The sequence below is a fragment of the Pantoea wallisii genome, assembly GCF_002095485.1.
GTDB lineage: Bacteria > Pseudomonadota > Gammaproteobacteria > Enterobacterales > Enterobacteriaceae > Pantoea > Pantoea wallisii.
Genome location: NZ_MLFS01000044.1, coordinates 1 through 42,952, shown reverse-complemented (window position 1 = coordinate 42,952; position 42,952 = coordinate 1). Strand labels below are relative to the sequence as shown.

Here is a 42,952-nt window from a genome sequence, read left to right as displayed (position 1 = left end):
ATGGTGCCGGAGATGGAGGCGCGTACCGCGCTGGATCAGGGTCTGTTGCAATCTCTGTTACCGGACTACACGGCGAAAACGCTGGGAATTTATGGCCTTTATATGTCGCGCGAACGCCAGCCCGCCGCGCTGCGCGCTTTTCTGGATGCGGTTGTGCAGCAGTTAACTCGTTGATTAGCGTGATATACCTTTCGCGTAAGCGCTGAATTTCAGCCTGAAATCGCCAGAAAAAGCAATGTATGTACCGCTTGCTCATTAACGGCGCGCGGCTGAAACAGGGAAAAGTGCGACACTCACTGTGCCGGGCTGCTATTATCTGCGCGGCGCAAAGCTAACGCGTTGCGCATAAAATTAAGACGAATAATCAACGGCTTCGGTTGTAGCATCAGCCTGAAGCGTATGGGGTAGAGCAGTAATGTTGCATGATGTCGGTATTATCAATGTTTGGACCTTTCTGGCGGGTGCGCTGGTGATTATTTTGCTGCCCGGACCCAATAGCCTGTACGTGCTGCGTACCGGCATGAGTCGCGGAGCAAAAGCGGCGACCCGGGCAATCGCGGGCGTGATGCTGGGGGATCTGGTGCTGATCTTTCTGGCCTGGGCGGGTGTCGCGACGCTGATTCGTACCAGTCCGCATATCTTTATGGTGGTAAAGTACCTCGGCGCGATGTTTCTGCTCTATCTCGGCGCGAAGATCATTATCGGTACGCTGCGCAAACGTGACAGTGAGCAGCCTGCCGAGGCGGTAAAACAGGAGAACTACTTTCTGCGCGCGCTTTTGCTTGGCGTTACCAATCCGAAAGCGATCCTGTTCTACGTCTCCTTCTTTATTCAGTTTATCGATCCGGCGGTGACGCACACGGCCCCGGCATTCGCCTTGCTCGGTTTAATGATCCAGGGAATCAGCCTGAGCTACTACACTATCCTGCTGCTGGCGGGTGCAATGATGGTCCGTTTCCTGCGCAGCCGCGCGCGACTGGTGAAACTGGCGAATATGCTGACCGGCATGCTGTTCTTTGGTTTTGCGGTGCGTTTAGTCAGTGCCCAAAGCTAAGCATATTTTCCGGCTGTATTCAGGACGACCTGAATAGTGCTTCAGCCTTTTCCGGGACGACCTGGTAAACAGAGGAGCTTACCTGATGGCCTGGATGATGCTGATAGCCGCAGGGTTACTGGAAGTGGTTTGGGCATTTACCATGAAAATGTCCGAGGGTTTTACGCGGCCGGTGTATGCGGTGATTACCCTGGTGGCGGTGATAGTGAGTTTTGTCATGCTCTCATGGGCTATGCGATCGCTGCCGCTGGGAACCGCCTATACCATCTGGACTGGTATCGGTGCGGTTGGGTCGTTTGTTGTCGGATTGTGGTTCCTTGGCGAGTCCGCCAGCCCGCTGCGTATTGCCGCTGCGTTACTGATTGTGGCCGGGCTGGTGATGATGAAAATTGCGTCCTGATATTGGTATGGCCTTAGTAGCAGTGTAGGGATGACGCTGCTATGAACATTCATGCCATCAATTAAGCGTTTTTGTGTGTATAAAAATTGAATATTACTAAGCTATTGTAATATTTATTAAATATTTCAACTATGACGAAAATACTGCTACGTATAGCACTTCACCGGCATCGCTTTTCTTTCGAAAGCATTTAATCATTACCTTTAAACGAAGAGTATTGCCGACACTTACAAATAAATCTTTTTCTTTAAGGGGTGTCCGTATCTTCTGGGTCAACAACCTTGGGACCTTTGCTGGAAGGGCAGTCCCGGTGTTAGGCTGGATTATTGTAAGTCGGGATGTGTCAATAATCGCTTTTAAGTCACTGAATCATTATAATATGCTGGTTCGACAAGAGGATAAAATCTGGTGACTCAGGAAATAAAGAAGCAGGTTGAGGGTTTTTTAAAAAAAGAATTGCCGTTAATCACATCTATTTTTTTGTGAAAAATTGAGGTGGGTGACAACGAACCCCTGCAGGATGTATATGAAACTGAGGATATCGTCGATATGCTTGATAAATATTTTCAGACTTTTGAAGTTGAACATCAACTTTTCACCTGGGCTGATTATTTTCCATGGCAAAAGAAAACTCTTTTTTTAGATAAGAAAACAGTAAAAAAAAAAGCCTTTAACCATTTCAATGTTAGTTCAGGCAGCTGAAATTAAGCGCTGGTTATACTGATATAGTCAGGTGCCGTATGTTTTTAATCAGGCGTATTGCGATCTTGCGACCATTAAAATATTTTGAGAATACCGTTTCCGGCTTTAATCAAATAAAATCTTAAATATCGAACTTGTTATCTATTTGATTCCTGTGAATTTTTATAAGGGATCATCCTTAATAGTTACAACATACTTTTAATATCCTTTTACATCATATCAGCATCGTGCCTTGATGGCTCACCAGATAATGGGAAAAATCAGGCTGCTAAACAGAAGCAGGGCAGCATCCTGCTGCCCTGTAAACGGACTATGCCCGCATCGGTTCGCCACGTACCGGGCGCTCGCCGGCAACGAAGTAATCGGCTTCGCTGCGCGGCAGTGGCTGACGACCACGGATATTATCCGCAATCTTCTCGCCAATCATAATGGTTGTGGCATTGAGGTTACCGGTGATGATCAGCGGCATAATCGATGCATCGACCACGCGCAGGCCGTCCAGACCATGCACGCGGCCTTCGCCATCGACTACCGCCATGGCATCGTTGCCCATCTTGCAGGTTCCGCAAGGGTGATAGGCGGTTTCGGCGTGGTTGCGCACAAACTCATCCAGTTGTTCATCCGTCTGGCAATCCAGGCCGGGGCTGATCTCTCTGCCGCGATATTTATCCAGCGCAGGCTGATTGATGATCTGGCGCGTGATACGAATTGCATCGCGGAACTCATGCCAGTCCTGCTCATGTGCCATGTAGTTAAACAGGATTGCCGGATGGCGACGCGGATCGCGCGATTTTATGCGCACATGGCCGCGGCTTGGCGAACGCATAGAACCAACGTGACACTGGAAACCGTGCGCCTCAACCGCATTCGAGCCGTTGTAGTTAATGGCAACCGGCAGGAAATGGTACTGAATATTGGGCCAGGTAAACTCTTCTCGGCTACGGATAAATCCGCCGCCTTCGAACTGGTTACTGGCGCCAATACCGGTGCCATTAAACAGCCATTCGGCACCAATCTTCGGCTGATTCCACCACTTGAGGGCCGGATAGAGTGAAACCGGCTCTTTACACTCGTACTGCAGGTACATCTCAAGGTGATCCTGCAAATTTTCACCCACGCCCGGCAGGTCATGCACCAGGGGAATATCGAACTTTTTCAGCAATTCGGCTGCGCCCACGCCGGAGCGCTGCAGAATCTGCGGCGATGCAATGGCACCGGCGCACAGCAGCACTTCCCGACGGGCATGTACGGTATGCGATGTATCGTTACCGCCCTGTAAATACTGCACGCCCACGGCCCGCTTGCCCTCAAACAGGATGCGGTCGGTGGTGGCATGCGTGATGATTTTCAGGTTCGGCCGTACTTTTGCGGTATCCAGGTAGCCGCGTGCGGTGCTCGAACGGCGGCCTTTCGGCGTCACAAAACGATCCATCGGACCGAAACCCTCCTGCTGGTAGCCGTTCAGATCTTCTGTTCGTGGATAACCCGCCTGGACACCGGCTTCAATCATCGCCGCAAACAGCGGATTGTTGCCGGGTTTGCAGGTAGTAATGCTTACCGGACCTTCACCGCCGTGGTAATCGTTAGCGCCGATATCGCGGGTTTCCGATTTACGGTAGTAGGGCAGGCAGTCAAGGTAGCTCCAGCTTTCCAGTCCCGGCTGCTGTGCCCAGTTATCGAGATCCATCGCATTACCGCGGATGTAGCACATGCCGTTAATCAGCGATGAGCCGCCCAGCCCCTTACCGCGCCCGCACTCCATTCGGCGATTATTCATGTGCGGCTCGGGCTCGGTTTCATACGCCCAGTTATAGCGTTTACCCTGTAACGGATAAGCCAGTGCCGCAGGCATCTGCGTGCGGAAGTCAAAACGGTAATCGGGACCGCCAGCCTCCAGCAACAGTACATTTACGTTGCTGTCTTCGGTCAGTCTTGTTGCCAAAACATTCCCTGCGGATCCGGCTCCGATAATGATGTAATCAAATTCCATTAGTCGCTCCTCAGGTTAAAGCTTAATCAAAATACGGACTGAAAACGGGTCATCTCGACCTGAACGGATTTTACCTGGGTATAGTTCTGCAACGTCATCAGGCCATTCTCGCGGCCAACACCCGAATGTTTGTAACCGCCCACTGGCATCTCCGCTGCGGATTCGCCCCAGGTATTGATCCAGCAAATACCGGCTTCAATCTGATGGATCACGCGGTGCGCGCGGTTGAGGTCCTGTGTGACCACGCCAGCAGCAAGACCGTACTCCGTGGCATTAGCGCGGCGCACCACCTCTTCCTCGGTTTCATAGGTGAGAATGGACATCACCGGCCCGAAGATCTCTTCACGCACGATGGTCATCTCGTCGCGGCAGTCGGTAAATACCGTTGGTTCAACCCAGGCACCGTTATCAAATTCTGCACCGGTCATACGCTTGCCGCCGCACAGCAGGCGCGCGCCTTCGCTGATACCGGATTCGATATAGCGCATCACGTTATCGCGGTGGGGGAAGCTCACCAGCGGGCCAAAGTTGGTCGCCGGATCGTTAAGGTCACCGGCTTTGATGCGGGCCACGCGCGCTGAAATTTTTTCCTCAAACGCGGACTGCAGGCTGGCAGGCACAAAAACGCGGGTACCGTTGGTGCACACCTGGCCAGAGCTGTAGAAGTTCGCCATCATGGCAATATCTGCGGCGAGATCGAGGTCGGCATCATCAAAGATGATCAGCGGCGATTTACCGCCCAGCTCCATGGTCACATCTTTCAGCGTGGAACCCGCCGCGTTAGCCATCACTTTCTTGCCGCTGGCGACACCGCCGGTGAAGGAGACTTTATCGATGCCGGGGTGATCGGTCAGTAGCTGGCCGGTCACGGCACCGCGCCCGTTCAGTACGTTGAACACGCCATCCGGCACGCCCGCTTCGGTGTAGATTTCAGCCAGCTTCAGTGCGGTCAACGGCGTGACTTCGCTGGGTTTGAAGATCATGGCGTTGCCGGCTGCCAGCGCCGGCGCCGATTTCCACAGTGCGATCTGAATCGGATAGTTCCACGCGCCGATGCCGGCTACCACGCCAAGCGGTTCGCGGCGGGTGTAGACAAAAGCGGTATCACGCAGCGGGATCTGCTGGCCTTCAAGAGAGGGGATCAGGCCGGCGTAGTACTCCAGCACATCCGCACCGGTCACAATATCGACATATTGGGTTTCACTCAGCGGCTTGCCGGTATCCAGCGTCTCCAGCGCCGCCAGTTCGTCATTGCGCTCGCGCAGGATATCTACGGCGCGACGCAGAATGCGCGAACGCTCCATCGCCGTCATGGCGGCCCAAATTTTCTGGCCTTTTTGCGCTGCGGCAACCGCGCGATCAACATCCGCCTGATCGGCTTCGTGCACCTCGGCCAGCACTTCGCCATTGGCCGGATTGATGGTCTGGAACGTTTTGCCCGCCGCTGCCGGGATCCATTTGCCATCAATGTACAGGTGTTGCTCGGTGAATCGGGACATGATTTCTCCTTCCTCAGTGATTCGGTGTGCCAGCAAGCTGCTGACGAATGAATTGGGTGGTGAGCGTCCTGGCAATCGCCAGGTTAAACGGTTTTCCGCTCAGCGCGGCACGCAGCCACAGGCCATCGATTAACGAGGCGAGACCATGCGCCGCCAGCCTGGCCTGTTCGCGGGGGATCTCCCGGCGAAATTCGGCGGCCAGCGTGGAGAACAAGCGACGGCTGCTCACTCGCTCCAGCCGGCCCAGCTGGGGCTGATGCATACTGCTGGCCCAGAAATCGAGCCAGGCCTTCATCGCCGCGCTGTGTACCTGCGTATCATCAAAGTTACCTTCGACGATGGCCAGCAGCCGCGCTTCGGTTTTCGCGCCCGCCAGCGGCTTCAGCCGTGCGGCCACTGCATCGCGCAGCTGGCGCGTCACATCACGCATAGTGGCTTCAAGTAATCCGTTTTTATCTTTGAAGTAGTGGCTGATGATGCCTGTCGAGACGCCGGCACGGCGCGCAATCTGCGCAATCGTTGCGTCATTGATCCCGACCTCATTAATTGTGCTTAGCGTTGCATCAATCAGCTGCCGACGACGAATCGGCTGCATTCCCACCTTTGGCATGACTCCAGCTCCACCTCAATGTTAGACCACTATTAAAACTTTTTTTGATTGCACGTTCAATATAAAAAAGAAAGTTGTTAGGATACTGTGCTTCGATTGTTACAAAAGCCAAACGGTGCGCTACGCTTGGTAGCGGTTTATCACCGTGCTTAATTGCCCGGAGGAAACGCAGGAAGTACAACAACAAGACCAGTATCAGTGGTCACGCTAATTTATTGAGTAATTACAGGAAATTAACCAGAGGTAACCGATGATTAATCCACCTGCCAGTGAAAAAGACAGAATCAATCCCGTGGTGTTTTACACCTCAGCCGGACTGATTCTGACATTTTCACTTGTCACCATTTTGTATAGCGATCTCGCTGCCAGCTGGATACAGACCGCAGTGAACTGGGTGTCGACCACCTTTGGCTGGTACTACATGCTGGCCGCAACGCTCTATATTGTTTTTGTCGTATACATGGCGTGTTCGCGCTATGGGGCGATCAAGCTTGGACCGGAGCAGTCCAAACCGGAGTTCAGTCTGCTGAGCTGGTCAGCGATGCTGTTTGCCGCCGGGATCGGTATCGACCTGATGTTCTTCTCGGTCGCCGAGCCGGTCACGCAATATATGCAGCCGCCGGAAGGGGCAGGGCAAACCATGGAAGCCGCACGCCAGGCGATGGTCTGGACGCTGTTCCACTATGGTCTGACGGGCTGGTCAATGTACGCGCTGATGGGTATCGCGCTGGGCTACTTTAGCTACCGATATAATCTGCCGCTCACCATCCGCTCTGCGCTGTACCCTATTTTTGGTAAGCGCATCAACGGTCCCATCGGCCACACCGTGGACATCGCAGCGGTGATTGGCACTATCTTTGGTATTGCCACTACGCTGGGTATCGGCGTGGTACAGCTGAACTACGGTCTCAAAGTCCTGTTTGATGTGCCGGAAGGATTGACGGCGCAGATGGCACTGATTGTGCTGTCGGTGATTATTGCCACCATTTCGGTGACCTCGGGCGTGGACAAAGGCATCCGCATCCTGTCAGAGCTGAACGTTGCGCTGGCACTTGGCCTGATTTTGTTCGTGCTGTTTATGGGTAAAACCGACTTCCTGCTTAATGCGCTGGTGCTTAACGTTGGTGATTACGTCAATCGCTTCATGGGCATGACGCTGAATACATTCGCCTTCGATCGTCCAACCCAGTGGATGAATAGCTGGACGCTGTTCTTCTGGGCCTGGTGGGTTGCGTGGTCGCCATTCGTCGGCCTGTTCCTGGCGCGTATTTCACGTGGTCGTACTATCCGTGAATTTGTGCTGGGCACCCTGATCATTCCGTTTACCTTCACGCTGCTGTGGCTCTCGGTATTTGGTAATGCGGCACTGTATGAGATCGTTCACGGTAATGCTGATTTTGCCCAGGAGGTGATGGCGCATGCGGAGCGCGGCTTCTACAGCCTGCTGGCACAGTATCCGGCGTTTAAACTCAGCGCCTCTGTGGCGACCATCACCGGCATGCTGTTTTATGTCACCTCAGCGGATTCCGGCTCACTGGTGCTGGGGAACTTCACATCGAAGCTGAAAGATATCAACAGCGATGCGCCGAACTGGCTGCGTATCTTCTGGTCTATTGCAATCGGGGTACTGACGATGGGGATGCTGATGACCAACGGTATCTCGGCGTTGCAGAACACGACCGTGATCATGGGCCTGCCATTCAGCTTCGTGATCTTCTTTATTATGGCCGGGCTCTATAAATCTCTGAAGGTAGAGGATCACCGGCGCGCCAGTGCCAGCCGTGAAACCGCGCCCTATATCCCCGCCAGCAACGATCGCCTTAGCTGGAAAAAGCGTCTGTCGCGCCTGATGAACTATCCGGGCACACGCTACACCCAGCAGATGATGGAAACGGTTATCTTCCCGGCAATGCAGGATGTGGCGAAGGAGCTGGAGCTACGCGGCGGCCGCGTTTCGCTGGAAAATGTGGCACCTGAGGAGGGACAGCCGCTGGGCTATCTGGATCTGCGTGTGCATCTGGGCGAGGAGCAGGATTTTGTCTATCAGGTGTGGCCACAGCAGTACTCGGTGCCAGGCTTTACCTATCGCGCGCGCAGCGGAAAATCGCACTATTTCCGCCTGGAGACGTTTCTGCTGGAGGGCAGTCAGGGCAACGATCTGATGGATTACAACAAAGAGCAGGTGATTATCGATATCCTCGATCAGTACGAGCGTCACCTCAACTTTATCCATCTGCATCGTGAAGCACCGGGCAGCAACATCACCTATCCGGGGGTATAACACGCCGGGCAGCTGCTAAGCGGCTGCCCGCTCTGTTTTCTCTCTGCCGGACGCGCACATTCCCGGACGGCAGCTAGACTAACAAGTCAGTCTGAAGGGGAAAGAGATGAAATTAGGTTTCGCGTGTAAATACTTTGATCACCAGGCTAAACAGCCCTATCCGTTTAAAACCACCACCCGCACCCGTTTCCTCGGCATGGAATCCGGGGCCGCAGCTGCACTGCTGTTCTCGCTGGCGCAAAACAATCTGCAAAACCTCTATCTGACGCTGGAGCATCTGGCAAAGCTACCGGATGCGCTGCGCATGATGCGTATCGGCAGCGATCTTCTGCCGCTCTATACTGTGCCCCAGGCGACACAGCTGTATGGCGACATGCTGAAAGACCTGAAGCCTCTGCTGAGCCGCTGCGGGGAGATTGCCCGGGCAAATAACATTCGCCTGTCGTTTCATCCCGGTCAGTACACGGTGCTGGCCTCGGACAATGAGGGCGTCGTGGAGCGCGCGCTGGAAGACGTCGAGTACCACACTACCTGCGCGGTGCTGATGGGCTATGGCAGAGCATTCCAGGATTTTAAAATCAATATCCACATGAATGGTAAAAAGGGTATTGAGGGGTTCACTTCGGCTTTTGGCCGTTTAAGTCCGGAAGCCCGCAACATGCTGACGGTAGAGAATGATGAGATCTCCTGTGCGCTGGATGATGTACTCCAGGCACGGGCACTCTGCCCGGTGGTGCTGGATATTCACCACCATTGGGTTAAAGAGAATCAGTTTATTCAGCATGATGACCCGCGTATTGCGCTTATCATTGAATCATGGCGCGGCGTAAGGCCGGTGTTGCACTACTCTATCGCCCAGGAAGGGCTGATACCCGACAGCGGTTTTCCCGATCAGCGTGATTTAGCGGTATCAAAAACCAAGCTGCGTGCGCATTCAGATTACTACTTTAATCAGACACTCAATAACTGGGCGTTATCATTTACGCCGTTCGACATTATGTGTGAAGTGAAGATGAAAAATCTGGCACGCGATCGACTCTATCATTATGCGCAATCGCGTCGCTGAATAAGCAGTATCGCGGTGTACCACGCGGCACCGCGATATATTATTAATTACTTCACGGTGCGTTTATTTGTGCGCTGCATCCATGCCCATAATCATGGTATCCACGGCAATTTTGAATCCTGCCGCATTCGCCTGGTCATTAGTGGTTTTTGCTGACGTTTCACGCAGTTTTACCTGCTCCAGCAGCTGCGGCTTAATCGCTTTATCCGTCCCGTTGACCGCCCAGTTAGCGCCGCGATAGCAGCTCAGAATCATGGCTTTACGATAGTCATCACCCTTTGGTCCCGCATCTTTCAGGGAGAGCGTGATGCCAGTGATCTCTTTCATGACGCGCTCAAACTCGGCGCTACTGCGTTGCGGTGCCTGATTATCACAAACATCCTGCACATGCTCACTGAATGACTGCTTATCGATTTTAGTATTATCAATCATCTTCATGTGGCTCTGGTAATTCTGATTATCCCCTTGCGTATAGCTATTATCGGGTTTACCTGAGAGCACCATTTCAGCCTGTGCCGCAGTGGAAAGGAATAACGCAGCAATAATAATCTGTCGTTTCATTGTGACTCCTGTCTGAATTAAATTTTAAATGCAATAACCTGTGCAGAGAGCGTTACGGCGAAAATAAAAATGCGCTGCCAGAGTAGGGCAAATAAAAATGATTATCAATGTTACACAATCACGGCGCGGTTATTACAATGGCCACGCGACGGTTCTGCACACGTCCCTGTGATGTGGCGTTACTGGCAACCGGAGCACTCATGCCCAGACCACGCGTCACGATATTGCTGCGCGGGATAGCGGCGCCCTGAGCCCATTGCGAGGCGACCGCATTGGCGCGCTTCAGCGACAGCTGTTGGTTATAATCCGCTTTGCCATAGTTATCGGTATGGCCATCGATGCGCAGGTGGGCAATGCCGGTAGCAGCCAGATTTTTCGCCATCGTCGTTATGCTGACTTTACTGGCCGGCGTTAAATCTGCCTCATTAACGCCAAATAAGATTTTATCTGACAGGCCCAGTCCCCAGCCTTCGGCGTTCGGGGTAAATCCGGCCTGACGCATCGCGGCAATCTGCTCCGCGCTGAAGCGTTCTGTTGACTGGCAACCCACGCATGCCAGCACCAGTACCAGCAAAGATGATTTCAGTTTCATACGCGTACCTTACTCATTCCTTTGTTTTTATACATATTCATGTCGGCGCGTTCCAGAATCGACGCCACCGAATCCCCGTGTTGCGACCAGGCATAACCGATCGTCACGGATGTGGTGATCGGTGTACCCTCTGCTATCACTATCGGCTGGGCAATAGCAGCACGAATATCTTCCGTAAGCTGCAGCAGATCGTCTTCACCGGTACGGCTGCTGATCAGCATGGCAAACTCATCGCCCCCCAGCCGCGCAACCATATCCTGCTGATGCGCCAGCGCGGCAAGCCGTGCGCCGATGGCTTTCAGCACTTCATCACCGGCAGCGTGCCCCCAGCTGTCGTTGATACTTTTAAAACGATCGCCATCCAGAAACAGCAACACAAAATTCTCCTGCGCCAGCTGCTGATCAAGCAGCTGCGACAGCCGTGCAACAAAGGCTGAACGGTTAGCCAGGCCGGTAAGCGGGTCTTCGAGTGCTTTCGCCGCCAGCGAGCGGTTATCCCGTAACAGCGACGCCTTGAGCGTCTGCATCTCACTCAGCAGCGAGTTGAGATCTTCAGAAAAGAGCTGAAACTCCCTGGTGGGATTACGCGGAATACGCTGGGAAAAATCACCGGAGCGGATGACATAGTGGATGGAGCTGGTGATATTACGCAGGGAGACCAGGATACCGCGATGCAGGAATTCGCTTAGCAGGAAGGAGATGATCAGGACGCACAACATACCGCTGGATAAGATCATCACGGAGTAGCGGATAAAATCCGCGGCGCCATTGACAGTGCCATCCAGCGTTAAGGTACCCACTCTGTTTTCTGTGTGGGTAATCGCCACATCAAGGGGCTTCACGTAGATCCAGCGGCGCAGCATATTCTGATACCAGCTGCTCTGATCCTGCCGGTCGTGCCAGTTTACCAATACGGTATTGCCTGCCGTAACCAGCCGGGCAGAAGCAAACATGCCCTCATTACCCAGCAGGGCTATTTTGTTATGGGCGTCGTAGCTGTCCTCAAATACCGTGGCAGCCGTCAGGCTGGTACTCAGCGTGGCCGCAATTAACTCAAGGTTGCGTTTTTCATAGCGTTTAATAAATAGCAAAGAGGTTGAAGTCAGCAGCAGCCAGCACAGCAGTAAAATAACGGCGGCGTTAATGGTACTGATTTTGCGCAGCTTATTGCGTATCGATGATTTTTCATTGTTTATTCTGGTGGATGTCATCTTATTTGCTTCCTTTGCGGGACAGCAACAGCACGTCCGGGCTCACTCTGACACCGCTGCGGGCCAGGGAGTCCAGGTTCACGGAAAATGCCGTGTGATCGCCAGTAAAGATCAGGCAAAAGGCCGCGCCTATGGTGCACTCCGGATTATTTTCGGCAATAGCGAGCAGGGCTTTTCCCTGTAACCGGGAGAGCAGTGCAGTTTGTTGCTGCGGTGACTGGTCACCAAAATAGAGGGCATCGCAGCGAGTAGAGGCCACATCACTGGCATCATGAAGCCAGACGACGCTGAAGGGCGCTGCGACCGCCTGGTGACCGGACGGAAACGAGAGATGCTGTGCGGAAGATAAAATGCAAAGCTGCGGTGCCTGGGTTAAACCGGGCCAGTGCGTAAAACTGATAATGCCGCTGACAATGCGATTCGCCTGATTATCCTTTGGCGAAAAATTTTCGCCCGCCACGGCGCCAGGATAATAAAAGAGCAACAGCAATGGCAGGGCACACAAAAAATGACGCAGCGCCTGCAGCAATGAAAGCAGGGCGCCAGCTCCACAGGCTGATGATAATTTAAATAACATAGCGCTATCTCTGAACAGCAAGGCAGAAATAGTACCATCGTCATGTATAAAAGAGTATCAATCAGCCGTTGCGCTTACGTTATTTTAACGACCAGAACACATTGTCCTGGTCCGCGTTAAAATAGAGTTTCACGCGCGAATGGAATTAAAAATCGGCTTGCGGAATAAACCATTCTACTCAAATGACAGGTTGCGCCCGTTGCTGGCGATGACCTGCTGATACCACCAGAACGATCGTTTCCGCACCCGGTTAAGCGTACCGTGGCCCTGATCGTCACGATCGACGTAGACAAAGCCGTAGCGTTTACTCATCTCGCCGGTCGAGGCCGCCACCAGATCAATACAGCCCCAGGTGGTGTAGCCGATCACCGGGATGCCATCGGCAATGGCTTCGCCCATCGCCTGGATATGCTGCTGCAGATAATGGATGCGGTAATCATCATTGATTTCACCCGCCGCGTTGATCTCATCGCGCGCGCCCAGACCGTTCTCCACCAGGAACAGCGGTTTCTGGTAGCGGTCATACATCATGTTCATAGTAATACGCAGGCCCAGCGGGTCGATGCCCCAGCCCCATGCGCTACGCTGCAGATGGGGGTTGGTCAGCGACTTGACCACGTTAGCCGCGCTGCTGTTCTGCTCATTCATCTCCGCTGAAGCACAGCGTGAGGCGTAATAGCTAAAGGAGATGAAATCTACCGTGTGGCGCAGCGTGTCCGCATCTTCCGGCGCCATAACAATCTCAACCCCTTTTTCACGGAATACGCGCGCAGCATAAGAGGGATAAGCGCCGCGCGCCTGCACATCAATAAAGAACAGGTTTTCACGATCCTTTTGCAGCGCAGCCCAGACATCTTCCGGTTTGCACGACCACGGATAGAAGTTGCCACCCGCCAGCATGCAGCCGACCTGATTGGCCGGGTTGATCTCATGGGCGATCTTCGTCACCAGCGCGCTGGCGACCAGCTCATGGTGAGCTGCCTGATATTTCACCTGGTCGTGATTTTCGCCCGGTTCGAATACCAGGCCGGCGCCCGAAAAGGGGCTGTGCAGCAGAATGTTGATCTCATTAAACGTCAGCCAGTATTTCACCAACCCCTCGAAAGCTTCAAAACAGCTGCGGGCATAGCGGGCAAAGAAGTCGATCATCTTGCGATTGCGCCATGAACCGTAGTACGTCACCAGATGCATCGGCACATCAAAGTGGCACAGCGTCACCAGCGGTTCGATGCCATATTTACGGCACTCTTCAAACACGCTGCGGTAAAACGCAATCCCTTCGGCGTTGGGCGTCAGTTCGTCGCCGTTGGGATAGAGCCGGCTCCAGGCGATAGAGGTGCGAAACACCGTAAAGCCCATTTCAGCCATCAGCGCGATATCCTCTTTGTAGCGATGATAGAAATCGATGGCCTCATGGCTGGGGTAAAACTCATCATCACGCAGGGCAAAGCGCTTCTCCAGCCCCAGCTTCACCGGCATGCGGTGAGCGCCGAGGGGAAGCATATCCACCGTAGTCAGCCCTTTACCGCCGGCCAGATAGCTCCCCTCTGACTGATTGGCGGCCAGAGCGCCGCCCCACAAAAATCCCTCAGGAAATGTCACTTCAGACATAAATAACCTCAATTACAACTCAACGTTAACTGGCGCGAATCGGCTTCACGGTTTCGGCCGCACTATTCGGCTGGGCCGGCTCCGCAACCGGAATATCTTCAAAACCGAGAATCAGCGTAAGTACAAATGACAACACCACGGAGAGCAGCATGACGCCGCCGACCCACAGAATGCTCACTGGATTGGTCGGATCAAAAAATTGCACGCTGGTGAACAGACCCGGCGAGGCCATTGAATGGCTGGCGAGGCCGCCAATCCCCGCAACCGCGCCGCAGATAAAACCGCTGATCAGGCTGGCGATCAGCGGGCGTTTCAGCCGCACCGCCACGCCGTAGAGCGCCGGTTCGGAGATACCCGCAACAATCGCGGAAGCGGCCGCCGCGAACGCCGTCTGACGCAGCTCCGGATTTTTTGTTTTAAACGCCACCGCCAGCGAAGAGCCGCCCAGCGACAGGTTGGCGCCAATCTCGGAGGGCATCACCATGCCCTCTTTACCGGTTTCAGCAATGGTCTGAATAATGGTTGGCGTAAACACGCGGTGCATACCGGTCATCACCAGCAGCGGCCACAGGCCACCCATAATGGCCACGGAGAGCCAGCCAAGATAGCCGTGAATGGTGTAAACCAGCGCGGAGATACCGCTTCCGATCCAGATGCCCAGCGGCCCAATCAGTACAATGGCAATTGGGGCGGCAATCAGCACGATCAGCATCGGCTTAAGGAAGTTTTTAGTCACCGCCGGCGTGAAGCGATCAACCCAGTATTCGATATGCGACAAGATCCAGGTCATCACCAGCGCCGGAATCACGGTGTAGGTGTACTTCACCGCCGTGACAGGAATGCCGGCGAACTCCACCGCCTGGCCCTGTGCGGCTTTCGCCATGAGCTCGATAAAGTTGGGATGGACCAGCACACCGGCAATGGCGATCGCCAGCGACATGTTGGTCTTAAACTTCAGCGCCGCAGAGGCTGCCACCATAACCGGCAGGAAGAAGAAGGCGCCGTCGCCAATGACGTTGAGGATAATCAGCGTGGACGCGCCTTTCTCCAGCACGCCGCTCATCTCCAGCATCATCGCCAGCAGCTTCACCATCGAACCGCCGATAATGGCAGGGATCAACGGCGACATGGTGCCGACCAGCGCATCAAGAATGCCTGCGCCAATGGTGCGCAGGGTGATTTTGCGCTTCTGCGGTGTCTGCACGTCGCTGCCGGGCATGCCAAGCTTCAGAACCTCCTGATAGGCCAGGTTAACATTATTACCGATGATCACCTGGCACTGCGTATCGCTGTGTACCACGCCCATGACGCCGGGAATCGCTTTTAATGTCGCATTATCAATACGCGCACTGTCTTTCACCACGAAGCGCAGACGCGTCATGCAGTGCGTGACCGCTTCGATGTTATCTAAGCCGCCGAGCGCAGCGACGATTGCCGGCGCGGCTTCCGCATACTTGTTAGCCATGAATTGTCGTCTCTGTTTTGTAGGGTAGAGGCTGAATGTTTTATAACCATGAGAAACCGGTTTCACAAAATCATGAAGAAGCGTATTTATTCAGGCAAGATATTTAAAAATAAATTTCCTGGTTTGTGATCGTGATCGAGTTGGCGTGCCTGCGAAGAAAAATCTCCGCTGTTTTCATTGCTTAGGTACACTGCAGCCATTGGCGAGTGAAAAGAGTGAAGCATGGCAACCATACTTGAGGTGGCAAAAAAGGCGGGCGTCTCAAAAGCGACGGTCTCACGCGTGTTATCCGGCAACGGTTATGTCAGCCAGGAGAAGCGGGAAAAGGTCTATCAGGCCATTGCCGAGACCGGCTTCCGGCCTAATCTGCTGGCGCGCAATCTGGCAACCAAATCCACACAAACGATTGGTCTGGTGATCACTAACACCTTGTATACCGGCAGCTACTTCACCGAGTTGATGCAGCACTCCGCGCGCATGCTGGAACAGCAGGGCCGCCAGCTGCTGCTGGTGGATGGCAAACACAGTGCAGAAGAGGAGCGGGCCGCGATTCAGTTTTTGCTCGATCTGCGCTGCGACGGCGTCATCATCTATCCGCGTTTTCTCACTATCGACGAAATGGACACGATTATTGCGCAGCACGATCATCCGATTCTGGTGATCAATCGCCGCCTGCGTCAGCACGACAGCTACTGTATCTATTCCGATCAGCAGCAAACCAGCGCCGCCGCAGTTACGCGGTTGATTGCCCTTGGGCATCGCGACATCGCGTTTATTACCGGCTCGCTCGATTCGCCAACCGGGCGTGAACGCCTGGCGGGCTATCGCGCCGCACTGGAGCAGCACGCGATTCCGGTGAATGACGCACTGATTATGGCGGGTAAATGGCAGGCGCAGCAGGGCGCGGCGGCGGTAGAGGCGCTACTGGCGCAGGGCAGCACGTTCAGTGCCCTTGTAGCCAGTAATGACGACATGGCGGTAGGTGCGCTAAAAGCGCTGGCCGCACATCAGATCCGCGTGCCTGAGCAGGTCGCGGTGCTGGGTTTTGATGATATTCCGCTGGCGCCGTACACCATCCCTTCGCTCACCAGCGTGAAGATGCCGGTTACGGAGATGATTCAGGAGACCATAGAACGTCTGATCTCGATGCTCGACGGGGGAGAGATGCGCAATCGGAAAACATTTACCGGTGAGCTGATTGCGCGTGAGTCAATCGGGCCCGGACCTTACGGCCGTCCTTAATTATTCAGTAACGCCTGTTTGAACGAAAAGATATGCACGCGCGCCGCGCTCTCGGCCTCAGCGACATCGCCGTGCTCCAGCGCGCTGATAATCGCCTCGTGTTCGGCAATCACCTCCTGCATGTGCCGGGCGCTGGAGAGCGTAGTGGCCCAGAACCGCTGCGCCTGCGCATGAATAATACTGAGGATATCCGATAAACGGCTGTTGCCGGCGATATCTGCCAGCACCTGATGAAACTCGCGATCCAGTAGCATCATCTGCTCACGATCGCGCTTCTCGCCGGCTGCGGCAATGCGCTGGTTCAGCGCGCGCAGCAGGGTAATTTGCGCCGGGTTAACGCGCTGCGACGCCAGCCGTACGCACAGCGCTTCATTGACCAGCCGCACCTCAATCAACTCCAGCGCATCGTCAATCGACAGCGGCGACACCATGACCCCTTTGCGCGGAATAACCTGCAGTAACCCCTCGGTTGCCAGCCGGTGCACGGCCTGATTGACGGGCGTGCGGCCCATCTCTAAATCCTCCATGACCTGCGCAGTATTGAGATATTCGCCCGGTTTATAGCGCAGCGTTATCAGGCGATGCCTGAACGCCAGGTAGGCCTGTTCATTTAATGACACGGCTTTTTGGCTGGCCTGTGGGTTCACATTTTCAGCAACTGAATCACTCATTACGCAGATCCTTTTTTGGGTACTGAGACATCTTACACAAAAACCTGGCATGAAAATGGCTATCTTGAAATTGCAGTGAAATTTCACAAGCATTTTTCATCAGGAGATCAAGTCATGCACTTACGCTTTACAACCGGCCTTGCAGACGCGCCACAACTGGATGTTGACGTTAATCAACTGGTGATTGCCGGCTGGGTAGGCCGCGATCGGGACGCTGTCCTGCACCATATCAGGGAGCTGGAGGCGCTCGGCGTGCCCGCCCCTGGTGCAGTACCGCTGTTCTACCGCGTTACCACCAACCAGCTCAGCCAGCAATGTGAACTGGAAGTCGTGGGCGAACAGACCTCCGGCGAAGCAGAGCCGTTTGTGTTTTTCCATCGCGGCGAATACTGGGTCTCGCTGGTCTCCGATCACACCGATCGTCATCTGGAGACTTTCAGCGTGGCGCTCTCTAAGCAGGCCTGCGTCAAACCGGTTGCCAGCCAGGCGTGGCGTATGGCCGAGGTCGAAGCGCACTGGGACCAGCTGGAGCTGCGCGCCTGGATTAACGTGAACGGTGACTGGGTAACCTATCAGGAGGGTACGCTGGCCTCGCTCTTAACGCCGATGGATTTACTCCAGCGCTACTTTGCCGGCCAGCCGGTCAGTGAAGGTTTTGCAATGTCATGCGGCACGCTGAGCGCCATTGGCGGCATCCGGCCAGCGAGCGCCTTCCGCATGGCGCTGCACGATCCGGTGTTAAACCGCACGCTGGAACATCACTATGTTACCGGCGCGCTGCCGGTAGTGGCCTGAGGAGAGCGCAATGACCACACTATGGCAAGCCAGCCAGCAACTCAGCGCCGGCGAGAGCGATGCGGAAACGTTCACCGATCAGGCCCTCAGCGCGATCGGCGCAGAAGCTGGCGAAGGTACGCGCGCGTTCACGCATGTCTATGCCTCCCGGGCGCAGCAGCAGGCGCAGCAGGCAAAAGCACGCTGGCAGCAGCAGCAACCACGCAGCGCCATTGATGGCCTGCCGATCAGCATTAAAGATCTGTTCGACGTGGCCGGTGAAATCACCGCTGCCGGCTCCCGCGTTATGCGGGATGCGCCACCCGCGCCAGCCAGTGCGCAGGTGGTGCAGCGCCTGATGCAGGCGGGAGCGGCCATTGTCGGCAAAACCAACATGACCGAGTTCGCCTTCTCTGGCCTGGGCATCAATCCCCATTACGGCACGCCTGCAAACCCATGGCAGCGTGCGGAGAAGCGCATTCCCGGCGGCTCGTCCTCCGGCGCAGCCGTGGCCGTGGCAGACGGCATGTGCCTGGCGGCCGTAGGTACCGATACCGGCGGTTCGGTGCGCATTCCGGCAGCGCTGTGCGGGCTGACAGGCTTTAAACCCAGCGCCAGCCGTATTATGCAGGCCGGAACACTGCCGCTCTCAACCTCACTCGATAGCATCGGCGTAATCGCGCATGACGTCCGCAGCTGCTGGCTGCTGGATAGCGTGATCGCCGAACAGCCGTTGACACTCTCCGAACGCGATCTCACGCAGGCCCGCTTTGCGATTCCGCAAACCCGCGTGCTGGATGGGCTGGATCAGCAGGTCAGTCATGCCTGGCATCATGCGCTGGAGACGCTGCGCGCGCAGGGCGTGACGCTGGTGGAGCTGCCGCTGACAGAGCTGGCGGAACTGGAAACCATGAACGCGCGCGGCGGCATCATCGCCTTTGAAGCGTGGCAATGGCACCAGACGCAGGTGCAGCAGCACGCCGCCGCTTATGATCCGCAGGTACTCACGCGTATTCAGCGCGGCAGCGCCCTGAGCGCGGATGATGCTGAGCATCTCTATCAGCAACGCGCCAGCTGGCAGCAGCGGGTCACTCAGGCGATTGCACCCTTTGATGGCGTGCTGATGCCGACCGTACCGCAGATTGCGCCCACCATTGCGGAGCTTGACGATAGCGAACGTTATCGCCAGGTCAACCTGCTGATGCTGCGCAACACCAGCGTCATCAACATGCTGGATGGCTGCGCCATCTCGCTGCCATGTCATCAGCCCGGCAGTGCGCCAGTGGGATTGATGCTGGCTTCTGGTCACGATAACGATGCGACGCTGCTCAGCTGGGCGCTCGCTCTTGAATCCACCCTGCAACGGAGTCTCCAGCCATGACACATCCTCACGGCATGTTATTTGTCGCCACTAACATCGCGGCAGAAGATGAAGCGGATTTTAACCAATGGTATGACCACGAACACGTTGAGGAGCGCGTCGCCATCGGCGGCTTTCTGAGCGGCACCCGCTATCAAGCGCTGGATGCGGAGCGCAAGTATCTTGGCCTGTACGAAACCACCTCGCTGGAGACCTTTACCAGCGCCGATTACTACGCGGCCTTTACCCGGCAAACCGCCTGGTCAGTGAAAAACCTCGACCGAATGATCAATCCCATGCGCCGCGTCTGTGCTATCACGCATCAGCAGGGTAAAGGCAGCGGCAGCCATCTGGCGGTGCTGACCCTGCAGGCTGGCATGAACAGTGCAGCGCTCAGCGCCTGGCAGCAGCGCGTGCAGCAGACGCCTGGCTTGATCGCCTCCCGCGTGCTGACGCCGGACACCACGCTCAGCACGCCGCTGCCGCGTGAAAATGCAGAGCACCGCCCGATGCACCCCATGCTGCTGCTGAGCTGCTCAGACGCGCAGGTCTGCCAGACGCTGGCAGCCAGTGCGGCGCAGGCTCTCACGGCGCAGGCGCAGTTCTATGCGCTGAGCTGGCAGTTGACCAAACAGGAGATGGCCCATGGCTAATACCGACTCAACGTTACAGCACGCAGCACGTGCGACGGCCAGCAAAAGCAAAACCGGCCGCCTGGCGGCAGCCAGCTCAATTGGTACGGCGCTCGAATGGTATGACTTTACCGTCTACAACATCATGGCCGCGCTGATCTTTAACCATGTGTTCTTTCCCAGCTTTGATCCGTTGGTCGGTACCATCCTGGCATTCTCAACCTATGCAGTGGGCTATATCTCACGGCCAGTGGGCGGTTTCGTCTTTGGTCATCTTGGCGATGTGGCCGGACGAAAGGCGGTCCTCATCACCACGCTGGTGATTATGGGCGTTACCACTGCGCTGATGGGCTTGCTACCGGGTTATGCAGTGTGGGGCATCTGGAGCCCGATTCTGCTGGTTGCGCTGCGCTTTATACAGGGTATTGCGCTGGGCGGCGAGTGGGCCGGTGCGGTGCTGTTGTCAATGGAGCATGGCGAGGCCAGCAAGCGCGGACGTAATGCCTCTTTCGCCCAGGTCGGCCCCTCTTGCGGTACGCTGATTGGTACCGGCTTCATCACATTGGTGACGGTGTCACTCACTGGCGAGCAGTTCCAGGCCTGGGGCTGGCGCATCCCGTTCCTGCTAAGTCTGTTGCTGGTGCTGTTTGGCCTGTGGTTACGCCGTGGCGTGGAAGAGACGCCGACATTTGTCGCGATGCAGCAGGCGGAAAAGACCACCCACACGCCGCTCAAAGAGGTATTCGTACGCTATCCACGTGAACTGCTGATTGCTGGCGGATCGCGCATTGGCTCAGACGTGCTCTATGCGCTGGTGGTGGTGTTTACCCTCACATATGTCACCACGGTATTGCAGCTTCCGCGTCCGATAGCGCTGCTGGCTACCATGCTGGGCGCGATCGGTAATGCGATAACCGTACCTGTGTTTGGCGCGTTATCGGATCGGCTGGGGCGCCGACCGGTCTATATTGCCGGTGCGCTGCTGGCGATCGTCTGGTCGTTCGTCTTCTTCGTGTTGCTGGACAGCTCGCAGCCGCTGCTTATTGTACTGGCGGTGATCGTGGGCTTACTGATCCACGCCATCATGTATGGCCCGCAGGCGGCGTTTGTGACCGAGCAGTTCCCCAGCCACGTACGCTATGCCGGTTCATCGCTGGCCTACACGCTGGCCGGCATCATCGGCGGGGGCTTTGCGCCACTAATCATCACCTCGCTGTATAAGGAGATGGGCAGCACGCTGTGGGTGTCGCTCTATGTCAGTTTTGCCCTCGCCATTACGCTGTTTGCCTTATGGAAAGCTAAAGAGACCGCACACAAACCGCTGTAGTGATCTCTGGCGACGGATCGCCACCTTTACGCTTCGCTAACCGGTGCGGTGGTTGAAATTTGCGGCAGCGGAAGCGGCCGCCCGATGTAGTAACCCTGGATCGCATCGCAGGCCAGGTCCTGTAGCTGTGACATCTGCATCGGCGTTTCCACCCCTTCCGCCGTCACTGACAACGCGTACGCTTTGCCCAGCCCAATCATATTTTCCACCACCTGGCGCGCCTGCTGCGATTCGGTGAGCGGCGAGATAAATGACCTGTCAATCTTGATTCCATCAAACGGGAAGGCGCGCAGATAGCACAGCGAAGCATAGCCGGTACCAAAATCATCAATCAGGAATTTCACGCCCAGCGCTTTTACCGCCTGCATCACCGCCAGCGTTTTTTCAGGGTCGCTCAGCAGCGCGCTTTCCGTCACCTCAATTTCCAGCCGCTGACTGGGCAGGCCGCTCAGCTGCAGTACGCGGGCGATACGCTCAGGCAACGCACCATCCTGGAGTTCGGTAGCCGAGATATTGACCGATACCGCCATCTCCGGGCGGTAACGCGCGATATCACGACAGGCGTTGAACAGTACCCAATCGCTCAGCGCGCTGATCAGACCGGTCTCTTCGGCCAGTGGAATAAACTGATCGGGCATCAGTAAGCCCAGTCGCGGATGCTGCCAGCGCACCAGCGCTTCTACCGCGCTGATACGCGCCGTTAACAGATCGTAACGCGTCTGATAGACCAGCCGCAGCTGATCCTCCTGTATCGCTTCGCGCAGCGCGTGTTCCATTTCACGCCGCTGTACAATTTTCTCCTCCATGTCGCGATGGAAGAAGATCCAGTGATTGCGTCCGCTGTTTTTGGCCTTATAGAGGGCAATATCCGCAAAACGCAGCAGATCGCTGGCGTTATCCGCATCCTGCGGCGCCAGAGCGATACCGAGGCTGGCGCCAATCTGGATGGTGTTGTCATAGACCATAAACGGCGCGTTCAATTGCTTAATCAGCTGCTGGCAGAGCGCATCAATTTGCGCGTGCGTACCGGCCTCCGGCAGGATAATCACAAACTCATCGCCGCCCAGGCGTGCCACCAGCCCATTACCGTTGAGCGTACTGCGGATGCGTTCGGATACTTCATGCAGGACTTTATCGCCCGCAGCGTGACCAAAGAGATCGTTAACCGGCTTAAATTTATCCAGGTCGATCATGATCATAGCCAGCATAGGCTGTGAAGGCATCGGCAGACTCAGTTTGCCGGTGAGAAACTCACGCATCTGAACGCGGTTTGCCAGGCCCGTGAGCTCATCGAAATGCGAGAGATAGTGCGCGCGCGCCTGTGCTTCCATCTCCAGCGTAACGTCGGTCGCGCTGCCGCGAAAGCCGGGATCGCCTTGCGCCAGGCTAACGCGTTTGAGGGTCAGATTGCAGTAGCGTGGTTGATGCTGCGCGGAAAGGTAGCGGCAGCCGCTCAGCGTAAGTTGTCCGCCGGCATGCTGAAACTGTTTAAGCCTGTCGCGCTGGCGTTCGTCACACAGTAAAAATTCGTCAAGCGTACGCTGCAGCCACTCTTCGCTGTTAAAGCCGGTGACAACCGGAAAACGCCCGGAGATCCAGCTGAAGCGCAGATGCGCATCCATCTCCCAGATCCAGTCGGTAGTGGTCTCGGCAATGTCGCGGAAGCGGCGTTCGCTGGCGCTCAGCGCCTGCTGACTTTGCGCCAGCAGCCAGGTATTTTCATCATTCAGCTGCGCTTTACGCAAGGCACTGCGCATCAGCATCAGCGCGCCAAACAGGACAATCAGCATGGTAAGAATCAGCAGCGGCAGCAGGCCCGTCAGCAGGGTACCGCCGGGATTGGCGTTCTGCCAGCGCAGCAGCGCAGGCTGTCCATCGGTGCTGAGCCGCAAACTATCCGCCAGCGGTTCAGCGGAGGCAGGCAGCGTAAAATCAACGCGCAGCTGCCTGATGCCATACTCATGACCAAGCTGTAATAGCTTGGCGGGCGTCAGGCGGTCAGCAAAGATCATCAGCGAAGGCGGTCCGGCGACCGGCTGAACACTGTTATCCCCGCCGGTGGTGATCCAGGAGGCACTGATCAACACCAGTTGATGGTTTGCCACCACAAAGCGGGAGAGCGCTTTACCGTCGCTGTTCTGCAGCAGTTGCTGCAGGATGGGCAGCAGATCGCGGCCGAGCCAGGCGCTAAAAGAGCGCGGCTGCGGTTTCCCGTCAATCACGCTATAGACGGTCTCGCCTTGCGGCGAGATGACAAACACGCCCTCATAAGCGAAGGTCTCAAACAGGGATTCGCCCAGGTTCTGCCTTGTCCATGCCCACTCTTTATTCACCGTGCGATGCAGATTCTCATACGCCTCGCCCCATTCGGCATTATCGGAGAGATGAAACTGCATCACCTCCTGACGCGTCAGCAGGGCCTTTTCCAGCAGCAGATGATTTTGTCGCGTGTTTTGCTGGTTGAGATCGCTGGCAATAAAGCACAGCGTCACCAGGGCCACCATAAATGACAGGATAATTAATGAGAGCATGAGCCGCATCGGCAACTTTATCAGTCCACGCATCCGGCCGCTTGCCGGAAATTCCATCGGAGAAGGCTTCGCTTTCATAGGCTTATCACAAACCATAAAGTGATATTTAATAAGTATCTTTTTGTTATCGGCACACTGACGCGGAACCTGGGCGATATGACGTAAAAAAAGCCTGAGCGCCGTGGTAAGTCTTGTCAGTTAAGAGGTGAAACGCGTATTTCCACTTGCACATTTCATAGCGGCGCAATTTATTGTGCGATGAATCGCGCCGCGACGAAATGTGCGCCTGGCGGACTCAGAGCTTAACTAAACGATATGATGAACAACGTGGTGCTTTTTTGTGCAGCTAATCAGAATTAGTCTGATTGATTAATATTCCAGGGCAGTGCTAATTTGGCTTAACTTTACTGCTCATCTTTCCTGAGGGAATCATGCAACCACGTATTACGCATCTCGATGGGATGCGCGGATTAGCGATCCTGATGGTTATTGCTTACCACGCTTATGCGCGCTGGCCTGAATTATTACCGTTTGTCGCCACCACTCAACATAATCCCCTGTTCTCATTTGGCTGGATAGGCGTGCAGCTATTTTTCATGATCTCCGGCTTTGTGATTTTTATGACTTTGGATAAATCACAGGGTTATATAATCTTCCTGCAAAAACGCTGGCTGCGCCTGTTCCCGGCGATGCTGATTGCCAGCGTACTGCTATTTTTGGCTGGCGGCTTTTTTCCGGAGTGGTCGCTGATGACGCCTTACGTGAAAAATCTGCTGCCTGGCTTAATTTTCCTTAACCCGGAAACGCTGAGCCAGCTAACGGGCGTGGAGTTTCGCTCTATGGCTGGCTCGTTCTGGTCACTTTATGTGGAAGCCTTATTTTATCTGATTATCGGTGCGATCTATTTTACGCTGGGACGGAAGTATTGCCTGCCTGCCCTGATCGTACCAATGTTAGCCCTGAGCGCGTCATCTGTATTAAAGTCACTTGGGCACCCTTTGCTGATTGATGTTATATCCAAATTTGGCTTTATTCACTACGCCTGGTTTATGGTTGGATGTCTGGTGTATGAGCGTTTACATGGGCGAGATAAACTTTTTCATTATGGATTAGTGGTACTGGCGCTACTGATTAATTTTAGTTACTACGTAAAGAATAGTGGTGTTATCTCCCTGGCGCCGCTGCTGTGCGTCATGCTGTTTTTTATTGCCAGTTTTTATTCAAAACAGATTGAACGTTTTCTTTCGATCAGGTTTTTTACCGCCATTGGTTTTGTCAGTTATGCGCTCTATCTGATCCACGAAAATCTGATGATCGCGCTGCTGATTAAAATGCAGAGATATATTAAGAGTGAGGCGGTAATGCTGCTGATGCCTGTTCTGGTAGCTGGCGGGCTCTATATTGTGGCCTGGCTGATCACCCGATATGCGGAGCCTGCGCTGCGTCAGCGCCTTAAGGGCAAACGCCAGGCTGTGCCAGCAGCGAAAACCGGGCTTTTACCGCCCGAATAATGATGCTTATTCCCTGCGGACTTGCATCATTGTTGCTTCAGCCTTGATGCATATGTGTATCTGATGTTGACTATCGGCGTGGCGACCCGTCAGGGCCGCCAGCCATGTCCCGTCACACATCCAGCCGATGGATCACATTCACAAACTCATGCACGCCGCTGTTGATCTCCCGCAGGCTGCGCGAAAGCACGCTGATCTTCTCTTGTTCGGTCACAACAAAGTGCCGTACCTCATCCAGCTGCTGATACATCTGCTGAATCAGCGTAGCGTTCTGCTCAACGACCTGAGAAATCTGTCGGGTTGCGCTGGCGGTAGAGGCGGCCAGCCGGCGGACCTCACCTGCGACCACGCTAAATCCTCGTCCGGCTTCGCGGCCCGCGCCGATTCGATGGCAGCGTTCAGCGCCAGGATATTGGTTTGCGACGCAATCAGGTTAATCGTATCCACCACTTCACTGATGCTCTTTGCCGAGGCTGTCAGTTGCGCGCCAATTTGCGTTGCGGCGTTGACCTGCTGCGCCACCAGGCCGGAGTTACGGATCGTCTCGTCCAGCACTTCATTGGCGTTATCGGTGATTTGCGAGGTCTCTTCTGACGTGGTTAAGGCAATATCCGCGACGCGCTTGGCGGCCTCAACGCGGGCGGTGATGTCGGAGGCGATCTTAATCACTTTGTACACCTTGCCATCACCGTCAAACACCGGGTTGTAGCTCGCCTCCAGCCAGATACGTTCGCCGCTGGCGGTTTTACGCTCAAAGCGGCCGACAAAGTGCTGACCATTGCCGATCTTACGCCAGAAATCCGGGTTCTCACGGTAGAAGTTATCAAAGCAGAACAGACGGTGATGCTGACCGGCAATGGCCTCCAGGGTAAAGCCCATATGGGTCAGGAAGTTGGCATTGGCGGTGATTATGTGGCCGTCCGGCGTAAATTCTATCACCGCCATGGAGCGGTCCAGCGCAGTGATCACCGCCTCTTTATGCTCCAGCTCCTGATGACGCGCGGTAATATCGCTTGCCACCTTGATCACTTTATAAACGTTGCCTCTTTCATCGCTCACCGGGAAGTAGGTGGCGCTCAGATAGAAGCGCTGATGCTGCTTATTAAAGCGTTCGAAAATACCGGTAACCGACTCCCCCGCAGCAAGGGTCTGCCAGAAGTGAATATAGTCAGATGACTGGCTATAGGCCGGGCTGCAAAACAGGCGATGGTGCTGGCCCTGAATCTCATGCAGCTGATAGCCGGTGACCTGGAGAAAAAGGGGATTGGCGCTGAGTATTTCACCGGTGGGTGAAAACTCAATCCAGGCGACGTGCTGTTTAATGGCGTTAATGTCTTTCACTACGTCACCGGTTTTGGTAAACGGCAGAGAGTAGCTCGATTTTTTCACCCCGAACATGAGAGACCTCAGGCGATTGTTATGCTGTTGAACAAAGTGCGCGAGAGCGTTATCCCGCGCAAACGCATCAGCACATCACAGGATGTGCCGTATGATTTCCCCTGTCGTTCATTCACCTGCAGCATATCGCGGCGGGGATGTCTCGCTGCATAGGGCTTATGCAGGTCGGGGTTTTTTAGTCATAACTTACCTGGTGTTGTGGCAGCAGTGATAAAGCTGACTCTGCTTTACCTGTTTAGTTATCGACGCGCACAGCGAAAATTTGAGTAAAAAAAGTGTTAAAAGCGCAGCCGTAAGAGAATCAATATTAATTTTTTATTACCTTTCCGGCAGATGCGCTTATATTAACGCGCAACTTGTCGTTCACATCTCAACGCGCGTCATCAGGGGTAAGCATGATTTCTGCACAACGTAAACCCGGTGCAGCAGGTGCGCCGCTCAATGTCGGTTTTGTCCTGCTCAATCGTTTTACCCTGCTGCCGTTTGCTGCATTTGTAGACTGCCTGCGCCTGGCCGCAGACGAGGGCGATCGCAGCCGCCAGCTGCGCTGCAGCTGGACCTTCATGTCCGCGTCCGGTGAAGAGGCGATGTCGAGCTGCGGGGCAGTGATTTCACCCTGTGAAGCGTTAAAAAATCCGGAGAGTTTCGACTACATCGTCGTAATTGGCGGCGTACAGGAGGAGAAAGATAAAACGGACTATCGCGCGCTGGAGTACATTCGCCTGGCCGCCCGCTTTGGTACGCCGCTGGTGGGGCTGTGTACCGGCGTGTTTGCACTGATTCAGGCAGGCGTGATGAAGGGAAAACAGTGCTGTGTCAGCTGGTATCACCATGGTGATTTACAACGCCGCTTTCCGGACATCACGCCGGTGGCCGACCGCATCTTCGTTGATGAGGGCAAACTGATCACCTGCGCGGGAGGTGTCGCGGCCGCCGATGTTGCGGCATACCTGATCGAGCGCCATTTGGGTCGCGCCTGGGCGATCAAAAGCCTGCACATTATGCTGATTGACGAAGCGCGTCCGACGGCGCATCCGCAACCGCAACCGGTTATCTTTGAGAAAATTAGCGATCGGCTGGTACGCAGTGCCGTGGATATTATTGCTCAGCATATGGGTGAAGTGATTGCGGTGGAGCAGCTGGCGCAGCGGCTGAATACCTCCCGGCGCAATATTGAGCGTAAATTTCAGGATGAGCTCGGTATCAGCCCGCAGCGTTTCGCCCGGGATTTACGCCTGCGCTATGGGCTTTGGCTGCTGCTGTACACCACCAAAAGCGTCACGGAGATCGGCGAGCGCTGCGGCTTCTCCGATGCGGCGCACTTTTCCCGCCATTTCCGCGATGCTTTCGGTTATACGCCTTCATCGACGCGTAAGCAGTCTGCTAAACGCGATCAGCAGCATGTTGATCCATTCTTTATTCATATCGATAGCACCATTGATGGACGTTGATTTTCGCGCCTTTTTACGCTTGCGCTATTAATCTGCACCACAGTACCGCGCTTTTTGCCATCCCCGCCACAGGCTAACCCGCGTAGCCGCGCCCGGCATCATCACCATTTCTTATTTATACGTGACTGAGTTCAAATAATGCAGCGCCACCTATATTTTTAACTGCATGATTTATATGAAGTGTCGCGAAGTTGTCATGTTTCCTGTCGCAAACATTCAAGCTTAATGCTGAAGGCTTTGGGTAACGTTAATCGGGTACTTAATCCGTTATCTGAACCTGATTCGAGGGTGAAGCAATGAATGCAAATGATTTGAATAGCACGGACCCACAGCTGTTTGCCGCAGTGGTTGAAGAACTGGTACGACAGGAAACCCATATTGAGCTGATTGCTTCTGAGAACTACGCCAGTAATCAGGTGATGTCATTACAGGGCAGTCAGTTGACTAACAAATACGCAGAAGGCTATCCCGGCAAACGTTATTACGGCGGTTGTGAGCACGTTGATACTATCGAGCGTTTAGCCATCGAGCGCGCCTGTATGCTGTTTGGGGCCGATTACGCCAACGTGCAGCCGCACTCCGGCGCACAGGCAAACGCCGCAGTGTTTATGGCATTGATTAAACCGGGCGACACCATTTTAGGGATGAGCCTGGCGCACGGCGGCCATTTAACTCACGGCGCTGCGCCAAATGTTTCCGGTAAGCACTACAACGCCGTGCAGTACGGTCTTAATCAGGAGACGGGCGAAATCGATTATCAGGAGGTTGAGCGACTGGCTAAGGAGCATCAGCCGAAGCTGATCGTCGCGGGGTTCTCCGCCTACTCGCGCATTGTGGACTGGAAGCGCTTCCGCGAGATCGCCGACAGCGTGGGGGCATGGCTGATGGTTGACATGGCGCACGTTGCCGGTCTGGTTGCAGCACGCTGCTATCCTAACCCGCTGCCACATGCACATGTTGTCACGACCACCACGCACAAAACACTGCGTGGGCCACGCGGTGGGCTGATCCTCTCCGCGCTGGGTGATGAAGCACTGTATAAAAAACTTAATGCCGCGGTATTTCCGGGTCAGCAGGGCGGCCCGCTGATGCATGTGATTGCCGCTAAGGCGATGGCTTTCCGTGAAGCCATGGATCAGGACTTTATTCACTATCAGGCCAAAGTGATCGACAACGCCAGAACCATGGCGAAGGTCTTTATCAAACGCGGCTACGACATTGTCTCCGGCGGCACCGACAACCACCTGTTCCTCGTCTCACTGATTCGTCAGGACATCACCGGCAAAGAGGCTGATGCAGCACTGGGCCGCGCCCATATCACCGTTAATAAAAACAGCGTACCTAATGACCCGCAAAGTCCCTTTGTGACCTCCGGGCTGCGCATCGGTACGCCTGCCGTTACCACGCGCGGTTTTGGCGAAAAAGAGTGCGCCACCCTGGCGGGTTGGATTTGCGACATTCTCGATGTGCTGGCGAAGAAGCAGGACAGCGACAACATCGAAGCCTGGGTGCGTTTCAACGTGTCCGAACTGTGTGCCAGACATCCGGTATATGGCGACCACGCCCAGCAGCGTATGGCACAGAGAGCTATTGCCTGATTCTTTTCCGGCGCAGCCCGGAATATTAAGGAGACGAATATGCAACGTTTTTCCGGCTTCGGGCTGATTAGCCACGGCCTGAGTTACCACGAAAACTGGCAGAAGATGTGGCGCAATCCAACGCCGAAAAAATCCTACGACGTGATCATTATCGGCGGCGGCGGACATGGTCTGGGGACGGCTTATTATCTGGCAAAAGAGTTTGGCATCCGCAATGTGGCGGTGATCGAAAAAGGCTGGCTTGGCGGCGGCAACACCGCGCGTAATACCACCATTGTGCGCTCCAACTATCTGTGGGACGAAGCGGCCGCGCTGTTTGAGCACTCAATGAAGAAGTGGGAGGGGCTGACGCAGGAGCTGAATTACAACGTGATGTTCTCTCAGCGCGGCGTGCTCAATCTGGGCCACACCCTGCAGGATATGCGTGATATCCAGCGGCGCGTAAATGCCAACCGGCTCAACGGTATCGATGGTGAAGTGTTGAATGCGCGTCAGGTACAGGATCTGGAACCGCTGCTGGACTGCTCGGCGCGGGCGCGATTCCCTATCATGGGCGCCTCCTGGCAGGCGCGCGGAGGGGTAGCGCGTCACGATGCGGTGGCGTGGGGCTTTGCTCGCGGCGCCGATGCACACGGTGTCGATATCCTGCAGCAAACAGAAGTGACTGGCCTGATGATCCGCGACGGCCAGATCTATGGTGTCCACACCAATCGCGGCGACATTGAAGCCAAAACCGTAGGTTGCGTAGTGGCGGGCAACTCCGGCGTTCTGGCAAAAATGGCGGGTATTCGCCTGCCGCTGGAGTCACATCCGTTACAGGCGCTGGTATCCGAGCCCCTGAAGCCGGTAGTCAACACCGTGGTGATGTCGAATCACGTGCACGGTTATATCAGCCAGTCGGATAAGGGCGATCTGGTGATTGGCGCCGGCATTGACGGTTACACCGGTTATGGTCAGCGCGGAAGCTATCCGATTATCGAACATACCCTACAGGCCATCGTTGAGATGTTCCCGGCGTTCTCACGCGTGCGCATGAATCGCCAGTGGGGCGGCATTGTGGATACCACGCCTGACGCCAGTCCAATCATTTCGAAAACCAGCGTCAACGGGCTCTATTTCAACTGCGGCTGGGCACGGGTGGCTTCAAAGCCACACCGGGATCGGCGCATGTCTTCGCGGCGAGCCTGGCGAAGTGTGAGATGCATCCGCTGGCGGCCCCGTTCTCTATCGATCGTTTCCATACTGGCGCGCTGGTTGATGAACACGGCGCAGCAGCAGTGGCGCACTAATCTGGCACGAGAGGATATCTGACATGTTTCATATTTACTGTCCATGGTGCCAGGAGCACCGCGAAGAAGAAGAGTTTCATGCCAAAGGTCCGGCGCACCTGGCGCGGCCTGCCGATCCGGAAAACTGCAGCGATGAGGCGTGGGGCGAATACCTGTTCTTCCGTGATAATCCGCGCGGCGTGCATCACGAGCTCTGGGTACATGCCGTGGGCTGCCGTAAGTTTTTCAATATCACCCGCAACACTGTTACCTATGAAATTCTGGAAACCTACAAAATCGGCGAACAGCCGGCAACAGGTGCAGAGGCTGACGTTGTGACGCTACCGCGCCGTCAGGATGCCCAGCCGCAGCCTGCACCGCAGACAAAAGTGCTCGCGGGAGGCGCATCATGAAGCAGATCAATCGCCTCAGCCACGGCGGCCGCATCGATCGCTCCCGTCCTCTCACCTTTAGCTTCAACGGTAAAACCCTGCACGGCTTTGCCGGCGATACGCTGGCTTCCGCGCTGATTGCCAACGGCATCGACGTCGTAAACCGCAGCTTCAAATATTCCCGACCGCGCGGCATCGTCGCGGCCGGTGCGGAAGAGCCCAATGCGGTAGTGCAGCTTGGCAGCGCTGAGCAGACGCAGATCCCCAACGTACGTGCTACGCAGCAGGCGCTGTATCAGGGGCTGGAGGCGCGCAGCACCAACGGCTGGCCAAATGTCGATCGCGATCTGATGGGCGTGGTGGGCAAAATAGGCGGGCGCTTTATGCCACCGGGTTTCTACTACAAAACCTTTAAGCAACCGGCTTCCATGTGGAAAACCTATGAAAAGTATATCCGTAAAGGGGCCGGGCTGGGTCGCAGTCCTGGGGCGGCCGATGCCGATATCTACGATCACTTTAACCAGCATTGTGACGTGCTGGTTATTGGCGCGGGGCCGGCAGGACTGGCCGCCGCGCTGGCTGCCGGGCACAGCGGAGTACGCGTTATTGTTGTGGATGAGCAGGAGGAGATGGGCGGTAGCTGCTGGATAGCCGTGAGCAACTTGACGGTCAAGACGCCGCGCAGTGGGTGAGTCAGACGCTGACTCAGCTGGAGAACATGGCGAACGTCCAGCTGCTCAGCAGAACCACGGCCAATGGTTATCATGACCACAACTTTGTGACGCTGATTGAGCGCCGTACCGATCACCTGGCCATCACCGCGCCACTGATTAACGGTCAGCGTCAGGCGCGCCAGCGTATGCATCGCGTGCGCGCCAAACGCGTCGTGCTGGCCACCGGGGCACACGAACGCCCGCTGGTCTACAGCGGCAACGACATTCCCGGCAACTACCTGGCTGGCGCTATCTCAACGTATATCCAGCGCTATGGCGTGATCCCGGGTAATAAACTGGTGGTCTCGACCAGCAATGATGAGGGCTATCGCGCCGCGCTGGACTGGCTGGAGAGCGGACGCGATGTTGTCGCAATCGCTGATGCACGGCCCACGCCGGACGGCGATCTGGTGAAGCTGGCGCGACTAAAAGGCATTGTAATCATCACCGGCAGCGCGGTGATTGAGGCGCATGGCACAACGCGCGTACGCAGCGTAGACATTGCACGCATCAATACCGAGCGGTTCGTGGTCGCCGGAAACGCCACGCGCTATGCCTGCGATACCGTGGCCAGCTCGGGCGGCTTCAGCCCGGTGATACACCTTTCATCTCACACCGGTGGCCGCCCCCAGTGGCGTGACGATATTCTCGGCTTTGTGCCGGCACCTGTGAAAGGGATGCTAATGGCAGGCGGTGCACAAGGCATTTACAGTTTAGCGGCCGTGCTCAATAGCGGGCGTGAAGCGGGCATGCGTGCGGCCTGTGAGGCCGGCGGGCAAGAAAAAGCGCCTGCCTTACCACAGGCCCGTACCCGCCGTGACGGGGCTGCAATTGCGCTATATCAGGTACCCCATCGCAAAACCACGCTGCGTGCGCCTAAGCAGTTTGTCGATCTGCAAAATGACGTAACGGCGGCTGCCATTGAGCTGGCAACGCGCGAAGGCTTTGAATCGATAGAACATATCAAACGTTACACTGTCATGGGTTTTGGCACCGATCAGGGCAAGCTGGGAAATATTAACGGTCTGGCGATCGCCGCCCGCGTGCTGAATCGCACCATCCGGAGGTGGGTACGACGGTGTTTCGTCCTAACTATACGCCCGTCGCCTTTGGCGCCATCACCGGCAGGCACTGCAACGAACTGTTCCAGCCGGAGCGCTATACCGCTTTGCATCAGTGGCATGTGGAGCAGGGCGCGATGTTCGAAGATGTCGGGCAGTGGAAACGTCCGTGGTACTTCCCGCAGCACGTAAACGGAAAGCTGGAGACGCTGCACCAGGCGGTCGTACGTGAATGCCGTGCGGTACGCGAAAGCGTGGGCGTGCTGGACGCCTCAACCCTCGGCAAAATCGACATTCAGGGGCCGGATGCGCGTGAATTTCTGGAGCGAGTTTATACCAATAAGTGGGCGAAGCTGCCGGTTGGGCGCGTGCGCTACGGCCTGATGTGTCGCGATGACGGCATGGTGTTCGACGATGGCACCACCAGTTGCCTGGCGCAGAACCATTTCCTGATGACCACCAGCACTGGCAACGCTGCCACTGTGCTGGAGTGGCTGGAGCTGTGGCACCAGACCGAATGGCCTGAGCTGCAGGTCTACTTCAACTCGGTGACCGACCACTGGGCGACTATTACCCTTACAGGTCCGAAAGCGCGCGAACTGCTGTCAACGTTCTGCGATATCGATCTCAGCCGCGACAACTTTAAGTTTATGGACTGGAAAGCGGGCAAAGTGGCTGACGTCCCGGCCAGGGTGTTCCGCATCTCATTCACCGGCGAGCTGGCCTATGAAATTAACGTACAGGCTAACTATGCGCTGCACGTGTGGGAAGTGCTGTTCCGCCACGGTAAAAAGTACAACCTGACGCCCTACGGCACGGAAACCATGCACGTCTTACGTGCGGAGAAGGGTTTCATCATTGGCGGCCAGGATACGGACGGGTCCATGACGCCGCACGATCTCGGCATGGAGTGGTGTGTCGGCAATGACAAGCCCTTCTCATGGATCGGCAAACGGTCTCACAGCCGCACCGATGTGCTGCGTGAAGATCGTAAACAGTTGGTGGGTCTGCTGCCGAAAGACCCGCGCGTCGTGCTGGAGGAAGGCGCGCAGGTGGTCTTCGATCCGCAGCACGCCATTCCGATGCCGATGTCCGGCCATGTGACTTCCAGTTACTACAGCCCGACGCTAGACAGCGGTTTTGCGCTGGCGGTGGTGACCGGTGGTCATCACCGCATGGGTGAAAGCGTCTGGCTGGCGAGCGCTGATGGCCAGTTCCGTGAAGCCAAAATCGTCAGCCCAATCTTCGTTGATCCAAAAGGGGAGCGCCAGAATGTCTGAGTCTTTCGCTGTGTTTAACACCCATCCCACCGCCGGGGTACAGGTGGAATCCCCGCTGGTGTGGTCGTATCAGCAGACGCTGCGCCGGTTGTGGAGGGGAAAGCCGGCATTATCTTGCGTGAGCGGCCCTGCCTGGGGCATCTGACGCTGCGCGGTGCGGCAATCGCGCTCGACAGTGCACTGCGTGCGGTGCTGAGTCTGTCACTGCCGGCGCAACCTCTGTCGATCACGCAGGATGCCTCTGGCGATTACAGCGCACAGTGGCTATCGCCGGATGAGTGGTTACTGATTGTGCCGCCGGGTGAAGAGTTCGAAGTTGAGAACCGCCTGCGTGCTGCGCTGGAGGATGCGCATGTTGCTATCGTCAACGTCAGCGGCGGGCAAACGTTGCTGGAGCTGGAGGGTGAGCACGTACGCGATCTGCTGCAAAAATCGGTGATTTATGACGTGCATCCGCAGAACTTTCCAGCGGGCAAAGGTGTGATGACGTGCTTTGCCAAAGCGTCAGTGATCCTGCGCCGCCCGGATGCGCAACGCTGGCAGCTGGTGATTCGCCGCAGCTTCGCTGATTACAGCTACCGCTGGCTGCTGGATGCCGGCGCAGAGTACGGCATTGACGTATTGAGTTAATCCCTTATTCAGGCACAGACCGCTCCGGCGGTCTTTTACAGGATGCTGGCTATGAGTCGTAACAATACCAACTGGATTATCACCGCGCAGTGCCCGAGCAAGCTGGGCAGCGTAGATGTTGTGACGCGTTTTCTTAAGGAGCAGTGCTGCTATATCAATGAGCAGCATACCTCGATGATAAGTGTGCCAGACGCTTTTTTATCCGCACCGAGTTCCAGCCACAGCGGGCGGGATTTGATGCAGGAGCGTTTCGCGATGCATTCGGTACGCGGGCCGCTGAGTTCGATATGACCTTCGACTTAACCGAGCCGGGATACAAGGTACCGGTTGTGATCATGGTTTCAAAAACCGATCACTGCCTGAATGATCTGCTGTATCGTCATCGTGCCGGCAAGCTGGCCATTGATATTAAAGCGGTTATCTCCAACCATCCTCTGCTGGAGCCGATCGTCACGTGGCACGGTTTGCCTTATCACTATTTCCCGGTGGCAGAGGAGAATCGTGCCCGGCAGGAAGCGCAGATTTGGCAGGTTGTACAGCAGACCGGGGCGGAGCTGGTGATACTGGCCCGCTACATGCAGGTGATGTCGGCTGATATGTGTCAAAAACTGGCCGGACGTGCCATCAATATTCATCACTCGCTGCTGCCCGGATTTAAAGGGGCCAAACCCTATCATCAGGCTTACGACAAAGGGGTTAAACTGGTCGGGGCGACGGCACACTTTATTAATGAAGATCTCGATGAAGGACCCATTATCAGTCAGAAAGTGGAGGTGGTAAGCCACTCTGATTACGCCGATGATTTGGTGGACAAGGGGCGTGATATTGAGCGCCTGACGCTGGCGCACGCGGTATCCTGCTATGCCGAGCGGAGGGTCTTTTTATACAACAACCGCACCGTGGTGTTCTCCCGCTAAGGTGCAGTGCGTATGGATAATTACCCAAACATCGATCCTGCACTTCCTGCGCCGCCGCTGCGTCCGGATATCCGCATCGGCTTCGTACTGATGAACAACTTTACTTTGCACTGTGTGGCGGAGCTGATCGAACCGATCCGCTTTGCCGCAGATGTGTCGTTTCTCAGCCGACAGATCTTCTGCCAGTGGGAGTGGATGAGCTGTGATAACCAGCCGGTGACGTCAAGCTGTGGCATGTGCATCACGCCGACAACCCGGTTCGATCTTTATGCTAACTGGGACTATGTGGTCTTTGCCGGAGGCTTGCTGGATGAGACGCGTCATCCGGCGGATTCACTGCTGCGCGAAATGGTAACGCTACAGCAGCAGCGTACTCCGATCATTACGCTCTGCAGCGCCACCTTTATGGCGGCAAAAGCGGGTTTGCTCAACGGTAAAAAGTGCGCGATCCACTTCACTACGCGCGATGAGTTTCGTCAGCGCTTTCCTCAGGTTACGCCGGTGATCGATCAGACATATATCAGCGATGGCGGCATCATCTCCTGTCCGGTAGGCACCGCCCGCGATCTGGCGCTGGACATCATTCAGCAACACTGCGGTGAGTTACGAACCAGGAAAGTACATAAGTATCTGCTAATGGATGAGCCAAAGCGGCGCGCTTCGCCCGGTACCATCGCGCGTCAGCCGGCGCTGAAAACCTATGACGACCAACTGGTACAGCGCACAATTGCCTATATGCTGCAGCACCTGGCGGAACCGGAACCGCTGCATATTATGACCGAATCGCTGCAGATTACGCTGAGGCAGCTTAATCAGGCTTTTTTACTCAGCACCGGTGATACCGCTGCGGTGCACTGGCGAAAGCTGCGGCTGGAACATGCGCGAAAATTAATGACCGGCAGTAACCTCAGTATTAATAGCGTGGCAAAATCGTGCGGCTTTTCCGATGCGTCCCATTTAATTACCTGGTTTCGTAAACAGTACGGTGAAACGCCTGCTGATTATCGTAAGCGACGACGTGATGTTGGGCGATTAATTACGCCAGAAAAGATTTGATAATTAATCACCGCCTGAGTTGCGGTGATTTTTTTGTGACCTGAATATCGCATTATAAAATGTCATGCAATAATGCATGCTTTTTCTTTACCTGCTACGCTCTCTTAATTAACGCCTGTTGCATTCAGATAAGTTAGCGCTGTTTCACAAAAATAAGAAAAGGATATGAATGAAATGTTAATAAGGCAAAAGCCTGTTTTTACTGGATATTGCCTGGCGGGCTGTGGCTAATCTTACAGGATAGTGCTTTTTTATATTATTTTCGCCCGGCGTGTATGTTGACCAATTGTTAGAAGCAGTGCAATTATTTCCTTACGAATTCACGGAAATGTTGTGAGGCTGAAAATGAAAGGTGCAACCTGTAATCTGATAGCGCGCACGGGCATTCCCCATAAAGCGTATGGCAGGCACCGCGCTAAAGGGAAAGTCAGAAAGATTGATGTGATATTCTGCGCAGTAAGCAATGGCATTATTGAAACATCTTATATTAAACCGGGCAAGACGCTGATGCGAATTATACAGGCATGCTGGCGGCTCATCAGTGCTCCCAATACCCATAAAGCAGAGAAGAGAAATTTCCATTATTAGATTATCAGGGCTCAATGAGCCCTTCTGTTGTTTGTCCTTAACATCATTCTTACACGCTATTCTCAATAATTATATTTAACGTGTCGGGTACGCTTTATCGCAAAGCGGAAATATCAAACAGTCTGTATACTGCGTACTCTTCCGCAGGGGCGTGGCTGTGCGCTTAACTACCCGCACGTTAATTGCCGGAGGCTAAAAGAATATGTCCACAACGATCTCAATCGAAGATGTACCGTTTAATCGTTTTCATAAAATACTTACCGTGCGTTCGGTCGGCGGTCTTTTTGTTGACGGTTATGTGCTGAGTATTATCGGTGTGGCGCTTGCCACGCTCTCACCTCAATTGGGTCTGGATGCATTCTGGCAGGGCTTGATTGCTGCCTCGGCGCTGGTGGGCATTTTTGTCGGCGGTTTTATTGGCGGTGCGCTAACAGATAAATTAGGACGTCGTCTGCTCTATTTTGTCGGGCCGGTGATGTTCGTGGCATTTTCCGTGGCGCAATTTTGGGTGCAGAGCGGGGAGCAGCTATTCGCGCTGCGTTTTATGATTGGCATCGCTGTGGGTATTGAATATCCGGTGGCGACGGCCTTTCTGGTGGAGTTTTTACCGAAGAAGCAGCGTGGTCCTTGTCTGGCATCCCTTAATGTCATGTGGTTTGCCGGTGCGGCGGCAGCCTTTATTGTCGCTGAATCGCTGCTGCACGTTGGTGGCGAAAATGGCTGGCGCTGGACGCTTGCCAGCACGGCGGTGATTGGCGCGCTGCTGTTTATTATCCGTCTTGGCACGCCGGAGTCGCCTCGCTGGCTGATGAGCAAAGGCCGGCATAGTGAAGCTGAAGCGGTTATCCGCCGCGTCTACGGGCCACGTTTTAGCCTGGCCAATCTGCCGGAGAATCGTGACGGCAGAAAGCTTAAAATCCGCGATCTGCTGCACGCTGGCTACGGGAAGCGTATGGCCTTCGTCTCTATTTTCTGGACCTGTTCAGTTACGCCAGTGTTCGCGGTATATGCGTTTGCCCCGCGCGTACTGGACGCACTGCACCTGAGCGGAGAGTGGGCATCGTATGGTTCGATTGCGATCACGCTGCTGTTTGTGGTGGGCTGTGTACTGGCAATGCGCAGGGTAAATACGCTGGGACGACGTAAGCTGCTGATTCGCAGCTTCCTGTGGTCAGCGCTGGCGCTGCTGCTGTTGGGCTGGATGAATAATGGACCGTCACTGCTGATCCTGGCGCTGTTTGGCGCTTATGCGGTATGCATCGGTGGGGCGCAGGTATTGCAGTTCGTTTATCCCAACGAAATTTTTCCTACTGAGATACGCGCCGGAGCGGTTGGATTCAGCGCCTCGCTTTCACGTATCGGTGCAGCGGCAGGCACCTGGCTGATTCCGCTCTCGCTGCAAAACCTTGGCATTGCCAGCACCATGTATATTGCAGCGGGCATTACGCTGACAGGACTGGTGGTTTCATGGCTGATGGCTCCGGAGACTAAAGATCTTAATCTGGATGATGCGGCATCGCTCAGCACCGATCCGCAGGCGTATGCGCGTTATCGCGACACGATTCAGTCAGAGCGCCCACGCTCCGCGATTAACGATCGTATCTGACGGAGGAGGCGATGGGTTGCCAGCCAGCCTATCGCCAATAAAATTGCATGTAAAATGTATGTTAATTTTAAGTTGTATGCGCTGTAATAGCCCCGGTGATTTACGACGCGGATAACGATAATGGCCTCCACTTTGTGTCAAACCCTTAACATAGACTGGCCCCTGATCCAGGCCCCGATGGCGGGTGTATCGACCCCGCAACTGGCAGCAGCAGTGAGCAATGCCGGCGCGCTCGGTTCAATAAGCGTTGGCGCGGCAACCCCTGAGCAGGCAGCAGAGATGATCGCAAAGACGCAGCTGCTGACCCGCAAACCGTTTAACGTTAACGTTTTTTGTCATGCGCCAGCGGTACGCAACGCTGGGACAGAAGCTGCGTGGATCGCGCGTTTTAGCGGCCTTTTCGCGCAGTATGGTGCTGAGCTACCCCGGCAGCTAACCGAAATCTATCAGACCTTCCTGCACAATGCGGCGATGCTGGAGGTGCTTGAACAGGCGCGTCCGGCGGTGGTGAGTTTTCATTTTGGCCTGCCGGATGCGGCCGTCATTGAACGGTTAAAAAGCTGTGACATTGTCACTTTAGCCAGCGCGACCAGCCCGCAGGAGGCGGCAGAGATTGCGCGTCGCGGTATCGACGTGGTGGTTGCACAGGGTTATGAGGCGGGCGGACACCGCGGGCAGTTTGATCCCGGAGAGATCGATCAGCAGCTGTCGACCTTTGCGCTGGTGCAGGCTATTCGCCAGCAGAGCCGCATACCGATTGTTGCCGCTGGCGGCGTTATGGATGGCCGCGGCATGGCGGCCATGTTAAAGCTGGGCGCCGGCGCGGTGCAGCTTGGTACCGCGTTTATACTCTGCCCGGAGTCGGCCGCCGGTGCCGCATACCGTACGGCATTGAAACAGGCCGATCGCAGCGGCACGGAAATGACCGCTGCCATCTCAGGGCGCCAGGCGCGCTGCCTGCGCAACGCTTTCTGTGCCTTCAGTCAGGGTATCCGCGCAGAGGAGATTCCCTCTTATCCACTCACCTATTCACTGGGCAAAGCCCTTGCCGCTGCGGCAGACTTACAGGGGGAGCCGGGCTTTGGCGCGCAGTGGGCAGGTCAGGGCGCGGCGCTGGCGCGGGAGTTGCCAGCCGCTGAACTGGTCGCCACGTTAATCAACGAGTGGCAAAGCGCCTGATCGGTAACGTAGCCGGAGAGTTCTTCCGGCTACCGTCTCTTCAGAGCTCAAGCGCGCGTGAGACCGCTTCCGGCATCGAGGGACGGCCGTTTGCCAGGCAGGTGGCGACGAAAGTGGCTTCAGCGTAGACCACGCCTTCCACTTTAATCTGCTGCACGAAGTTGACGCGGTTGCGCTTCTCGTTTCTCTCCAGCACACAGGTCACTTCAACGTTATCGCCTTTCACCAGGCTCTTACGGAAGCGCAGGCTGTACTCCAGCACCATATAGATTTTGCCCTGCTTAAACTCCTCTTCGATATCAATACCCAGGGCTTCGCGCATGTAAGCGTGGCGCGTCCACTCCATATAGAACGGATAGTAAAGCCCGTCCACGACGCCCTGAAAATCAATGTGGCTATCATCAACATCGTAATGCTTTGAGAACATTTCTGGTTCCTGTTTTCATTGGTATGCGAAAGAGGCAGAGCGCCACTCACCGGGAGTTAACCGGTGAATTGCACTCATTAATCAGGCTTTTACCCGCAAAATGTGGCGCTGAAAAAGTGCCAGAGTCGCCGACTTCCCGCAATCTGCTTTGTGTTACAGAGCATAAAAGTGTCGCTGTGCTGCTGAGCAAGTGGCGCCTGGCAGCGTCATTCAGAACGGACCCCACTTGATCGCCACGCCAATCAGCAACATGACCACGCAGATGACAAACCAGATGGCAATAACCGGTGCCACAAAGCGCAGCCACTTACCGTAAGGTACACCTGCGGTGGCCAGCACGGCCATCAGCACGCCGGAGGTTGGGCTCATGCAGTTCACGATGCCTTCTCCCAGCAAGACCGCCTGTACCATGACCTGCCGCGTTAGCCCAAGGTTATCGCCCAGCGGGGAGAAGATGGGAATCAGCAGTGCCGATTCACCCGAGCCCGAGGAGATGCCAAAGTGAATCAGCGCCGCGCTGATAAACATACCAATGGTGGCGGCGTGCGTCGGCACGGGTGCCAGCAGGTCGGAGAGGAAACCGACAATCGGGTCCAGCACGTTGCCCTGCTGCAGCACCAGTGAGATAGCTGCCGCCATACCGACGATAAACGCGCCTTTAACCAGCTTTGCACAGCCGGCAAGAAAGGTGTTGGCGATCTCCGAGCCGGAAATACGGCCCAGCAGCCCAACGATTATGGTCAGCAGAATAAACATCGCTGACATCTCATTGGTGCCCCAGTGGAATTTCACCGTGCCGGCGATAAACAGCACTAACGCCAGCGCCGTAGTGCCCAGAATCAACGTGTGGCGGCCGGTCACCTGCAGCGTGTCGCTCTCCTCCGGTGGCTGCGACGGCCGCAGCATACCCTGCTGGCGCGTGCGGCGAATCGACCAAATCAGATAGATAACAGCAGTGAGCACAAACAGCAGGCAGGTGAGCCCGCGTAACAGCATGCCTGAGAACAGCGGCAGCTGCGCCAGATGCTGCGTCAGGCCGGTAGTCGCCGGATTAAGGATCGCCACGTTGAAGCCAGCCGCGCAGGTCAGATAGACCAGTGCCGCACCCAGCATCGGTGACAGGCCCATGGAGCGTGCCACCAGCAGACCGATAGGCACAAAGGCGACCACCGCATTCACCACCACGCCTGTGGTACCCAGCAGGGCGAAAATCACCGCAAAGATAATCACGATGCGCGCATCGCTTAGACGTGTGCTGCGTGACAGTGAATTGAGCGCGGTCGCAATAGCGCCGGTTCTCTCAATCACCGCCAGCACGCCGCCGGTAAACAGAATCAGAAAGATAATCGGCGCCTGCTTCACCATACCCTGGACGATCGCCATAAAGATCTCCAGCGGATAGACGCCGCTTTGTGCCACGGCGTGCAGGCTGCCTTTGACCGCAAACTTAATGCCTTCCCGCGTTTCATAGTCGTAGACACCGGCCGGGATCAGCCAGGTCGCCACCGCTGACAGCACCAGAATAATAAACAGTAACAGATAGGGGCTCTGTCCCTTATCTGACGCCGCAGCCGGCGATGCGGCTTGTTCAGTATGCAAATGCGTCATGGCGTCTCTCCTCCGGCAATGATGCCGGCCAGTAAAGCCGTACGATCCACAATATCGGCCATGATGATGTGTTCATGGCGGGCGTGAATACCGGCACCGGTGGCGCCCAGGCC

Annotated in this window: 36 protein-coding genes and 3 pseudogenes; 25 read left to right on the top strand and 14 right to left on the bottom strand. The window is 55.4% G+C overall.

All coding sequences use genetic code 11. The annotated features are described in order from the left end of the window. Window positions 1-415: 415 nt before the first annotated feature. The 4 genes and pseudogenes from leuE to HA48_RS15355 all read left to right on the top strand — a co-directional run. Window positions 416-1,054: a leucine efflux protein LeuE gene (leuE, locus tag HA48_RS15365; RefSeq protein ID WP_128602105.1), complete on the top strand. Its 639-nt coding sequence runs from the start codon at window positions 416-418 to the stop codon at window positions 1,052-1,054. A gap of 85 nt (window positions 1,055-1,139) precedes the next feature. Next, window positions 1,140-1,454 carry a DMT family transporter gene (locus HA48_RS15360; RefSeq protein WP_128602104.1) on the top strand — a complete coding sequence of 105 codons (315 nt, stop codon included), beginning with the start codon at window positions 1,140-1,142 and terminating at the stop codon, window positions 1,452-1,454. A gap of 142 nt (window positions 1,455-1,596) precedes the next feature. Continuing rightward, window positions 1,597-1,866 (top strand): annotated as a pseudogene (locus tag HA48_RS22970) (STM2901 family protein); the annotation flags it as partial. An 83-nt stretch (window positions 1,867-1,949) separates the two neighbouring features. Next, a pseudogene (locus HA48_RS15355) lies at window positions 1,950-2,084 on the top strand (DUF1493 family protein); the annotation flags it as partial. Between the two features lie 382 nt (window positions 2,085-2,466). On the opposite strand, the gene betA reads toward HA48_RS15355, so the two are convergent. Genes betA through betI form a run of 3 tightly spaced genes read right to left on the bottom strand, consistent with a single transcriptional unit; the run spans window position 2,467 to window position 6,255 of the window. Beyond that, window positions 2,467-4,146 carry a choline dehydrogenase gene (gene betA, locus HA48_RS15345; protein WP_128602102.1) on the bottom strand — a complete coding sequence of 560 codons (1,680 nt, stop codon included), beginning with the start codon at window positions 4,144-4,146 and terminating at the stop codon, window positions 2,467-2,469. A 26-nt stretch (window positions 4,147-4,172) separates the two neighbouring features. Then, a complete protein-coding gene (gene betB / locus HA48_RS15340; RefSeq protein ID WP_128602101.1) occupies window positions 4,173-5,645 on the bottom strand; it encodes a betaine-aldehyde dehydrogenase in 1,473 nt (490 codons plus the stop codon). Window positions 5,646-5,658: 13 nt separating this feature from the next. Beyond that, complete coding sequence (gene betI / locus HA48_RS15335) at window positions 5,659-6,255, bottom strand: transcriptional regulator BetI (protein ID WP_128602100.1); 597 nt, start codon at window positions 6,253-6,255, stop codon at window positions 5,659-5,661. Between the two features lie 250 nt (window positions 6,256-6,505). Between betI and HA48_RS15330 the strand changes: the two genes are divergently transcribed. Together HA48_RS15330 and HA48_RS15325 are read left to right on the top strand one after the other, a co-directional pair. Next, window positions 6,506-8,536, top strand: coding sequence for a choline transporter (locus tag HA48_RS15330; protein WP_128602099.1), 2,031 nt, complete (start codon window positions 6,506-6,508; stop codon window positions 8,534-8,536). Window positions 8,537-8,642: 106 nt separating this feature from the next. Continuing rightward, entirely contained in the window at window positions 8,643-9,602 is a 960-nt protein-coding gene (locus HA48_RS15325) for an apurinic/apyrimidinic endonuclease family protein (RefSeq protein ID WP_128602098.1), read from the top strand. 63 nt (window positions 9,603-9,665) lie between these two features. On the opposite strand, the gene HA48_RS15320 is transcribed toward HA48_RS15325, so the two are convergent. The 6 genes from HA48_RS15320 to ascF all read right to left on the bottom strand — a co-directional run bounded on the left by HA48_RS15320 (window position 9,666) and on the right by ascF (window position 15,619). After that, complete coding sequence (locus HA48_RS15320) at window positions 9,666-10,163, bottom strand: hypothetical protein (RefSeq protein ID WP_128602097.1); 498 nt, start codon at window positions 10,161-10,163, stop codon at window positions 9,666-9,668. Between the two features lie 118 nt (window positions 10,164-10,281). After that, the gene (gene yfiB, locus HA48_RS15315; RefSeq protein ID WP_128602096.1) at window positions 10,282-10,755 is read right to left on the bottom strand and encodes an outer membrane lipoprotein YfiB; all 474 of its coding nucleotides are present in this window, start codon (window positions 10,753-10,755) and stop codon (window positions 10,282-10,284) included. Continuing rightward, window positions 10,752-11,966, bottom strand: a complete 1,215-nt coding sequence (gene dgcN / locus HA48_RS15310; RefSeq protein ID WP_128602095.1) for a diguanylate cyclase DgcN/YfiN — start codon at window positions 11,964-11,966, stop codon at window positions 10,752-10,754. Before dgcN ends, yfiB begins: the two co-directional genes overlap by 4 nt. Before the next feature lies 1 nt (window position 11,967). Further along, window positions 11,968-12,495, bottom strand: coding sequence for a regulatory sequestration protein YfiR (yfiR, locus tag HA48_RS15305; protein WP_244182870.1), 528 nt, complete (start codon window positions 12,493-12,495; stop codon window positions 11,968-11,970). 222 nt (window positions 12,496-12,717) lie between these two features. Further along, on the bottom strand, window positions 12,718-14,154 hold the full coding sequence (locus tag HA48_RS15300; protein ID WP_128602093.1) for a 6-phospho-beta-glucosidase: 1,437 nt from the start codon (window positions 14,152-14,154) through the stop codon (window positions 12,718-12,720). A gap of 25 nt (window positions 14,155-14,179) precedes the next feature. Then, a complete protein-coding gene (ascF, locus tag HA48_RS15295) occupies window positions 14,180-15,619 on the bottom strand; it encodes a PTS cellobiose/arbutin/salicin transporter subunit IIBC (RefSeq protein WP_128602092.1) in 1,440 nt (479 codons plus the stop codon). 222 nt (window positions 15,620-15,841) lie between these two features. On the opposite strand from ascF, the gene HA48_RS15290 reads away from it, so the two are divergent. Continuing rightward, window positions 15,842-16,861, top strand: coding sequence for a LacI family DNA-binding transcriptional regulator (locus HA48_RS15290; protein ID WP_128602091.1), 1,020 nt, complete (start codon window positions 15,842-15,844; stop codon window positions 16,859-16,861). On the opposite strand, the gene HA48_RS15285 is transcribed toward HA48_RS15290, so the two are convergent. After that, a complete protein-coding gene (locus tag HA48_RS15285; RefSeq protein ID WP_128602090.1) occupies window positions 16,858-17,532 on the bottom strand; it encodes a GntR family transcriptional regulator in 675 nt (224 codons plus the stop codon). The two genes, HA48_RS15290 and HA48_RS15285, sit on opposite strands and share 4 nt — an antisense overlap. Window positions 17,533-17,646: 114 nt before the next feature. Here HA48_RS15285 and HA48_RS15280 point away from each other — a divergent pair, with 114 nt between their 5' ends. From HA48_RS15280 to HA48_RS15265, 4 genes are read left to right on the top strand one after another with little or no spacing between them, the layout of a single operon-like run. Continuing rightward, window positions 17,647-18,327, top strand: a complete 681-nt coding sequence (locus tag HA48_RS15280) for a DUF2848 domain-containing protein (RefSeq protein WP_128602089.1) — start codon at window positions 17,647-17,649, stop codon at window positions 18,325-18,327. Window positions 18,328-18,337: 10 nt separating this feature from the next. Beyond that, the gene (locus HA48_RS15275) at window positions 18,338-19,687 is read left to right on the top strand and encodes an amidase (protein WP_128602088.1); all 1,350 of its coding nucleotides are present in this window, start codon (window positions 18,338-18,340) and stop codon (window positions 19,685-19,687) included. After that, a complete protein-coding gene (locus tag HA48_RS15270) occupies window positions 19,684-20,319 on the top strand; it encodes a DUF4286 family protein (protein WP_128602087.1) in 636 nt (211 codons plus the stop codon). The genes HA48_RS15275 and HA48_RS15270 overlap by 4 nt, the downstream gene beginning before the upstream one ends. Further along, on the top strand, window positions 20,312-21,625 hold the full coding sequence (locus tag HA48_RS15265; RefSeq protein ID WP_128602086.1) for an MFS transporter: 1,314 nt from the start codon (window positions 20,312-20,314) through the stop codon (window positions 21,623-21,625). The genes HA48_RS15270 and HA48_RS15265 overlap by 8 nt, the downstream gene beginning before the upstream one ends. Window positions 21,626-21,651: 26 nt before the next feature. On the opposite strand, the gene HA48_RS15260 is transcribed toward HA48_RS15265, so the two are convergent. Next, window positions 21,652-24,189 carry a bifunctional diguanylate cyclase/phosphodiesterase gene (locus HA48_RS15260; protein ID WP_244182869.1) on the bottom strand — a complete coding sequence of 846 codons (2,538 nt, stop codon included), beginning with the start codon at window positions 24,187-24,189 and terminating at the stop codon, window positions 21,652-21,654. A 398-nt stretch (window positions 24,190-24,587) separates the two neighbouring features. On the opposite strand from HA48_RS15260, the gene HA48_RS15255 reads away from it, so the two are divergent. Next, window positions 24,588-25,667 carry an acyltransferase family protein gene (locus HA48_RS15255; protein ID WP_128602085.1) on the top strand — a complete coding sequence of 360 codons (1,080 nt, stop codon included), beginning with the start codon at window positions 24,588-24,590 and terminating at the stop codon, window positions 25,665-25,667. A 112-nt stretch (window positions 25,668-25,779) separates the two neighbouring features. On the opposite strand, the pseudogene HA48_RS22830 reads toward HA48_RS15255, so the two are convergent. After that, window positions 25,780-27,065: pseudogene (locus HA48_RS22830) on the bottom strand (methyl-accepting chemotaxis protein). Window positions 27,066-27,460: 395 nt separating this feature from the next. Here HA48_RS22830 and HA48_RS15245 point away from each other — a divergent pair. From HA48_RS15245 to HA48_RS15200, 13 genes are all read left to right on the top strand, one after another. Next, a complete protein-coding gene (locus HA48_RS15245; RefSeq protein ID WP_128602084.1) occupies window positions 27,461-28,516 on the top strand; it encodes a GlxA family transcriptional regulator in 1,056 nt (351 codons plus the stop codon). Between the two features lie 296 nt (window positions 28,517-28,812). Beyond that, on the top strand, window positions 28,813-30,114 hold the full coding sequence (gene glyA, locus HA48_RS15240) for a serine hydroxymethyltransferase (protein WP_128602083.1): 1,302 nt from the start codon (window positions 28,813-28,815) through the stop codon (window positions 30,112-30,114). A gap of 39 nt (window positions 30,115-30,153) precedes the next feature. Further along, window positions 30,154-31,425, top strand: a complete 1,272-nt coding sequence (locus HA48_RS15235) for a sarcosine oxidase subunit beta family protein (RefSeq protein ID WP_425270671.1) — start codon at window positions 30,154-30,156, stop codon at window positions 31,423-31,425. A gap of 1 nt (window position 31,426) precedes the next feature. Further along, a complete protein-coding gene (locus HA48_RS15230; protein WP_128602082.1) occupies window positions 31,427-31,795 on the top strand; it encodes a sarcosine oxidase subunit delta in 369 nt (122 codons plus the stop codon). Continuing rightward, a complete protein-coding gene (locus tag HA48_RS22825) occupies window positions 31,792-32,466 on the top strand; it encodes a 2Fe-2S iron-sulfur cluster-binding protein (protein WP_208613139.1) in 675 nt (224 codons plus the stop codon). The genes HA48_RS15230 and HA48_RS22825 overlap by 4 nt, the downstream gene beginning before the upstream one ends. Before the next feature lie 26 nt (window positions 32,467-32,492). Continuing rightward, entirely contained in the window at window positions 32,493-33,740 is a 1,248-nt protein-coding gene (locus HA48_RS22285; RefSeq protein ID WP_208613138.1) for a hypothetical protein, read from the top strand. After that, entirely contained in the window at window positions 33,656-34,828 is a 1,173-nt protein-coding gene (locus tag HA48_RS22280) for a glycine cleavage T C-terminal barrel domain-containing protein (RefSeq protein WP_208613137.1), read from the top strand. Before HA48_RS22285 ends, HA48_RS22280 begins: the two co-directional genes overlap by 85 nt. 60 nt (window positions 34,829-34,888) lie before the next feature. Next, on the top strand, window positions 34,889-35,458 hold the full coding sequence (locus tag HA48_RS15220) for a sarcosine oxidase subunit gamma (protein WP_244182868.1): 570 nt from the start codon (window positions 34,889-34,891) through the stop codon (window positions 35,456-35,458). A 51-nt stretch (window positions 35,459-35,509) separates the two neighbouring features. Next, complete coding sequence (locus HA48_RS22965; protein WP_244182867.1) at window positions 35,510-35,749, top strand: hypothetical protein; 240 nt, start codon at window positions 35,510-35,512, stop codon at window positions 35,747-35,749. Then, window positions 35,659-36,375, top strand: a complete 717-nt coding sequence (locus HA48_RS15215) for a formyltetrahydrofolate deformylase (protein WP_244182871.1) — start codon at window positions 35,659-35,661, stop codon at window positions 36,373-36,375. The genes HA48_RS22965 and HA48_RS15215 overlap by 91 nt, the downstream gene beginning before the upstream one ends. 12 nt (window positions 36,376-36,387) lie before the next feature. Next, entirely contained in the window at window positions 36,388-37,431 is a 1,044-nt protein-coding gene (locus HA48_RS15210) for a GlxA family transcriptional regulator (RefSeq protein WP_128602081.1), read from the top strand. 790 nt (window positions 37,432-38,221) lie between these two features. After that, window positions 38,222-39,625, top strand: coding sequence for an MFS transporter (locus HA48_RS15205; protein WP_128602080.1), 1,404 nt, complete (start codon window positions 38,222-38,224; stop codon window positions 39,623-39,625). Between the two features lie 120 nt (window positions 39,626-39,745). Further along, a complete protein-coding gene (locus HA48_RS15200) occupies window positions 39,746-40,804 on the top strand; it encodes an NAD(P)H-dependent flavin oxidoreductase (RefSeq protein ID WP_128602079.1) in 1,059 nt (352 codons plus the stop codon). A gap of 40 nt (window positions 40,805-40,844) precedes the next feature. On the opposite strand, the gene HA48_RS15195 is transcribed toward HA48_RS15200, so the two are convergent. Then, window positions 40,845-41,231, bottom strand: a complete 387-nt coding sequence (locus HA48_RS15195) for an acyl-CoA thioesterase (protein ID WP_128602078.1) — start codon at window positions 41,229-41,231, stop codon at window positions 40,845-40,847. Between the two features lie 210 nt (window positions 41,232-41,441). After that, window positions 41,442-42,839, bottom strand: coding sequence for a YfcC family protein (locus HA48_RS15190; protein WP_128602077.1), 1,398 nt, complete (start codon window positions 42,837-42,839; stop codon window positions 41,442-41,444). Window positions 42,840-42,952 lie beyond the last annotated feature (113 nt).

What these genes read in the sequence shown, in the direction of transcription:
- leuE (WP_128602105.1), top strand. Translation starts at nt 416, where the DNA reads ATGTTGCATGATGTCGGTATTATCAATGTTTGGACCTTTCTGGCGGGT.
- HA48_RS15360 (WP_128602104.1), top strand. Translation starts at nt 1,140, where the DNA reads ATGGCCTGGATGATGCTGATAGCCGCAGGGTTACTGGAAGTGGTTTGG.
- betA (WP_128602102.1), bottom strand. Translation starts at nt 4,146, where the DNA reads ATGGAATTTGATTACATCATTATCGGAGCCGGATCCGCAGGGAATGTT.
- betB (WP_128602101.1), bottom strand. Translation starts at nt 5,645, where the DNA reads ATGTCCCGATTCACCGAGCAACACCTGTACATTGATGGCAAATGGATC.
- betI (WP_128602100.1), bottom strand. Translation starts at nt 6,255, where the DNA reads ATGCCAAAGGTGGGAATGCAGCCGATTCGTCGTCGGCAGCTGATTGAT.
- HA48_RS15330 (WP_128602099.1), top strand. Translation starts at nt 6,506, where the DNA reads ATGATTAATCCACCTGCCAGTGAAAAAGACAGAATCAATCCCGTGGTG.
- HA48_RS15325 (WP_128602098.1), top strand. Translation starts at nt 8,643, where the DNA reads ATGAAATTAGGTTTCGCGTGTAAATACTTTGATCACCAGGCTAAACAG.
- HA48_RS15320 (WP_128602097.1), bottom strand. Translation starts at nt 10,163, where the DNA reads ATGAAACGACAGATTATTATTGCTGCGTTATTCCTTTCCACTGCGGCA.
- yfiB (WP_128602096.1), bottom strand. Translation starts at nt 10,755, where the DNA reads ATGAAACTGAAATCATCTTTGCTGGTACTGGTGCTGGCATGCGTGGGT.
- dgcN (WP_128602095.1), bottom strand. Translation starts at nt 11,966, where the DNA reads ATGACATCCACCAGAATAAACAATGAAAAATCATCGATACGCAATAAG.
- HA48_RS15300 (WP_128602093.1), bottom strand. Translation starts at nt 14,154, where the DNA reads ATGTCTGAAGTGACATTTCCTGAGGGATTTTTGTGGGGCGGCGCTCTG.
- ascF (WP_128602092.1), bottom strand. Translation starts at nt 15,619, where the DNA reads ATGGCTAACAAGTATGCGGAAGCCGCGCCGGCAATCGTCGCTGCGCTC.
- HA48_RS15290 (WP_128602091.1), top strand. Translation starts at nt 15,842, where the DNA reads ATGGCAACCATACTTGAGGTGGCAAAAAAGGCGGGCGTCTCAAAAGCG.
- HA48_RS15285 (WP_128602090.1), bottom strand. Translation starts at nt 17,532, where the DNA reads ATGAGTGATTCAGTTGCTGAAAATGTGAACCCACAGGCCAGCCAAAAA.
- HA48_RS15280 (WP_128602089.1), top strand. Translation starts at nt 17,647, where the DNA reads ATGCACTTACGCTTTACAACCGGCCTTGCAGACGCGCCACAACTGGAT.
- HA48_RS15275 (WP_128602088.1), top strand. Translation starts at nt 18,338, where the DNA reads ATGACCACACTATGGCAAGCCAGCCAGCAACTCAGCGCCGGCGAGAGC.
- HA48_RS15270 (WP_128602087.1), top strand. Translation starts at nt 19,684, where the DNA reads ATGACACATCCTCACGGCATGTTATTTGTCGCCACTAACATCGCGGCA.
- HA48_RS15265 (WP_128602086.1), top strand. Translation starts at nt 20,312, where the DNA reads ATGGCTAATACCGACTCAACGTTACAGCACGCAGCACGTGCGACGGCC.
- HA48_RS15260 (WP_244182869.1), bottom strand. Translation starts at nt 24,189, where the DNA reads ATGCGTGGACTGATAAAGTTGCCGATGCGGCTCATGCTCTCATTAATT.
- HA48_RS15255 (WP_128602085.1), top strand. Translation starts at nt 24,588, where the DNA reads ATGCAACCACGTATTACGCATCTCGATGGGATGCGCGGATTAGCGATC.
- HA48_RS15245 (WP_128602084.1), top strand. Translation starts at nt 27,461, where the DNA reads ATGATTTCTGCACAACGTAAACCCGGTGCAGCAGGTGCGCCGCTCAAT.
- glyA (WP_128602083.1), top strand. Translation starts at nt 28,813, where the DNA reads ATGAATGCAAATGATTTGAATAGCACGGACCCACAGCTGTTTGCCGCA.
- HA48_RS15235 (WP_425270671.1), top strand. Translation starts at nt 30,154, where the DNA reads ATGCAACGTTTTTCCGGCTTCGGGCTGATTAGCCACGGCCTGAGTTAC.
- HA48_RS15230 (WP_128602082.1), top strand. Translation starts at nt 31,427, where the DNA reads ATGTTTCATATTTACTGTCCATGGTGCCAGGAGCACCGCGAAGAAGAA.
- HA48_RS22825 (WP_208613139.1), top strand. Translation starts at nt 31,792, where the DNA reads ATGAAGCAGATCAATCGCCTCAGCCACGGCGGCCGCATCGATCGCTCC.
- HA48_RS22285 (WP_208613138.1), top strand. Translation starts at nt 32,493, where the DNA reads ATGGCGAACGTCCAGCTGCTCAGCAGAACCACGGCCAATGGTTATCAT.
- HA48_RS22965 (WP_244182867.1), top strand. Translation starts at nt 35,510, where the DNA reads ATGAGTCGTAACAATACCAACTGGATTATCACCGCGCAGTGCCCGAGC.
- HA48_RS15210 (WP_128602081.1), top strand. Translation starts at nt 36,388, where the DNA reads ATGGATAATTACCCAAACATCGATCCTGCACTTCCTGCGCCGCCGCTG.
- HA48_RS15205 (WP_128602080.1), top strand. Translation starts at nt 38,222, where the DNA reads ATGTCCACAACGATCTCAATCGAAGATGTACCGTTTAATCGTTTTCAT.
- HA48_RS15200 (WP_128602079.1), top strand. Translation starts at nt 39,746, where the DNA reads ATGGCCTCCACTTTGTGTCAAACCCTTAACATAGACTGGCCCCTGATC.
- HA48_RS15195 (WP_128602078.1), bottom strand. Translation starts at nt 41,231, where the DNA reads ATGTTCTCAAAGCATTACGATGTTGATGATAGCCACATTGATTTTCAG.
- HA48_RS15190 (WP_128602077.1), bottom strand. Translation starts at nt 42,839, where the DNA reads ATGACGCATTTGCATACTGAACAAGCCGCATCGCCGGCTGCGGCGTCA.